At 67.2% G+C, this 57,671-nt stretch carries 45 protein-coding genes and 1 pseudogene (2 of these 46 only partly in view); 26 read left to right on the top strand and 20 right to left on the bottom strand.

Annotated elements, in window-relative coordinates:
* Positions 1–31, top strand: the 3' portion of a protein-coding gene (locus MKAN_RS06835) for a PPE family protein (RefSeq protein ID WP_023366548.1). It extends 1,145 nt beyond the left edge of the window; 31 of the gene's 1,176 nt are visible here — the last part of the coding sequence; its start codon lies beyond the left edge, outside the window; the stop codon is at positions 29–31.
* Positions 32–44: 13 nt separating this feature from the next.
* A pseudogene (locus tag MKAN_RS31720) lies at positions 45–137 on the top strand (WXG100 family type VII secretion target); the annotation flags it as partial.
* Between the two features lie 215 nt (positions 138–352).
* Here MKAN_RS31720 and MKAN_RS06830 read toward each other — a convergent pair.
* The 7 genes from MKAN_RS06830 to MKAN_RS06800 all read right to left on the bottom strand — a co-directional run bounded on the left by MKAN_RS06830 (position 353) and on the right by MKAN_RS06800 (position 17,941).
* On the bottom strand, positions 353–982 hold the full coding sequence (locus tag MKAN_RS06830; protein WP_023366546.1) for a GNAT family N-acetyltransferase: 630 nt from the start codon (positions 980–982) through the stop codon (positions 353–355).
* A gap of 91 nt (positions 983–1,073) precedes the next feature.
* Positions 1,074–1,298 carry an MbtH family protein gene (locus MKAN_RS06825; RefSeq protein WP_023366544.1) on the bottom strand — a complete coding sequence of 75 codons (225 nt, stop codon included), beginning with the start codon at positions 1,296–1,298 and terminating at the stop codon, positions 1,074–1,076.
* Positions 1,276–2,562, bottom strand: coding sequence for an NADPH-dependent L-lysine N(6)-monooxygenase MbtG (gene mbtG / locus MKAN_RS06820; protein WP_023366542.1), 1,287 nt, complete (start codon positions 2,560–2,562; stop codon positions 1,276–1,278). Before mbtG ends, MKAN_RS06825 begins: the two co-directional genes overlap by 23 nt.
* The gene (locus MKAN_RS06815) at positions 2,559–6,986 is read right to left on the bottom strand and encodes a non-ribosomal peptide synthetase (protein ID WP_023366537.1); all 4,428 of its coding nucleotides are present in this window, start codon (positions 6,984–6,986) and stop codon (positions 2,559–2,561) included. Before MKAN_RS06815 ends, mbtG begins: the two co-directional genes overlap by 4 nt.
* Complete coding sequence (locus MKAN_RS06810) at positions 6,983–13,504, bottom strand: non-ribosomal peptide synthetase (RefSeq protein WP_023366533.1); 6,522 nt, start codon at positions 13,502–13,504, stop codon at positions 6,983–6,985. The genes MKAN_RS06815 and MKAN_RS06810 overlap by 4 nt, the downstream gene beginning before the upstream one ends.
* Positions 13,497–16,613, bottom strand: a complete 3,117-nt coding sequence (gene mbtD / locus MKAN_RS06805) for a mycobactin polyketide synthase MbtD (protein WP_023366531.1) — start codon at positions 16,611–16,613, stop codon at positions 13,497–13,499. Before mbtD ends, MKAN_RS06810 begins: the two co-directional genes overlap by 8 nt.
* Positions 16,610–17,941 carry a beta-ketoacyl [acyl carrier protein] synthase domain-containing protein gene (locus MKAN_RS06800; RefSeq protein ID WP_036392787.1) on the bottom strand — a complete coding sequence of 444 codons (1,332 nt, stop codon included), beginning with the start codon at positions 17,939–17,941 and terminating at the stop codon, positions 16,610–16,612. The genes mbtD and MKAN_RS06800 overlap by 4 nt, the downstream gene beginning before the upstream one ends.
* Positions 17,942–18,626: 685 nt before the next feature.
* On the opposite strand from MKAN_RS06800, the gene MKAN_RS06795 reads away from it, so the two are divergent.
* The 5 genes from MKAN_RS06795 to MKAN_RS06775 all read left to right on the top strand — a co-directional run bounded on the left by MKAN_RS06795 (position 18,627) and on the right by MKAN_RS06775 (position 25,003).
* Positions 18,627–18,956: a hypothetical protein gene (locus MKAN_RS06795; protein WP_103850408.1), complete on the top strand. Its 330-nt coding sequence runs from the start codon at positions 18,627–18,629 to the stop codon at positions 18,954–18,956.
* 20 nt (positions 18,957–18,976) lie between these two features.
* Entirely contained in the window at positions 18,977–19,717 is a 741-nt protein-coding gene (locus tag MKAN_RS06790; protein ID WP_023366525.1) for a thioesterase II family protein, read from the top strand.
* Between the two features lie 290 nt (positions 19,718–20,007).
* Positions 20,008–21,339 (top strand): wax ester/triacylglycerol synthase domain-containing protein, encoded by a 1,332-nt coding sequence (locus MKAN_RS06785; protein ID WP_103798062.1) that lies wholly within the window; start codon positions 20,008–20,010, stop codon positions 21,337–21,339.
* 134 nt (positions 21,340–21,473) lie between these two features.
* On the top strand, positions 21,474–22,835 hold the full coding sequence (locus MKAN_RS06780) for a cytochrome P450 (RefSeq protein WP_023366521.1): 1,362 nt from the start codon (positions 21,474–21,476) through the stop codon (positions 22,833–22,835).
* An 884-nt stretch (positions 22,836–23,719) separates the two neighbouring features.
* On the top strand, positions 23,720–25,003 hold the full coding sequence (locus tag MKAN_RS06775; RefSeq protein ID WP_036392794.1) for an MFS transporter: 1,284 nt from the start codon (positions 23,720–23,722) through the stop codon (positions 25,001–25,003).
* 3 nt (positions 25,004–25,006) lie between these two features.
* Here the strand turns inward: MKAN_RS06775 and dapD are convergent, their stop codons facing one another.
* Positions 25,007–25,951: a 2,3,4,5-tetrahydropyridine-2,6-dicarboxylate N-succinyltransferase gene (gene dapD / locus MKAN_RS06770; protein ID WP_023366515.1), complete on the bottom strand. Its 945-nt coding sequence runs from the start codon at positions 25,949–25,951 to the stop codon at positions 25,007–25,009.
* 100 nt (positions 25,952–26,051) lie between these two features.
* Between dapD and dapE the strand changes: the two genes are divergently transcribed.
* The 6 genes from dapE to eccE all read left to right on the top strand — a co-directional run bounded on the left by dapE (position 26,052) and on the right by eccE (position 31,697).
* A complete protein-coding gene (gene dapE / locus MKAN_RS06765; protein ID WP_023366513.1) occupies positions 26,052–27,116 on the top strand; it encodes a succinyl-diaminopimelate desuccinylase in 1,065 nt (354 codons plus the stop codon).
* A 459-nt stretch (positions 27,117–27,575) separates the two neighbouring features.
* The gene (locus tag MKAN_RS29375) at positions 27,576–27,887 is read left to right on the top strand and encodes a PE family protein (protein WP_036392797.1); all 312 of its coding nucleotides are present in this window, start codon (positions 27,576–27,578) and stop codon (positions 27,885–27,887) included.
* On the top strand, positions 27,884–29,368 hold the full coding sequence (locus MKAN_RS31455) for a PPE family protein (RefSeq protein WP_023366509.1): 1,485 nt from the start codon (positions 27,884–27,886) through the stop codon (positions 29,366–29,368). Before MKAN_RS29375 ends, MKAN_RS31455 begins: the two co-directional genes overlap by 4 nt.
* 64 nt (positions 29,369–29,432) lie before the next feature.
* Positions 29,433–29,726 (top strand): type VII secretion system protein EsxG, encoded by a 294-nt coding sequence (gene esxG, locus MKAN_RS06755; protein ID WP_023366507.1) that lies wholly within the window; start codon positions 29,433–29,435, stop codon positions 29,724–29,726.
* A gap of 33 nt (positions 29,727–29,759) precedes the next feature.
* Complete coding sequence (locus MKAN_RS06750) at positions 29,760–30,050, top strand: WXG100 family type VII secretion target (protein WP_023366505.1); 291 nt, start codon at positions 29,760–29,762, stop codon at positions 30,048–30,050.
* Between the two features lie 549 nt (positions 30,051–30,599).
* A complete protein-coding gene (eccE, locus tag MKAN_RS06745; RefSeq protein ID WP_023366503.1) occupies positions 30,600–31,697 on the top strand; it encodes a type VII secretion protein EccE in 1,098 nt (365 codons plus the stop codon).
* Between the two features lie 420 nt (positions 31,698–32,117).
* Here the strand turns inward: eccE and MKAN_RS31285 are convergent, their stop codons facing one another.
* On the bottom strand, positions 32,118–34,370 hold the full coding sequence (locus MKAN_RS31285) for a MalT transcriptional regulator family protein (RefSeq protein ID WP_023366501.1): 2,253 nt from the start codon (positions 34,368–34,370) through the stop codon (positions 32,118–32,120).
* 101 nt (positions 34,371–34,471) lie between these two features.
* On the opposite strand from MKAN_RS31285, the gene MKAN_RS06735 reads away from it, so the two are divergent.
* From MKAN_RS06735 to MKAN_RS06705, 7 genes are all read left to right on the top strand, one after another.
* Positions 34,472–35,041, top strand: a complete 570-nt coding sequence (locus MKAN_RS06735) for a TIGR00730 family Rossman fold protein (RefSeq protein WP_023366499.1) — start codon at positions 34,472–34,474, stop codon at positions 35,039–35,041.
* A gap of 52 nt (positions 35,042–35,093) precedes the next feature.
* On the top strand, positions 35,094–36,875 hold the full coding sequence (fadD6, locus tag MKAN_RS06730) for a long-chain-acyl-CoA synthetase FadD6 (RefSeq protein WP_023366497.1): 1,782 nt from the start codon (positions 35,094–35,096) through the stop codon (positions 36,873–36,875).
* Positions 36,876–37,016: 141 nt separating this feature from the next.
* Positions 37,017–37,913, top strand: a complete 897-nt coding sequence (gene folP, locus MKAN_RS06725) for a dihydropteroate synthase (protein ID WP_023366495.1) — start codon at positions 37,017–37,019, stop codon at positions 37,911–37,913.
* Entirely contained in the window at positions 37,910–38,899 is a 990-nt protein-coding gene (locus MKAN_RS06720; RefSeq protein WP_023366493.1) for a glucosyl-3-phosphoglycerate synthase, read from the top strand. The genes folP and MKAN_RS06720 overlap by 4 nt, the downstream gene beginning before the upstream one ends.
* Before the next feature lie 38 nt (positions 38,900–38,937).
* Positions 38,938–39,303 (top strand): DivIVA domain-containing protein, encoded by a 366-nt coding sequence (locus MKAN_RS06715; RefSeq protein WP_023366491.1) that lies wholly within the window; start codon positions 38,938–38,940, stop codon positions 39,301–39,303.
* Positions 39,300–39,875, top strand: coding sequence for a DNA-3-methyladenine glycosylase I (locus MKAN_RS06710; protein WP_023366489.1), 576 nt, complete (start codon positions 39,300–39,302; stop codon positions 39,873–39,875). Before MKAN_RS06715 ends, MKAN_RS06710 begins: the two co-directional genes overlap by 4 nt.
* A gap of 296 nt (positions 39,876–40,171) precedes the next feature.
* Positions 40,172–40,339, top strand: coding sequence for a DUF3117 domain-containing protein (locus tag MKAN_RS06705; RefSeq protein ID WP_011211259.1), 168 nt, complete (start codon positions 40,172–40,174; stop codon positions 40,337–40,339).
* Between the two features lie 23 nt (positions 40,340–40,362).
* On the opposite strand, the gene glgA is transcribed toward MKAN_RS06705, so the two are convergent.
* Positions 40,363–41,526 carry a glycogen synthase gene (gene glgA, locus MKAN_RS06700; RefSeq protein WP_023366485.1) on the bottom strand — a complete coding sequence of 388 codons (1,164 nt, stop codon included), beginning with the start codon at positions 41,524–41,526 and terminating at the stop codon, positions 40,363–40,365.
* A 269-nt stretch (positions 41,527–41,795) separates the two neighbouring features.
* On the opposite strand from glgA, the gene glgC reads away from it, so the two are divergent.
* Positions 41,796–43,010: a glucose-1-phosphate adenylyltransferase gene (glgC, locus tag MKAN_RS06695; protein WP_023366483.1), complete on the top strand. Its 1,215-nt coding sequence runs from the start codon at positions 41,796–41,798 to the stop codon at positions 43,008–43,010.
* A 160-nt stretch (positions 43,011–43,170) separates the two neighbouring features.
* Here the strand turns inward: glgC and MKAN_RS06690 are convergent, their stop codons facing one another.
* The 5 genes from MKAN_RS06690 to MKAN_RS06670 form a co-directional block, all read right to left on the bottom strand.
* Positions 43,171–44,850: a CocE/NonD family hydrolase gene (locus MKAN_RS06690; RefSeq protein WP_023366481.1), complete on the bottom strand. Its 1,680-nt coding sequence runs from the start codon at positions 44,848–44,850 to the stop codon at positions 43,171–43,173.
* A 62-nt stretch (positions 44,851–44,912) separates the two neighbouring features.
* Positions 44,913–45,587: a methyltransferase family protein gene (locus MKAN_RS06685; RefSeq protein WP_023366479.1), complete on the bottom strand. Its 675-nt coding sequence runs from the start codon at positions 45,585–45,587 to the stop codon at positions 44,913–44,915.
* Positions 45,588–45,607: 20 nt separating this feature from the next.
* Complete coding sequence (locus tag MKAN_RS06680; protein ID WP_023366477.1) at positions 45,608–47,254, bottom strand: ABC transporter permease; 1,647 nt, start codon at positions 47,252–47,254, stop codon at positions 45,608–45,610.
* Entirely contained in the window at positions 47,251–48,189 is a 939-nt protein-coding gene (locus tag MKAN_RS06675) for an ABC transporter ATP-binding protein (RefSeq protein ID WP_023366475.1), read from the bottom strand. The genes MKAN_RS06680 and MKAN_RS06675 overlap by 4 nt, the downstream gene beginning before the upstream one ends.
* Positions 48,179–48,817: a TetR/AcrR family transcriptional regulator gene (locus MKAN_RS06670; RefSeq protein ID WP_023366473.1), complete on the bottom strand. Its 639-nt coding sequence runs from the start codon at positions 48,815–48,817 to the stop codon at positions 48,179–48,181. The genes MKAN_RS06675 and MKAN_RS06670 overlap by 11 nt, the downstream gene beginning before the upstream one ends.
* 488 nt (positions 48,818–49,305) lie before the next feature.
* On the opposite strand from MKAN_RS06670, the gene MKAN_RS06665 reads away from it, so the two are divergent.
* The gene (locus MKAN_RS06665; protein WP_023366471.1) at positions 49,306–49,620 is read left to right on the top strand and encodes a hypothetical protein; all 315 of its coding nucleotides are present in this window, start codon (positions 49,306–49,308) and stop codon (positions 49,618–49,620) included.
* Between the two features lie 285 nt (positions 49,621–49,905).
* On the opposite strand, the gene MKAN_RS06655 is transcribed toward MKAN_RS06665, so the two are convergent.
* Positions 49,906–50,580, bottom strand: coding sequence for an O-methyltransferase (locus MKAN_RS06655; protein ID WP_036392815.1), 675 nt, complete (start codon positions 50,578–50,580; stop codon positions 49,906–49,908).
* A 225-nt stretch (positions 50,581–50,805) separates the two neighbouring features.
* On the opposite strand from MKAN_RS06655, the gene sigE reads away from it, so the two are divergent.
* From sigE to tatB, 4 genes are all read left to right on the top strand, one after another.
* Positions 50,806–51,570 carry an RNA polymerase sigma factor SigE gene (sigE, locus tag MKAN_RS06650; RefSeq protein ID WP_036392483.1) on the top strand — a complete coding sequence of 255 codons (765 nt, stop codon included), beginning with the start codon at positions 50,806–50,808 and terminating at the stop codon, positions 51,568–51,570.
* Between the two features lie 185 nt (positions 51,571–51,755).
* Entirely contained in the window at positions 51,756–52,148 is a 393-nt protein-coding gene (gene rseA, locus MKAN_RS06645; RefSeq protein WP_023366463.1) for an anti-sigma E factor RseA, read from the top strand.
* 164 nt (positions 52,149–52,312) lie between these two features.
* The gene (gene htrA, locus MKAN_RS06640; protein ID WP_023366461.1) at positions 52,313–53,839 is read left to right on the top strand and encodes a serine protease HtrA; all 1,527 of its coding nucleotides are present in this window, start codon (positions 52,313–52,315) and stop codon (positions 53,837–53,839) included.
* A 52-nt stretch (positions 53,840–53,891) separates the two neighbouring features.
* Complete coding sequence (gene tatB, locus MKAN_RS06635) at positions 53,892–54,293, top strand: Sec-independent protein translocase protein TatB (protein WP_023366459.1); 402 nt, start codon at positions 53,892–53,894, stop codon at positions 54,291–54,293.
* An 8-nt stretch (positions 54,294–54,301) separates the two neighbouring features.
* On the opposite strand, the gene MKAN_RS06630 is transcribed toward tatB, so the two are convergent.
* The 4 genes from MKAN_RS06630 to MKAN_RS06615 form a co-directional block, all read right to left on the bottom strand.
* Positions 54,302–55,453, bottom strand: a complete 1,152-nt coding sequence (locus tag MKAN_RS06630; RefSeq protein ID WP_023366457.1) for an Mrp/NBP35 family ATP-binding protein — start codon at positions 55,451–55,453, stop codon at positions 54,302–54,304.
* A gap of 50 nt (positions 55,454–55,503) precedes the next feature.
* On the bottom strand, positions 55,504–56,901 hold the full coding sequence (locus MKAN_RS06625; protein ID WP_036445480.1) for a lytic transglycosylase domain-containing protein: 1,398 nt from the start codon (positions 56,899–56,901) through the stop codon (positions 55,504–55,506).
* A gap of 115 nt (positions 56,902–57,016) precedes the next feature.
* Positions 57,017–57,559, bottom strand: coding sequence for a DUF1003 domain-containing protein (locus MKAN_RS06620; RefSeq protein WP_023366453.1), 543 nt, complete (start codon positions 57,557–57,559; stop codon positions 57,017–57,019).
* Positions 57,556–57,671: the 3' portion of a magnesium transporter MgtE N-terminal domain-containing protein gene (locus MKAN_RS06615; protein ID WP_023366451.1), read on the bottom strand. Its footprint extends 1,192 nt past the window's final position; only the last 116 of its 1,308 coding nucleotides appear in the window; the start codon falls outside the window, past its right edge — the gene reads right to left on this strand; its stop codon occupies positions 57,556–57,558. Before MKAN_RS06615 ends, MKAN_RS06620 begins: the two co-directional genes overlap by 4 nt.

Raw genomic sequence — 57,671 nt, 5'->3', positions numbered from 1 at the left:
TGTCATGCCTCGGACGCCTGCCGCCGGGTAGCGGCTGAGTCGCGATGCGCGCGATGGCGGGCCGTTTCGAGACGCGTGCTCAGACGATTGAGGACGAGGCCCGGTCGATGTGGGTGTCCTCTCCAGTGTGGGCTGGAACGGTCCGTGCTCGGCGCGGTAATCACACCGTTCACACGAATCTCAGGCGATGGTACCCGGCTTGCCCGTATCTGAGCGACAAGCCAAGGTGCGCAACGGATTTGTCGCTGACAGCCGGGCATTTCTGATGAGTCAACGCGGACCCCGAAACCCTGGACGCTGGTGTAGCTGATGTGACCGTCGCAGTTGCGTGCTAGAACTCGCGCATCGGCGATCACGATTCTCTAGCCAGGGGTACGTCGTCGGGTGTGCGGGGCAATGCATAGAGCGCCATCCGGCGATTCGCCATGTCGTGTTCGCCGAGAAATGCACAGCCAGCGCTCTCACAGAACCTGCGCGCCATCTTGTTTCGGTAGTCCGGATCGAACATGACTCGCCGGCATCGCGGTTCGGCGTTGAGCACACTGGCCACCAAGTGCGGCAACACGAATTGGGCGATTCCCTTGTTCATGATCTCCGGGTCGGCCATACCGGCGTGTATGCCCAGGTCATAGGGAGCCCACTCGTACCGGGTGGCGATGGAATCCTTGGCAGCCCAATAGAGTTCGACGTAGGCGTGGTCTTGTCCGTCAATGCTGCCGATCATCGGTCGCGAGTAGCTGCCGTCGAGCTGGGCGCGCAGGTAGCGCTGCCACCGCGACACCGGCCACACGTACTCCCATGCTTCGGCCAGATGGGGCCGGCGCATCCATTCTGCGATCATGTCGGCGTCGGTATCGGGATCGGCCAGCCGGAATGCGTATGGTTGGGGCACTTCGGGTCGGGCGGGCGGCGGCGGGATGTTGCGGACCTCGTCGGGTAGGTCGGTCAGTTCCCGGGGCAGGATCACGTCGGGTTCACTCATGTCTCTCGGGTTTCGGTTGTTGTCCGCTGATGTCCTAGGTGTCGCGATTCGGGAATCAAAATCACGGGGTCACCGGTGCCGCCTGACCTGGCTAACCAGACCGCCCCGAATTCACGGCCTCACGCAGGCTTTTGGGCCGCATGTCGGTCCAGTGTTCCTCGACGTATTGCAGACAATCTGCCCGGCTGGCTTCGCCGTACACCTTGCGCCAGCCGACCGGGATCTCGGCGAACGTCGGCCACAGGCTGTGCTGCTCTTCGTCGTTGACCAGGACGCAAAAGGTGCCGGTCTCGTCATCGAAGGGATTGGTGCTCATCAGTTCTCCTATTAGAAGGGTCGGTTTGGGGTAGCTCGGCGCCCAGCACCCGGTCGGAAAGTAGGCCCAGGCAGCTGAGGTTGGGAAATCCGGGCCCCTGGTTCAGGCCGGCCAGTCCGGGCAGAAACAGCTTCGGCGTGACGCTGTTGACGGCGAGGTCGTAGCCGATCGACTCCTGCAAGCGTTCGCTCCTGAGCGGCCCGCCCAGCCCGAGCTCGAGCAGGTCGAGCGCATCCTGGTTCAGCAGCGTGGTAAACCACAGCGCGTCAACCCCCGAGCCGTCGATGACCAGGTCGAAACCGTGGACGGTTTCGAAGTTTTCGGTGCCCCGGTCGGTGCTCAGGGTGAGCCGGATCTGCTGGTCGCGATCGACCGCGTGCGCAACCCGGCCGCGCAGGTGGCGGATCCGGTCGTCGGCCATCAGTGCATCCTGCACGCTCGACGAGAACACTCCGCGGTCGGTGCGTGCGATCGCGTCGCGTCGTTCCGGCAAAGTCAGGGCGGCCCAGTCGGACGGGTCGGAGAACAGTGAGTTCTCGAAGAAGCCCTCGCCCCGGGTGAACAGCGTGACCTGCGGTGAGATGACGGTGATCGTCGAAATCGGGTGCCGGAACAGCTCATGGAGCATGGCCGCGGCCGTCTCACCGCCGCCGATCATCGCGACCCGCTCGGCGCTGATCCGGTCGTGCTGGGCGGCACGATGCCAGAACTGCGCGATGGAGAGCACCCGCGGATTGCCCGGCAGCAGGGTCCGTTCGGCTTGGCCGGGCCCGGTGATCATCAACCCGTCGGCGTGCACGGTGCGCTCGGGGGTGTGCAGCACCCAGTGTCGGCCGTCGAGGGCGATTCGGTCGACCTCGCCGTAGACCACTGTCATGTCGATTCGCTCGGCGACCCAGCGCAGATACTGGCCCCACCGGCCGTGGGTCGGCGCGGGGCGGCCACGGTCGATCCATTGGGCGAATTGACCGGTGGCGATCAGATACGCCTGCCAGCTGTAGCGCGTCATCCGCTCGTCGAGTTCGGCGTTGCGGCGTGGCACCAACGACGAGCGGTACGGGAAGCCGACGTCTTTTTCCGGGCTGGTGCCCAGGCTTTGGGCGCCGTCGGTCCAGCCGCCGCCGGCCTGCCAGTTGGCGGCCACGCCGGTGCGTTCGACGGCGACGACGTCGGGTGTGTCGACACCCATGGCGCGTAACACCGACGCCTTGGCCGCGACGGCCACCGCCTTGGCCCCGGCGCCGACGACCGCTAGCGTAGTCATGCCACGCACTCCCTGAGAGATTCATTCCAAAGATCCTGCAGCGCGGTCAGTTCCGGCTCGCTGAGGATATCTGGCAGGGCACGCCACTGAGTCAACAACACTTGCTGATCGCCAGAGCCCAGCAGGGTGGCCATGATGACCAGTTCGTGACGCACCGCCACGTTCGGTTCGGGCAGCGGCGGCAGTCCGCCCAGCAGCTCGCGGTCGAGGCGCACGCTGGTGCCGGCGTCACCGACGTCGGCGCGGCCCAGATAGTTCAGCAGCAGCTGCGGCCCTGGAACACTGTTGAGCGCAGCCGCGGTGTCGGCGCGCAGGTAGCGCAGCAGACCGTAATCGATTCCGGCGCCGGGGATAGCCGCCAATTGCGCGGTCACGCGATGCGGGTCGGTGGAATGCACTCGCAGCGGATAGATCGCGCTGAGCAGGCCCACGGTGTCGGTGGTGTCAACGGCGTCACTGGTGTCCTGGTCGGTGTCGTCTACCACAGCGTCGGCGCGGCCGTGGGTTTCCAGGGCCAGCAACGGCGCCGGTGTCGGCTGACCCCGGCGTTGCCGCCACCGGGTCACCGTCCGCGCCGCCGCCGCGACCAGCAGGTCAAACATCGGGACATTCGAATCCAGTAGTTGACCGGTGATAGCGGTGTCGGTCACTGCGGCGCGGATCAGCAGGCCAGCGGCCCGATCACGGTCGGCCTGTACCCGTCGGGCGCCCAGATCCGGGTCCTCACCCTGGAGCTGGGAAAGCCAAAACGGCATGGTGTCAAGGGTTTCGGCACGCCGCATGAGCGCTTGGGCCCACCGCCGGTAGCTGGTGTGCTCGGGAACAGGCGCCGGTGCGTGTCCGCCGGCCAGTACATGCAAGGCGGCGTCGAGTTCACCGAGCACCACCCGCCACGATGCCGGGTCCATCGCCAGCACATGTGCGGCCAGTAGCAGCACCCCCGGTCCGCTCGGCGGCCGCAACCACCTGGCGGACAGCAGCGAACCACGTTCGGGATCAAGGCTTTCCAGAGCCTTCTCGGCGTGTGCGGTGACCGCTGCCGGCAGATCGCCGGACACCGCTGCCTCGTCGAAGAAGTCACCGACCGGGGTGGGCACCAGGACCATGCTGGTGCGGTCCAGGCGGCTACGCAGCACTTCGTGGCCGTCGACGATGGCGGTCAGCGCCGCCCGCAGCTGCTCGGCGGTGATGCCCTCGGGCACCCGGATGGCCTCGACCTGTCCCATTCGCCGTGGCTCACCGTATTCGTAGACCCAAATCGCGTTGGGCAGCAACGGAATCGGTTCGGTACTGTGCTCAGCGTCGCGGGCTGCGCCGGTGGTTTCGGCGTCGATCGCGGCGGCGAGTTCGCGAATGTTGTTGCACTCCAGGATGAGCCGGGCGCGTAGCGGAATGCCGCGGCGGCGCGCCGCCTGGACCACCGAAAGCGCCACGATGCTGTCCAGTCCCAATTCCAGGAAATCTGCGGTCACGTCGACCTCGGGGATCTGCAACATCTCCGAAAGCAACTCGGCTAGCGTGGATTCCGTTGCGGTTTCGGGTGCGGACCCGACGGTGCCGGCATCGACGTCGGGCAGCGCGGCCTCGTCCAGCTTACCGTTGGCGGTCAGCGGGATCTCGTCGACGACGACGATGCGCTGCGGCACCATGTAGCGCGGCAGCCGCTCACCGAGCATGGTCCGCAACTCGGCTTCGGTGGGCGCGGAGCCGTTCGCGGTCGCGGCGCAAGCCGTCAACCGCGCGCCGCCCGGATGTTCGCGGACCACGACATGGGCATGACGAACCCCCGGGTGCGCCTGCAGCGCCGCGGCGATCTCGCCGGGTTCCACCCGATAGCCGCGGATCTTCACCTGCTCGTCGGCGCGGCCCAGATAGACCAGCGACTCGTCGGGCTGGCGGCGCACCACGTCGCCGGTGCGATACATCCGCTCCCCGGACCCGAAGGGGTCGGCGATGAATCGGTGTGACGTCTCACCGGGACGTCGGAGATAGCCGCGCGCCAATTGTGCTCCTGCCACATACAATTCGCCGGCCGCGCCGTGCGGTACCGGGCGCAGCGCGGAGTCCAGCACATAGGCGCGGCTCTGCCGGGTCGGGCGCCCGATCGACGGCGCGGCGTACTCGGTGATGTCGGCGATCACTGCCTCGACGGTGGTTTCGGTGGGACCGTAGCAGTTGTAGGCCGCCATCCCGCTGCGCGCGCACGCGTCGCGGATCATGTTCCAGGTCGGCGGGACGACGGCTTCGCCGCCCAGCGCGAGCACCGTCAACGGCACGCTCGCGAGCAAACCGAAGGCTCGCAGCTGGGCGAACATCGATGGGGTGGTGTCGATCATGTCGATGCGGTGCTCGGCGATCGCCTGCACCAGCGACTCGGCGTCGCGCTGGGTGCGTTCGTCGACGACGTGCACGGTGTGGCCGTCGAGCAGGGCCACCAACGGCTGCCAGGCGGCGTCGAACGCGAACGACCAGGCATGCGCGATCCGCAGCCGACGCCGCAGCCGGGCGGCGGCGGGCCGCAGGACGGTGTCGATGTGGTCGTCGGCATAGGCGCCCAGCGCGGCGTGGGTTCCGATGACGCCCTTGGGTTCTCCGGTGGTCCCGGAGGTGAACACCACATAGCCGGCTTGGCTGGGGTCGACGTCGACGGGACGGAAATCGACGGCCTGGTCGGATGCCTCGGAGTCCACCGACGCGACCATGTCCTCGTCAATGACGATGGTGGCACCGGTCTGGCGCAGGATCGACTCCACCCGCTCCGGCGGCGTTCCCGGTTCCAGCGGCACGCACACCGCGCCGGATTTGAGCACCGCGAGTAGCGCGACGACATACTGCGGGCCGCGGGAAAGCCGAACCGCCACCGGCTTTTCCGGTTGGGCCCCGCGACCGATCAGTACCGCGGCCAGCCGATTGGCCGCCGTGTCCAGCTCGCCGTAGGACATGGACCCGCAAGTCCAGCTCAGTGCCTCCTGGTCGGGACCGGCCTGCGCAGCCGCGGCGAAGCGGGTGTGAAAGCCTGCTGTCGGGCGGGCCGGCGCCGTGCCGGCGGCGCGCAGCGGCCGGGTCTCTGCATCGAACAACACGCTGACCTCGCGCAGCGGGCGCTCCCAACTTGACAGCAGCCGCTCGGCGGTGGCCAGCACGCGCCGGCCGAGCATCTCACCGGTGGTAGCGCCCAGTGCGCCGCCGAGCACCTCGACGAACATGACCAGCTGCCCGTCGTCCAGGTGGGCGGCCAGCGCGACCGGGAAATGCGTCACGCTCTCCAGCCCGGCCGGCCGGAATGTCACACCGCCCGCGGTCAACTCACCACCGTCAGCCAGTCCCGATGTGGGGAAGTTCTCATAGACCAGCAGCGTGTCGAACATCTCGCCGACGCCGCCGATCGTCCGTAGCTGCGCGTGGCTGAGATAGCTGTGGTCGCGCAGCATCGCAGCACTCCGTTGCAGCGCAACGCATTGCGCGCCGACTTCGGCGTTGGCGTCGAGCCGCACCCGCAGCGGCACGGTGTTGATGAACAACCCGATCATGGTTTCGACGCCGGACAGTTCGGCGGGCCGGCCCGAGACCGTGACGCCGAACACCACGTCGTCGCGGTCGGTCAGCCGTGACAACACCAGCGCCCAGGCCATCTGCATCAAGGTGTTCACGGTGATTCCGCGCGAGCGGGCACCGTCGTTCAACCACGCGGTGGTCTGCCGGTCGGTGCGCAGCTCGGTGCGCCGGGGCAATCCGGTCCGGGGCGCTTCGGTGGCCATCGACGCCGCCAATAGCGTCGGGCCGGGCAACCCGGCAAGGTGCTCACGCCATACCTGCTCGCTGGCCGAGCGGTCCCGCGCGGCCAGCCACCCGATGTAATCCCGGTACGGCCGCGGCTTGACCGGCAGCGCGTCCGGGTCACCCCCCGCCCCGTACAGCGCGATCATCTCCGCCGCGAACACCGGCAGCGACCACCCGTCGATCACGATGTGATGCGCGGTGATCACCAAATGCCAACGGTTATCCGGTAATTCGATCAGCAGGAAACGGATCGCCGGTGTCTTTTCGAAGTCGAACGGCCGAGACCGTTCCGCGGCCGCCAGTTTTTCGATATCCGCGGGCTTGGCTGTAACTTGGCGCCAGGGCAGCTCGACCCGCGACGGCACGACCTGCACGGGCCGGGGGATGTCGCGGCTGACGAAGCTGGCCCGCAGATTCGGGTGGCGCATCAGCATTTCCGCCGCGCAGTCCTTGAGCAGGTCGACGTCGAGCGGACCGGCGATATCGGCGGCGATCCCGACCAGGTACGGGTCGTCGACCGGAGACCCGGCACCGGCATCGGCCAGCCCGGATAGCACCGTCAGCGAATACAGCCCTTCCTGCAAAGGGCTCAGCGCCATCACATCCTCGATGCCTGAGGGGGCACCGGTTTCGGTGGCGGTCATTGGTTACTCCACGATTGCGTGACCGCCGCCAGCTGCTCGGCGGACAGCCCGGATGTGCTCATCGGCTCGTGGTGGGTATCGGCGTCGGCAGCGCCGTCGGCCCCTCCGGAGTCCAGGACGGCGCCAGTGGATTCCACACCCGATTCCACCGCGGCCGCCAGCTGCTGCACGGTCGGGTTCTCGAACACCAGCCGCGGACTGACCGGCAGACCGGCCGCCCGCGCCCGCGCCGCCAGCTGCACCGACAGGATGCTGTCACCGCCGAGGGTGAAAAAGTCGTCGAAGCGCCCGATTTCGTTGATCGGCAGCAGGTCGACGAAGATCTCGGCCAGCGCCCGCTCGATGTCGGTGCTCGGCGGCTCGCGGTGTCCGGTGGTGCTCACCGACGGCCGCGGCAGGCCGGGCCGGTTCAGCTTGCCCGACTCGGTCTTCGGCATCTCGTCGAGGACGGTGATCGACGACGGCATCATGTAGCCCGGCAGCACCGCGGCGACTTCGGCCCGAACCGCCGATGCGAACGCCGATTTCGCCTCCTCGCCGGGAGCAGGGTGGTGCGGCACCACATAGCCGGCCAAGGTGATGCTGCCGTCGACGTCCCAGGTGCGCGCCGCCGCCACGGCCACCCCGTCGGCGGCCTTCAAGGCGGCTTCCACCTCGCCCAGTTCGACGCGGAACCCGCGCACCTTGACCTGATGGTCGGTGCGGCCGACGAATTCGAGTCGGCCGTCTTGCGTCCAGCGGGCCCGGTCACCGCTGCGATAGAACCGCGCACCGGGCTCGGCGGCGTACGGGTTGGCCACGAACCGCGCTGCCGTCAGGCCGGGCCGTTTCCAGTAGCCGCGCACCAATTGCCCGCCGGCGTAATACAATTCGCCGACCACACCGGGCGGCACCGGGTTCAGGCCGTCGTCGAGCAGATACACCTGCGCGTCGGGCATCGGGGTGCCCAGCAGCGGCACCGGCGGGGTCATCGGTCCGCGGACCAGCGCGCCGGACGTTTCGGTGGCGCCGAAGTTATTGAGCAGCTGCGGGCCTGAACCTGAACCGTCGGAGCCGTAGTGGGCCAGCAACCGCTCCTGCAGTGACGCGGTCAGCGGCTCGGCGCCGCACACCAGCCGGTACAGCGACCGCAGCGCCTCGGGCCACGTGTCAACGATGGTCGAGACCAGGCTGGGCACCGCGGTGACCTGGGCCACCGAGTGACGCCGGATCAGCGAGGCCAGCGCCTCGGGATCGCGGTGCTCGGTGTCGTCGGCCAGGATCGTGGTGGACCCGGCGGCCAGGCCGCCCAAGGTTTCCATGCACCCCTCGAGGAAGTTCCACGACGCCTGCGCCAGGCGGATATCTTCGGTGTCGTTGCCGGCTACCGGGTAATTCCATAGCTGCCAGTTCAGCCGGGTGGTCATCGCCCGATGGGTGCCCAAGACACCCTTCGGTGTGCCCGTCGATCCGGAGGTGAACACCAGATACATCGGGTCGTCCGGATGAGCGGCGGGCAACGGATCTGCCGACGGCTCTCGGTCCAGAGCCTCCTGCACCGCCGGGTCGTCGAGCGAAATAAACGTCACCTCAGGCGATTCCGGCATAGTCTCCAGAGCCTCGGACGTCACGACCACCACCTGCGGCGCGACGTCGTCGAGCATCAGCTGTTTGCGCGCGGCGGGATAACCGGGGTCCAGTGGGAAGAAGCCGGCGCTGGCTTTCATGATGCCGACCAGCGCGACCACCATGTCGATGCCGCGCCGTGTCGACAGGCCCACCAGCGATCCGGGCCCCACGCCCCGCTCGACAAGCAGGTGCGCGAAGTTGTCCGAACGACGATGCAGCGCAGGGTAGTCGATCTGCTCGTCGGCGCAGCGCAGCGCGATGCGATTGGTGCCCCATCGGCGGCTGGGCTCGAGCAGCTCGGCGATCGTGCACGCGCGCTCGGCCGGCGGCTCGGGGCCGCGGCTCCACCGGGCGAGAATGTGCTGCCGCTGCTCGGCATCGAGCAATTGCACGTCGCGCAGCCGCTGATCGACGTCGCCGGCAAATGCGTCGATGACCTGCATCAGCCAGCCGACCAGCCGTTCGATCGTGCTGCGGTGATACAGCTCGGTGCGGTAGAGAATGTTGCCTTGATATGCGGCTTCTTCAGCATCGGAAGTGGCGAAGAAGTTGACGCTCAGATCGGCGTGGGCGATGTCGAACGTCGGCTCCAGCGCGGTGAATACGGTGTTGCCGGCCGCGCTGGTGTCGATCACCCGTTCGCCGGGCAGGTGATCGCGGACGTGCACGACGGTCTGGAACAGCGGGTTTCGCGACAGCGTCCGCACCGGGCTGACCGCGTCCACGACTCGGTCGAACGGCAGGTCCTGGTGGGCGTAGGCGGCCAGCGCCGTTTCGCGGGCCCGGGTCAGCACCTCGCGCAGCGACGGGTTGCCGTCCAAGTTGTTGCGCAGTACCAGGATGTTGATGAAAAAGCCGATCAGTTGGTCGAGTTCGGGCTCGGTACGCGCCGCGATCGGTGTGCCCAGCGGTATATCCACGCCGCCGCCGGCTTTGTGCAGCACCACGGCGACAGCCGATTGCAGCAGCATGAATTCGGTGACACCCAGCTCCCGGCACAGCTCGGTGAGCTTGCCGCGGGCCTGTGCGCCGATGCTGAACTCGACGGAGTCGCCGGCGCCGCTGGGCACCCCCGGACGCGGAAGGTCGGGCCGCAGCCCGGTGTCCTCGGGTATGCCCTCCAGCTGGCGCACCCAGTAGTCGCGTTGCGCTCGGGCGATGCTGGACTGGTCGTCTTGCTCCGACAACAACTCACCCTGCCAGGCCGCGTAATCGGCGTATTGGAGCGGCAACGGTGCCCAGGACGGCTGTTGCCGGGAGTGGCGAGCGCGGTAGGCGGTGAGCAGGTCGGCGAAGAGCACTCCGCCCGACCAGTGGTCGATCGCGATGTGGTGCACCACCAACGACACTACGTGCTCATCACCGGTATGCAGCACCGCGGCGCGGATCGGCCATTCGCGGTCCAGCTGGAAACTGTAGTGGCGCTCGCTGTCCAGCTGCTGCCGCAACCACCCTGCACCCTCCCCGGCCGCCTGCCGCACCGGCAGTTCAGCGGCGGGTTGGACCACTTGATAAGGCACACCGTCGATTTCGGTGTAGGTGGTGCGCAGGATCTCGTGGCGCCGAACCACGTCGCTGACGGCGGCGACCAGCGCGTCGACATCGCACGGCCCGCTCAATCGGGCGGCGAAGGGGATGTTGTTGACCTCGCTGGGTCCCTCGATCTGGTAAGCGAACCAGGTTCGCAGTTGGGCGGCCGACAGCGGCAGCGGACCCTCGTGTGGGGTTTTGACCAGCTTGGGCCGCTTGAAAGTGACCGCACCCGACTGCACCTGGTCGACACGTTCGGCCAGCCGCCCCACCGTCACCAGCTCGAAGACGTCGCGGATCCCGAGTTCGGCACCGCATTCGGAGCGGATCGCGGCGACCAGCTTGGTGGCCACCAGCGAGTGCCCGCCGAGGTCGAAGAACGAGTCGTCCACACCGACCCGGTCGTGGCCCAGCAACTGGGTGAACAAGCCGGCGACAATGCGCTCGGACGCCGTGGTGGGTTCGCGATATTCGGCGGCCGACGCGATCTCGGGCTGCGGCAGCGCGTCCCGGTCGATCTTGCCGTGCGTCGTGATCGGGATTTCGTCGAGGACGACGTAGGCGGCGGGGGTCATGTAGTCCGGCAGCGCGGCGGCCACCCGGGCCCGGATGCGGTCCACGTCGACGGTTTCGGTGCCGCCGTCGGACGGAGTCACGTAGCCGACCAGGCTCTTGCCGAGCCCCGGCAGATCGATGGCGATCACGACCGCCTGCCCGACGCTGGGATCGACCGAGATGGCCGCGGCGATTTCGCCGAGCTCGATGCGGAAGCCGCGGATCTTCACCTGCTCGTCGGCCCGGCCGACGAATTCGATGTCGCCGTCGGCGTTGCGGCGGGCCAAGTCCCCGGACCGGTACAGCCGCCCGCCGGGGGTGAACGGGTCGGCGACGAAGCGTTCGGCGGTCAGCGCCGGCCGGCGGTGGTAACCATGGGCCATATGCGTTCCGCCGATATAGATTTCGCCGATCACCCCGACCGGGACGGGCTGCAGCGCATCGTCGAGCAGATACACCTGGGTGTTGATCTTGGGCCGGCCGATCGGGACGATCCGGGTGCCCTGGGTGCCTTCGACCTGATAGCTGGTGGCGTTGATGACGGTCTCGGTCGGTCCGTAGAAGTTGTACAACAGCGCGTCGAAGGTGGCGTGGAACTTGTCGGCGACCTCACCCGGCAGCGGCTCCCCGCCGATCGGCACCCGGCGCAGGGTGCGCCACTGGTTGACACCGGGCAGCGACAGGAACAGGCCGAGCAGCGATGGCACGAAGTGCATCGAGGTGATGCCCTCGCGGTAGAGCAGATCGGTCAGATAACCGATGTCGCGCAACCCGTCCGGCCGCGGAATCACCAGCCGGCCCCCACAGATCAGCAGCCCGAAGATCTCGGCGATGGACACGTCGAACCCGGGCGAGGCCACCTGTAGCAGCCGGTCGGTCTCGTCGACCTGGTACTCGTCGCCGAACCAGACGAAGTATTCGGTGACCGGGGCATGCGGCACCGGCACCCCCTTGGGCAGGCCGGTGGATCCGGAGGTGTAGATCAGGTAGGCGGTGTTGGCGGGCCGCAGCGGCCGGACCAGCTCGTCGGGCGCCGGGTCGGCCGGCGAATACCCTGCCAGGTCGGTAACCGGTTCGCGCAGCACAAGTTTGGCCTCGGCGTCGTCGAGGATGTAGGACAGCCGGTCTTCTGGATAGGTCGGGTCGACCGGTAGGTAGACGGCACCGGCTTTGAGGACGCCCAGGGCGGTGATGACCAACTCCGGAGACTTGTCCAGGACCACCGCTACGCGGTCCTCGGTCCCAACGCCCTGGTCGATCAGCCAGTGCGCCAACCGGTTTGCTTCCTCGTTGAGTTCGCGGTAGGTGTATTGACGGTCCTCGTAGACGACGGCGACGGCGTCGGGCGAGGACGCCGCGCGTTCGGCCACCAACGCCGGCATGGTGGTGGGTGTCGTCGAGAACTGCTGGCCGGTGGCGACTTTGCGCAGCCACTCGGCTTCGGCGGCACCGAACAGCGAGAGCCGATTCAGCTCGGTGTCGGGGTCGGCCAGCGCGCTGTCGAGCAGGATGGCGTAATGCTCGAGCAGCTGAGTGGCCAGCGGCGGATCGAGCACCTCGACGAGGTACTCGGCCTCCACCAGCGCCCCGGTTCCGGACAACTCCACCGTGAAGCTCAAGGGCAACTGGCTGAATTGGCCTTGCAGATCGCCGCGGCGGCACTGCACGCCGGGCGGGCAGAAGCCGCCGCCGTCGGATTCGCGGAGGCCGAAGCTCACCCGGGTCATCCGGTCGGCGCCGTGGCGACGGTCGGGGTTGGACTCCCGCACCAGCCAGTCGAGGTTGACACGCTGGTGGGCGAAAGCCCCGGTGGTGACGTCGCGGGTGTGCGCCAGCAGGTCACGGAATGTCTGCCGCGGCTGCGGCTGGGCTCGTACCACGACGGTGTTGCCGTAGTAGCCGATCGCATTCTCGGCCCCGGCATTGCGGTCCGTAACCGGTGCCGCGATCAGGAAATCCGTGGCATGGGTGTAGCGGTGGATCAGCGCGGCGAATGCGGCCAGCATCACCACGTAGGGGGTGGCCTCGCACTTGCCGGCCAGCGCGGTGACCCGGCCGAGGGTGTCCGCGGACAGCTGAGCCGACACCCGTTGCGCTCGCCAGGTGCTGGGCACCGCAGAACCGTTGGCACCCGGAAGTTCCAGCGGCTCGGGCAGATCCGCCATCAACGATCGCCAATAGGCCAGATCCTCGTCGAGGGTGCCGGCGGTAGCAGCCGGCACCGGTGGCGTCGCGCCGTCGAGGCCGGCGGTGTCGGAGTAGGCACGGGTCAAGTCCGTGAAGAACGGGCCCCACGATGCGTCATCCCAAGCGATGTGATGGGCGGTGATCAACAGCATCAGCTCGTCGTTGCTCAGTCGCACCGCGGTGACCCGCAGCGGGGAGTCGGCGGCCAGATCGAAGGGACGGCGAAACTGCCGTTGCGCCAGTACTTCCAGCCGCAACTGCCGGGCCTGCTCGGACAGCCCGCAAAGGTCGTGTTGGGCCCAGCCGGGCCGCAGGTCATCGTGCACCACCGGGCGCGGATCTCCGTCGTCGTCGGCGTGATAAGTGGTGCGCAGCACCGGGTGCCGAACCGCAACGGCGTCCAGCGCCCGGTGTAACCGCCCGACGTCGACGGTTCCGGTCAACCGGTAGGACGCGCAGACGTTGAGCAGTGAGCTGCTCGGGTCGATCGACTGCACGAACCACAGCCGGCGCTGACCATCGGACAGCGGGGGGCCGGGGTCCTGCTGTGAGTCCTGGGGAGGCGACGCGGACCAGGCCAAGTCAGGCTCGGGCAGCCCACGGCGTAACGACGTCAGGTCTTGGTGGGTGTCAGTCACGCGAGGATCTCAACCTTTCTCGTCTTTCGGGATTCGCGGTAGACCCGGGCTCCGCCGTCGGCTCCGGGCTTGCGGCTGGGCGGTCCGCGCTGAGAGCCGACTGCAGAATCGCGATCAGCTCGGCGCCGGTGATACCGCCGAGCAGTCGGGCTGCGGGCACCGATTGGCCGGTCCATCGACGTAACCGGTCACGCAGGTCCAGCGCCAGCATCGAGTCCGCGCCGAGGTCGACCAGCGCCACGTTCAGGTCGACCGCCGCCGGACCATCGAGACTGAATGCCGCAGCGATCTCGGCGCGTACCAGCTCACTGATCGGTCGCTGGTCCGGACTCCGGCTGTCGGCCGCCGAATCGTCGTCGCTTTCGGCGGTTGTCGTCGAGGTGAACGGCATTGCGGCGCCCTGGCTTTCGAAGAACACCCGAAGGCGGTCGAAATCGGCGGCCAGAATCAGCGGGTCGCCTTGACGGCACCCGAGACCGGTCGTGATCGCCGCGTCGGGGTCCATGGCGATCAAGCCGGACCGCTCAATGCGGGCGACGTCGTCGGCGCCGGCGATCGTGGTGCCCTGCCACAAGCCCCACCGCACCGACATGCAGTTCAATCCGTTACCGCGCAACTGGGCGGCCACGGTGTCGAGCATCCGGTTGGATGCCGCATAGCCGGCGTGCCCGTAGCCGCCCCACACTCCGGATACCGAGGAACACAGCAGGATCCGCGCATCCGGCCGCAGCGGCCAGGCGTCGGTCATCCGGACCAGGCCGGTTACCTTGGCGGAGAACACATCTGCCCACTCCAGGCCGCCGAGTTGGTCATGGGGGGCGAAGCGGGCTGCGCCGGCGGCGTGGATCAGCAGCGACGCGCCGTCGCCCGCGTACTCGCCGGCCACCGCCGACAGCGCGTCGGCGTCGGTGATGTCGCAAGCCGGGGCGTGCACTTGCGCGGGGTATCCCGCCGTCAACCGGTCCAGCTCGTCCCGGTCGACGCTGTTGCGGCTCAACAGCGTGACCCGCCGAGCGCCGTGTTCGACGCAGTGCCGGGCGTACCGCAGGCCGATGGTGCCGTTGCCGCCGGTGATCACCACATGGTCCAAAGCCGCGGCGTCGACGCCTTCGGGCGCGGATTCGGCGGACTGGCGCAGTGTCCGGACGAAGCTATCGAGCCCGGTGCCCGAATCGTGTGCGCGCACCGCGACTTCGGTGTGATCGTCCAGCAACACATCGATGCACCGGCGGGCTGTCGCCTCGTCGATTTCCCGGCCCGGCACGTCGAGGTGGGCGAATGTCTGGTCGGGGAACTCGAAACCGACGCTGCGGTGCATCGCGGCCAGCGCGGCCTGCGCCGGCAAAGCTAGCGGTGCGCGAGCGTCCACCTGTTCACCGCACATGGTGACCAGCCAGACGCGTCGACAGCGCGGACCGACCGCCTGGTGATAGTCGAGTTGTTTCGCGCCGCTGCGGAGTTGGCCGGCTGCGGCGACCGCGTCCGGCTGCAGCAGAGCCGGTGCGATGATCACGGCGATCTCCGCCTCGGCTGGTCCCGTCAGGGCGCACGCGGGATGCGCCCTGACCGCCTCCGTCAGCCGGCGCGCCAACCGATCGCCGGCCGAGTCGGGCGTCACGATCGCGACGGCGGTGGCCGGCCGGTCGGCCGCGCCGTGTTGACCCTGGTCGTGCGCCGGCAGCTGCTCCCACCGCTCGTAGGCGACCACCAGAGCCGACCCGGGTGCCGGCGGCAACGGCTCGGGGGTGGCCCACAAATGTACGGCCCGCATCGGCGCGGTCGGGAAACCCCGCAGCAGCGGCTGGTCGCCGACGCCCGCGACGTCACTCCAGCGGTAACCGGGATTGGCCACCGCGGCAGCGGCGATGCTGGCGGACAGGTGCTCCACGACGGGTTCGTCACGGCGCCCCGAACCCAGGATCAGGGCGTCTTCGGCCAGTTCGGCGAGTGCGTAGCGCAGCGACGGATGCGCCGACATTTCCACGAACGTGCCCGCGCCGCGTTGCCGAGCCGTTACCGCGGCCTGATCGAATCTGACTGTGTTGCGCAGGTTCTGGTACCAGTAGTCGGTGAAGTCGGTGTCTGGCGTGACGACGTCGCCGCGAGCCGAGCTGACGAACTCCACCGGTGCGTCCAAGAACTTCGATGCGGGCAGCAGTTCGCGCAATGTGTCGCGCAGCGATTCCAGCTTGCTGGTGTGCCCGGGATAGTCGACGGTCAGCTCGCGGGCGAAGATACCGTCCTTTTCGGCTCGTCCCACGATGGCGGCCACCGCGTCGCGGTCCCCGGAAACGACACTTGACGACGGCGAGTTGACTGCCGAAACTTCCAGCCAGCCCGGCGTTTCGGCGATCAATCGCTCGGCCCGGTCGGCGCCCATGCTGAGGACCGCCATCCCGTAGCGGCCCGACAGCCGGCCGACCACCGTGGCCCGGGCGGCCACGACCGCGACCGCGTCCGCCAGCGTGATGGTGCCGGCCACATAGGCGGCCGCCGCCTCTCCCAGGCTGTGCCCAATGCTGAGGTCCGGCAGCACTCCGCAAGACCGCCACAGCTGCGCCAGACTGGCGGCGTGGGTGAATTGTGCTCCCTGGATGTCGATCTGCGACCAGCCGTGGTCCGTGTGGGCTGAGGAGCCGGCCGGCAGCTCGCCCAACAGATAGGGCAGCGGCGAAGGCAAACCCGCGGCGGCGAACGCTTGCGCGCATCGGTCCGCCTCGGCCCGGTACGCCGGAAGGCACTGGTAGGCCTGGGCTCCCATCGAGGGCCACTGATTGCCCTGACCCGGGAACGCGAACGCGGTTCGAGTATTGGCGTTCTCCGAAGAGCGGGCGACCAGCGGATGCCGTTCTCCGGCGGCCAGCGCGCGCAGCCCGGACTCGAGATCAGCGCGGTCGGCGGCCCGCACGACCGCGCGGTGTCGGCGCACCCGCCGGGTGCGCAACAGCGTGGCCGCCACCGCCGGGGTCACGTCGTCGGTTCCGGGTTGCGTCGCGAGGTGCTCGAGGTAGTCGAGGATGGCCGCGGCATCCTGACCGATCAGCTCTTCTTCATGTGCGCTGAGCAGCACCGGCACGCGGTTGTCGGGAAGTCGGTGCGTCGCCGTCATGCGGCACCTGCTATCGAGGCCATCGAGACGATCACGTGGGCATTGGTGCCGCTGATGCCGAAGGCGGAGACCGCGCCGATCCGTTGCCCGTCCACGGCCGGCCACGGGGTCAGTTCCTGCGCTAGGCGCAAACCCTGACTGTCCCAATCGATTTCCCGGCTCACCTCGGCGGCGTGCAGGGTGGGCGGAACGGCGCCATGTTCGGCGGCGACCAGAACCTTGGCCAGTCCTAGCCCGCCGCCGGCAGCTTGCGCGTGGCCGAAGTTGGACTTCACCGACCCCAGCAGTGCGCCGCAGCCCGGTTCGGTGTTCCCGTAGGTTTCGGCCAGCGCCTGCAGTTCGGTGCGGTCACCCAGCCGGGTGCCGGTGCCGTGTCCCTCGATCATGCCGATCTGCTCGGGCCCGAGGCCGGCCTGGGCCATGGCCCGCCGGAACAGTCGGCGCTGCGCCGCGCTGGAGGGGGCCGCGAGCCCGGCGCTGCGGCCGTCCTGGTTGAGGGCGCTGGCGCGGACCTCGGCCAGGACCCGCCGGCCGTTGCGCAGCGCAGCCGACTTCCGCTGCAGCACAAACATTGCCGCGCCCTCGGCCCAGACGGTTCCGCTAGCCTGCGCGCTGTAGGGCCGGCAGTGTCCATCGTCGGACAGGGCGTGCTGCTTGGAGAACTCGACGAAGAAGCCGGGAGAGCCCATCACGGTGACTCCGCCGGCCAGGGCCATGTCGCAGTCGCCGGCCCGCAATGCCTGCACCGCAACGTGAAGTGCTGCCAGCGCAGACGAGCAGGAGGAGTCGATCGTCAACGCGGGGCCGGCCAGCCCCAACAGGTAGGAGATCCGGCCGGAAATCACGCCGGACGCGGTCCCGGTGAGCAAGCGTCCGCTGTGGCCGGAGAACTCCGCCATGTCGGGTCCGTAACCAGAGAGGTAGGCGCCGACGTAGCAGCCGACGTCGTGTCCGGCCAGGTCGTCGGGGTTGATGCCGGTGCCTTCCAGGGCGCGCCAGGCGACTCGCAGGGCGACCCGTTGCTGCGGGTCCATCGAGATGGCCTCGCGCAGCGAAATGCCGAAGAACGCCGGGTCGAACGTAGCCGCCCCGGTCAAAAAACCGCCGCAATTGTGAATCCGCTTGAATCCCTCACGGCAGGATCCGGTCAGCAGGTCGCGAATCGGCCAGCCCCGGTCGGTGGGCAGCGGGCACAACCCTTCCTGTCGTTGTGACAGGAAGTCCCAGTAGTCCGCCGCGGTGTCGACACCGCCGGGTGCTTCGATCGCCATGCCGACGATGACGATCGGATCGGGGTCGACGACGGTGCTCGGCTGGCGGTCAGACATCTCAGACATCCTCGTGTGCCCCGCCTCCGCTCGCGGCGGCCGATCGACGCACGGAGGGCCGGGCGCCGCCGCACCCAACTGGGCCCCGTCCGGCCGAGCCATGGGTTCGTCCATACCCATGCTGGTCCCGGCCAAACGTCGGGGCACCAAGGCCCAACGCCGCCAATGCCGCCAATGCCGCCAACGCCGCCAACGCCGCCAATGCCGCCAATGCCGCCAATGGCGCCAATGGCGCCAGTGCCCCCAGTGCCCCCAGTGCCCCCAATGCCCCCAATGCCATAGCCACCTCCCCCCATGATCAGCTCCATATGTTCAGCTTTGGCCGGCCGGCAGATCGGCTGGCGACGCTACGGCGGCGAGCCATCAAAGCCGCCGACGAGGCGAAATCAGCGAAAACCGCTGCGCAGTCTGCACATACGCAGACCGTTGCGACCCGCATACCCGCCGCCGCTAGCCGGTAAACACGCAGCTGAGAGGGCACCGCGCGGTATCTGGACGACCCGATGAACGGACGTTCACCGCCGCACCGGCCACGACGCGCGCGACATGCTGAGGCGCATCCCCGGCGCGCATCCTGGTCATGACCATCGCCGGCGCTGAGACTGCCCTATCGCAGGCGATCGTGACGGCCCGCTATTTCGTTACCCCCGTCATAGTTTTGACTGAGTCTGCGCAGGGAATCGCAGTGAATGTGTTCGAGCGGCTCGGCGGGCAGCACCTGGCGCGGACTGGCTCCGGGGCGGTGGTGTTGGTCGCACCGGTCGCCTTCGAAGCCGATGACGCCGATGACGCCGATGACCATAGGGACTGCGCGGTGCTGCGGCGGACCCGCGACGAATCTCAGTCCGGGCCGCAGCGGCACCCGATCCCGAATCAGATGCCGTGTGACGGTGCCGTCGAGTCGAACGCGACGCCCGCGGCACACCAGAGCGCACCGACAACCAAGGAAGACCCGGTCAAGAAAAGCCGGGCCGCCACCAAGCGATGCCCCACACGGCACCCACTGACGCACTGACGATCGATGAAAGGGCAAACATGTCAACCACATTCGCGGCCTGGATCAAACACGTGCCGGGGCCGGACCGACAATCTCACCGCGGCGCTATCGTGGTGTTCCCGCACGCCGGAGCGGCGGCCGCCAGCTACCGGAAACTGGCAGCGGCCCTGGCCGCCGGCGGCGACACGTTCATCGTCCAGTACCCGCAGCGGGCCGAGCGGCTGAACCATCCGGCGCCCAGAGATATCCACGACCTGGCCCGCGGGCTGTTCCAGGCAGGACCCTGGCACCGCGCGGCGCCGCTGCGGCTGTTCGGGCACAGCATGGGCGCGGTGGTCGCTTTCGAGTTCGCCCGCATCGCCGAACAACGCGGCATCGCGGTGCGCAAGCTGTGGGTGTCGGCCGGGCCGGTGCCGTCCGCGGTCGCCGATCTGCCCGAACTGCCGACCAGTGACACCGAACTGCTGGCCGACCTTGCCAACATGGGCGGGACCGACCCGCGGCTGTTGGCCGACGAGGAGTTCGCCGCGCTGCTGACCAATGCGGCGCGATGCGACTACGAGGCGCTCAACCGGTACGACTGCAGCAACGGCGTACGCATTCGCGCCGATATTCATGTCATCGGCGGCCGCCACGACAACCGCGTCGATGCCGGGTCGCTGCACCGGTGGGCCAACCACACCGACGGCAGATTCACGTTGTCGTTTTTCGACGGCGGGCACTTCTACATCAACGAGCACACCAACACCGTCGCCAACCGCGTCGTGACCAATGTCTGATGCCGCGTTCGTCGCGCACCGGGAAAGGACCGGAAACGGGGTCGGCGGCCGTCGCCGCCAAAGTGGTCATCCCGGCGCAGGGCCGGCATTGACCCGTTGACGGGTCATCCCGGCCGCGCAGCGCCGGCATTGACTCGTTGACGCGGTGCATGTTTGCCCGGCGACACAACCCGCAATCGATCGGAGGCTGACAAGTGCCAGTGCGGATATGGCCGGCGCGAGCGCTGCAGACGCTTCGGAAAAGCACTGCACCCATCGGCGAAGTACCGCCGGACAATCAGCTGTCGTCCATGGACCAAGCCATGTTTACGCTGCTGCGCGCCATGGACCGGGCCGCTGTCGTCCAATGTGTCTGGGTATACGAACATCCCGTCAACTTCGAGGCACTGAAACGCTTCCACCACACCCTCGGCTACGGATTGCTGGGGCGGCGCATCGAGCGTTCGCCACTGCCGTTCGCCCGCCACCGCTGGGTCTGCGACCGGGGGCCGGCGGAGATGGACGTAGCCGAGCATCCGCGTCGCCGTGGTGAACTCAGCGACTGGATCGACGAGCGCGCCCAGAAACCGATCGATCCGGAGCGGGGGCCGGCCTGGCACCTTGGCGTCCTTCCGCTGACGGACGGCTCGACCGCGGTCAGCCTGGTGGCGTCGCACTGCCTGATCGACGGGCTGGGGATAGGCCTCGCGGTCGCCGAGGCGGCCATCGGCAAGAGGCGCAACCTCGGCTATCCGCCGCCGCATTCCCGCACCCGGCTGCGGGCGCTGGCCCAGGACGTCCGCCAAACCGTGCGGGGCGCGCCCGAGGTTGGCCGGGCCCTTGCCGGGGCGGCGAGAGCGGCCCGGCGTCGTCGCCACGAGGAGGCGACCGCCACCGCCTCGACACCGTCGCGTTCCGTCGCCGCCGGGAGCGGCTACGGCGACGAACGTGTCGTTGTACCGGCTATCGCCATCCACGTCGATCTGGATCGGTGGGATGAGCGCGCCAACGCCCTCGGCGGAACCAGTCACCACCTGGCTGCCGGGTTGGCGGCCAAACTCGGCGAGCGGATGGGGCGGATGCGCGCCGGCAACAGCACGGTCACCTTGCAGGTGCCGCTCAGCGATCGCACCGAAGACGACGCCCGGGCCAACACGCTGTCGTTCGTGACTGTGAGTGTCGACCCGAGCCGGGTGACAACCGACCTGTCGCAAACCCGCGCGGCCATCAAGCAGGTGTTCAACACCTTGCGCGAAACCCCGGAAGTGGCTTCGCCGATGCTTCCGCTTGCCCCGCTGGTGTCGTTCGTCCCGAAGCCGGCGCTCAAACGGCTGGCCGAAGCCGCATTCGGCTATGGCGATCTGCCCGTGGCGTGTTCGAGTCTCGGCGATCTGGCCGCCGTGGCGGCCTGCCCGGACGGGACCGAAGCCGAATACGCGTTCGGCGGTGGTGTGATCCAGCGGGTTATGCGGGAGCATCTCGAGCGCCACGGCGAACTGTCGCTGGTGTTCGTGCGGATCAGCGGCAAAATGTGCGTCACCGTCGTGGCCTACCAGGCCGGTGAGGTCTGCTCCAAGCCCCAATTGCGTGAGCTGGCGGCACGCACCCTCGCCGAGTTCGAGCTCAGCGGGGTGATCGAGTAACCGGGACTCGCTGTCGCGCATAGCAAACTCATAAAACTGTCAACCGTTTTGGACGTATTTCGCCGGGTATCCCTCGTTCATGACCCTCGCCCTAGCGGCCGGCCGCGCGATCACCGTCTCGCGTGGTTGCCGACATGAGTGAATCGGGCGGGCCCGCCGGCCCGGCCGGCCTCGCCATCACGACGGCCAAGTTGCCGCCGGCGCCACCGCGGGTAATCCCCAAGGGCCTGCAGGGCATTGCCTTCTTCGCTGCGCGGCGGCGGGCTACCGAGCAACTCGCACGTCGCTATGGCGGTGCGTTTCGGCTCGATGTCCCGGTGTTCGGACGCCTAGTCATCGTGGCCGACCCGAGGCTGGCCAAAAAGGTATTCACCAGCACGACAGACGAACTCGGCGCCATTCAGCCGAACCTGAGCCGGCTGTTGGGCTCGGGTTCGGTATTCGGGCTCGACGGCGAAGAGCACCGCCGGCGCCGAAAGCTGCTGGCGCATCCCTTCCGCGCCGGCAACATGAGGAATTACGAGCGGATCGTCGAGCAGGAGACTCTGCGCGAAATCGCCGACTGGCCCGACGGTACCGCATTCCCGACGTTGCCGGCGATGAAGCGCATCACCCTCAACGTGATCTTGCGCGCCGTATTCGGCGCCGAGGGGGACGACTTCGACGAGCTGCGCCAGGTCATCGTGCCGTGGGCGAAGTGGGGTTCCCGTTTGTCGACGCTGCCCCTGCCCAACCGAACCTATGGCCGCTACACCCCGTGGGGCCGGCTAGCGGAATGGCGGGGCAAGTACGACACGATCATCGACAGAATCATCGACAAATCGCAATCGGGCGCCCAATCGGGCTCGGAGTTGGAGGACCGCGGCGACATTCTCTCGCTGATGCTGCGCAGCGCATACGACGACGGTTCACCCATGTCGCGAGAGGACGTCCGGGACGATCTGCTCACTCTTCTGGTCGCCGGACACGAGACCACCGCAACCACCTTGGCCTGGGTGTTCGAACGGCTGACCCGCCAGCCCGAGGTGTTGTCGGCGCTCGTCGAGGAGGCCGACACCGACGACAACGAGCTGCGCCATGCGGCGATCTACGAGGTGCAGCGCACCCGGTCGGTGATCGACTTCTCCGGTCGCCGGGTGCGGGCACCGTCATTCGAGTTGGGGGAGTACGTCATTCCCGAGGGCTATTCCATCGTCGTCAGCATTTCGCGGTGTCACGCCGATGCCACCACGTTCCCCGATCCCGATCGCTTTGATCCGCAGCGCTACATCGAGGGGAAACCGTCGCCGTTTGCCTGGGTTCCGTTCGGGGGCGGAACCCGCCGCTGTGCGGGGGCCGCGTTCGCCAAGATGGAAATGAACGTGGTGCTACGAACCATCTTGCGCCACTTGACCATCGAAACCACCACGGCACCGCCGGAGAAGATTCGGGCGGGCGGGCTCGGCTTCCTGCCGAAAGACGGGGGGCGCGTCGTCGTGCACCACATCGGGCGGTGAACGGTCACCCGTGCGAACCGCCGGGGCCGGTGTAGGCGACCGGTCGATCAACTGGGTTTGCCCCCGGCACACGGGGGGAGGGGGAATGTGCCGGGGGCAAAGCAGGGGGTCGATCAGGGGACAAGTGCCCAGAACGGATGGGTGACCGACCAAACCGGGTGGGTCAGGTCATCGGTGTAGTGGTAGATCGGATGGGTTGGCGGCGGCACCGGGTGCATTGGAGCCACGCCCGGGCGCATCGGACCTGAAGCGTGGTTCATCGGCCCCCGGCCCGGGTGAAGCGGGCCTGCTACGGAGTTCATCGGAGCCCCGCCCGGATGCATCGGACCGGCGAAAGACTGCCCCGGTGCGGCCGATGCTATAGCGGGTCCGGCAAACGTCCCCGCGAGCGAAAGGCCAAGGGCGCAGAGGACACCCGTCGACAAGGTGCGAATGGTTGACATGTCGAACTCCCTTCGGTTCGGTATGAGGCTGTTCGGCTCGAAAGCCCCCGTTGTCGACGCTGAATGAACCGGGCCTGCCGGCAAGCCGTTACCGTGTCGTCGAGCCCTCTCGGCTCCTGGCTGTCATCCATAGTTGACAATTTGACGGTAGGGCCACGCGCCCACATTGTCAACGACGGTTGCGTAATGTGACGATCGTCGCACACCCGACGAGGCTCAGCCTGGGGCGCAACGGGTTTCGTCAGGCCGGGTAGCGGTCCCGAGCTCTGACTATCCGCATGCTCGGTATTGCTCAGCATCTTGGCAGTAAATTCACGGCGCTGGAACGGAATCCGGTCGGCTTCGTGGCTTATCGTCATCGCCGTGTACGGAACCGCGGACACGGCCAGCGGCGCAGTGGCCGGCAGCGGGACGGGTGAGCCCAGCCCGCTGGTAACGCCGATGAGAAGGGTGGCGCTTGCCTGCGTCGTCGGCTCGGCGGTCGAGTACTACGACTTCTACATCTACGGCACCGCGGCCGCGCTGGTGTTTCCCTCGGTGTTCTACCCCGGTCTCGGCCCTACGATGGCCACCGTCGCCTCGATGGGGACATTCGCCACGGCGTTTCTGTCGCGGCCACTCGGTGCGGCGGTGTTCGGACATTTCGGGGACCGACTGGGCCGTCAGAAGACCCTGGTCGCGACGTTGCTGATCATGGCCGTGGCGACGGTCACCGTCGGCATTGTTCCGGCGACGGCCACCATCGGGGTGCTGGCCCCACTGATCCTGATACTGCTGCGCCTGCTGCAGGGTTTCGCCGCCGGCGGTGAATGGGCCGGATCGGCGCTGTTGAGTGCCGAGTCAGCGCCTGCGCACAGACGCGGCTATTACGGGATGTTCACCGCGATCGGCGGCGGCATCGCACTGGTGCTCAGCGGCCTCACCTTCTTGGTGGTGAACTACACCGTCGGAGCCGACAGCTCCGCTTTCATGCATTGGGGATGGCGTATCCCGTTCCTGCTGAGTGCGGTGCTCGTCGTCATCGCCTTGTTTGTGCGCCTGAAGATCAGCGAGACCCCGGTCTTCGCCACCGAGATGGCCAGGACTGATGCTGGGAAAGCAACCGGTAGCCCCGCTCCGTTGGCGGAAGTGCTGCGCCGGCAGCGCCGCGAACTGGTCCTGGCTGCGGGTTGTGTGCTCGCGGTCTTCGGCGACCTGTATCTGGCCAGCACCTACCTTCCCTCGTACGCGCAAACCCGCCTGGGCTATTCCCGCGACTTCATCCTGCTGGTCGGGGTGCTGGGCGGGCTGACCTGCATCGTGTTCGTGTCGACGACGGCGGCGCTGTGCGACCGGTTCGGGCGCAGGCGCCTCATGCTGGTCGGGTGGGCAGCGGGTCTCCCGTGGTCGCTGTCGGTGATGTCGCTGATCGATTCCGGCGATCGCACCTGGTTCGCAGTCGCCATCCTGGGCGTTTACGCCATCGCGGCGGCTGGTTTCGGACCCGTCGTCGCACTGATCCCCGAACTGTTCGCCACCCGCTACCGCTACACCGGCACGGCCCTGTCGATCAACCTCGCCGGCATTTTCGGGGGGGCGGTGCCGCCGTTGGTCGCCGGCACCCTGGTGGCCGTCTACGGCAGCTGGGCGGTCGGCGTGATGATGGCCGCTCTGGTGGCGGTCAGCCTGGTGTGCACCTATCTGCTTCCCGAAACCACCGGCACCGCGTTCGGCTCGCTTATTTGAGGGCTAGTTGGCGTGCAGATCCTCGTTGAGGGTGATGCCTTCCCGGTCACGGGCTACCACCTCGACGGCCCCGGTCACCGAATTGCGGCGGAACAGCAGGTTGCTGTGGCCGGAAAGTTCGCGCGCCTTGACCGCGGTTCCGTTCGCCATGGTGACCTTGGTGCCGGCGGTGAGGTAGAGACCGGCCTCCACCACGCAGTCGTCGCCCAGGGAGATGCCCAGCCCGGCGTTGGCGCCGAGCAGGCAGCGTCTGCCGATCGAAATGACCTGGGTGCCACCGCCGGACAGGGTCCCCATGATCGACGCGCCGCCGCCGATGTCGGAGCCGTCGCCTACGACCACGCCCGCCGAGATCCGGCCCTCGACCATTGAGGCGCCCAGAGTTCCGGCGTTGTAGTTGACGAAGCCCTCGTGCATCACGGTGGTGCCCGGCGCCAGGTGGGCACCCAGCCGCACCCGGTCAGCGTCGGCGATGCGCACCCCGGTGGGCAGGACGTAGTCGACCATCCGCGGGAACTTGTCGATGCCGTAGACCGTGACCGGACCATGGCGGCGCAGCCGGGCCCGCACCGCTTCGAAACCCTCGATGGCGCACGGTCCGCGATTGGTCCACACCACATTCGTCAACACCCCGAACAAGCCGCCGGCGTTCAGCCCGTGCGGCGCCACCAATCGGTGCGACAGCAGATGCAGCCGAAGGTAGGCGTCGTACGCGTCGGCGGCGACATCGTCCAGCGAGCCGATGACGGTGCGGACCGCGACGACTTCGGTGCCGCGATCGTCGTCGCGGCCGACCAGCGCGACCAGCTCGGGGGGAATGTCGGACAGCGCCAACCGGGAGGTTCCGCTGCTATCCGATTCCGTCAGCTCCGGTGCGGGGAACCAGGTGTCGAGGACCGATCCGTCGGCGGCGAGGGTCGCCAGGCCGATGCCTGCTGCTCCAGTCACGCCTGGACACGCTACTTGCCTGCGCGAGCAGACACAGAATCGCACCCCAAGCCTGTGGGGAGTGCGATTCTGTGTCTGCTCGGCGCTCTAGGCTGGGGGCGTGCTGGACTTGCGCGGGGATCCGATCGCATTGACCGCGGCCCTGGTCGACATCCCCAGCGAGTCGCGCAACGAGGCTCGCATCGCCGACGAGGTGGAGGCCGCGCTGCGAGCCCAGACAACCGGCTTCGAGATCATCCGCAACGGCAACGCCGTGCTGGCGCGCACCAGCCGCAACCGGCCGTCGCGGGTGCTGCTGGCCGGACACCTCGACACCGTCCCGCCAGCCGGCAATCTGCCCAGCCGGCTCGAGAACGGCGAGCTGTACGGCTGCGGCACCGCCGACATGAAGTCGGGCGACGCGGTCTTCCTGCATCTGGCCGCCACCGTCGCCGAGCCGGTGCACGACCTGACGCTGGTGTTCTACGACTGCGAGGAAATCGAGGCTGCGGCAAACGGTTTAGGCCGCATCGAAAATGAGCTGCGGGACTGGTTGTCGGCCGACGTGGCCATCCTGGGCGAGCCGACCGCCGGCTATATCGAGGCCGGCTGCCAGGGCACGCTGCGCGTCGTGATCAGCGCCACCGGAACCCGCGCCCATTCGGCGCGTTCCTGGTTGGGCGACAACGCTATTCACAAACTGGGCGCGGTCCTGGACCGGTTGGCGCGATACCAGGCCCGCAGCGTCGACATCGACGGTTGCACCTACCGCGAGGGTTTGTCGGCGGTACGCGTCGACGGCGGTGTGGCCGGCAACGTGATTCCCGATCGCGCGTCGGTCACCGTCAACTACCGCTTTGCCCCCGACCGGTCGGTGGCCGCGGCCCTGCAGCACGTCCACGAGGTGTTCGACGGGCTGGACGTGCAGATCGAGCAGACGGACGCCGCCGCGGGTGCCCTGCCCGGGCTGTCGGAGCCGGCCGCCAAAGCACTGGTCGAGGCCGCCGGTGGGCAGGTCCGGGCGAAGTACGGGTGGACCGACGTGTCGCGCTTCGCGGCGCTGGGCATCCCCGCGGTCAACTACGGACCCGGTGATCCCAATCTGGCGCACCGGCGCGACGAGCGGGTTCCGGCCGCCCAGATCACGGTGGCCGTCGACATGTTGCGGCAATACTTGAGCGGGTAGCGCATTCCCATATTGCTTGATTCATAATGTGGTAGCGCGTAGCAGGATGGTGCCACGGCGCTAAGTGGTGGACAAGCTGCGGTCTGGACCCGGCCCGATTCACGGGCCCGCGCTTAGGTCCCTGGTTCCGTACGACGCGGGCGCGACCTCGCATAGCGAACCACGTTGTAGCTGCCCGCTGTGGACAGTCCGAATAGTGCACTGTGCCCATTGCACAAGTAGTTCGCGTGGTCGTTTCGCACAACTCGGCATCGCCGTCGACCGCCAACCGGAGCGCTCTGCCACGTGCTGCGGGGTGGATTGGGATGATTTGGCCCTGTAACTCTCGTCTGCAGCTGGTCAAGAATTCATCAGGCGCGTTGCTCGTGCGCTTGGGGCTTCAAAGGCTTTTTGCCCCAACGGTTGTGAGCATGCGGACTTCCAGCGCGGCAGATTCGTCGATCACTTGAGGAGTTGCGGTTGATGTTACGAGTGGTTCCTGAGGGCTTAGCGGCGGCAAGTGCAGCGGTGGACGCACTGACGGCTCGCCTGGCTGCTGCACATGCTGCCGCAATACCGGCGATTACGGCGGTGGTACCACCGGCGGCGGATCCAGTGTCGCTGGAGACCGCGGCCGCGTTCAGCGCGGTGGGCTGCGAGCACGTTGCGGTCGCCGCCGAGGGAGTCGAAGAGCTTGGCCGTTCGGGGGCCAGTGTTGCTGAGTCTGGTGTCAGTTACGCGATTGGTGATGCTGCAGCGGCGGCGTCGTACGTCGTTTCGAGTGGTCTGTGATTAAGCCTTCGATCTGGATAGGTACGCCGCCGGAGGTGCATTCGGCACTGCTTTCCAGCGGGCCGGGGCCGGGTCCATTGTTGACGACCGCGGCGGCGTGGAACTCGCTGGGTGCCGAATATAGTTCGGTGGCAGCCGAGTTGGCTGCCGAGTTGGCCGCCGTGCAGGCTGGGGTGTGGCAGGGACCCAGCGCTGAGAGTTACGTGGCCGCGCATCTGCCGTATCTGGCGTGGCTGAATCAGGCCAGTGCCGTCAGCGAGACAACGGCGGCCCAACACGAACTCGCGGCGGCCGCGTATGTCAGTGCGTTGGTCGCGATGCCGACATTGGCCGAGTTGCAGGCCAACCACATCCTTCACGGAGTGTTGGTCGCAACCAATTTCTTCGGAATCAACACCATCCCGATCGCCCTTAATGAAGCCGACTATGTGCGCATGTGGATCCAGGCTGCCGCGACAATGGGAACCTATGCGACAGTTTCGGGCGCGGCCCTGGCCGCAGTGCCCCACACCGCACCGGCGCCAGTGGTGGTCAAGCACCCCGGAATCGGACACCTCGGCGATATACTTCCGATTCCTCCGCCGGAACCGCCGTGGTGGCTGGAAATCCTAGCCTGGCTGCAAAAGTTCGCCACGCTCTTAGAAGAAGTGCTGACTACGTTCGTCAACGAACTGTGGATGTGGATACAAGAGGCGCTGCTGGTGGCAGCGGAAATACTCGAAACTTTCCTCAGTGAACTCTGGATGTGGGTGCAAGAGGCCCTGCTCGTGTTCCAGGAGATAATGACGGCGTTTTTCCAGGGGCTGGCAAGCATTCTGGAAGTGGTCGGTGAGGTGCTCTATGTTGGAGCCTTACTGCTGGGAGAATTCCTCGCTACGGTCCTGGAGGTATTGGCCGAGGCCCTTGTGGTGGCGGCACAAGCTATAGCGGAAGCCATCATCACACTATTGGCCCTCTATCCGGAGATCATCGTGGTCGCCCTGATAGCGGCGGGAATTCTTGTTCCGCTCGGTCTCGGCGGTGCAGTGCTGGCAGGAGTTGGCACCGCTATCGCGGTACCGCTCGCGACCGGCTTGGGAATCGGGATCCCGGCGTATGTCAATTCCATCGATCAGCTGAGCGATGACACTTCCGAGAGCATCGTTGGCCCGGCTGCGCCGGATTACGGCGAAATCGTGACATCTGACAAAACTGAGGCGTTTACACCCAACAAGGGTGAGGTTTTCACGCCCAACAAGGGTGAGGCGGTGACACCGGGTAAGTTCGACATGGCTGCGGCCCCTGGTCGCGAAGTGCCGGCGGGCATGGTCGGGGTGTCGGATACCGGGGCTGGACCGATTGGGTTTGCCGGTACCGCTCCCTCATCTGCCGTTCCCAGTGCTTCAGGGATGGCCACGTTGGCTGGTGAATTCGGTGATAGCGCCGTTATGCCGATGGTGCCAGCGACATGGGACGTGAGTTTAGTCGGGGCGCCGGCGTGAGGATGCGTCTAAGCCCGGTGATCTAACGGCAAAGTATGCAGGAATCGAATCGAAGGGAAAATGTATGAGTTTGTTGGATGCCCATATTCCGCAGTTGGTATCGTCGCAGTCGGCGTTTGCGGCGAAGGCGGGTTTGATGCGGCACACTATTAGCCAAGCTGAGCAATCGGCGATGTCGGCTCAAGCGTTTCACCAGGGTGAATCGGCGCTGGCATTTCAAGGTGCCCATGCCCGCTACATGGAGGCGGCCAGTAAGGTCAATGCTTTGCTCGATATTGCGCAAGCTAATTTGGGCGACGCTGCGGGTACCTATGTCGCCGCCGATGCGGCCGCCGCATCGACTTATACCGGCGCCTGAGTCGACCACTATTAGCTTGAGAAAGGACTTGTGATGTCACAGATTATGTACAATTACCCGGCGATGGTGGCCCATGCCGGTGATATGTCGGGATACGCGGGAACGCTACAGAGCATGGGTGCTGATATCGCCGGCGAGCAGGCCGCGCTGTCGAATGCCTGGCAGGGTGATACCGGTGTGACCTACCAGGCGTGGCAGGCGCGGTGGAACCAGGCTCTGGACGATCTGGTGCGCTCGTATCAGTCCATGGCAAGCACCCACGAATCCAACACGATGGCAATGATGGCTCGGGACCAGGCTGAAGCCGCAAAATGGGGCGGCTAGCTCGGCGCCCCGTCCGTGGGTGGCGTTCGCCCGCCGCGGGTTGGTCGGTCGGCTGAAGTGGTGCCGAAGTCGGCGCCTAACGCCTGGTTTCACGAAATTACGGACTGTTCCCCGGTTCTCACCACGCGAGCCGTTTGTTGCCCACTGGCGCACCGCGTCAGTGGGCAACAAACGGGCTGGTCTCGGGCCGGCAGGTTAGCTGCACGCGGTGCTGATACCAGAGTTGACTCGGCAGCGCTCATCAGGAATGACGGAACGGCGTCTCGTGCTTCAAAGCTGCGCTCCCGCAACAGATCTGAAAGTAGGTGTGAGAAAATCCCCGGCTTTGCCGCCTCTGGTGCCGGGTGGCGGTTCTTGCCGCCCCGGCGTTCGTACTTGACCGCAATGGCTTCGGAGCATGCCGCGCCCTGTCGCGTCGCGGTGGTCGGTGCGCCATCGAAGGATGCCGACGCCTTCGTACCTGACAGCTGCCCTTGACATGGAGTTTCGTTTCCATCAGCCGCAAGCCGAGCCGTTCGGGAGACGGCGGAGAGAGCCAACATTGTGAGAATGTCCCCGTCCGGAAGGCGACCCATCATCGTCTGGCCGGACACCTGGCGCGTCACGCTGGCGGTGTCGGTCGGGATTGCGGCGGCGCTGGCCTATCCGTGGCGTTCAACACACGACCGGTGGGTGTTAGCCGTCGCTGTCCTCAGCGTGGTCGTGTTGTTGAGTTATTGGCGCGGAGTACACCTGACGACGAACGCCCGACGCCGAATGGCGATAACCCGTGGCCGTCGACCCGGAATCCATCGACGTCGCGGGTCGTTGTTCAGCGCGAGCATTGACGAAACGGCAACCGCCTTGATACGCGTCGAGCCGAGGGCCGGCAGGCGGGACGCACTTCCGCTGCCGCTGATAGCCAGTTACCTGGATCGCTATGGTATTCGCACCGACAACATCCGAATCATCAATAACGAGAAGATAACCGGCATCGGCCAGACTTGGATTGCCCTGACTGTGTCAGCGATCGCAAACCTGGCGGCGCTGCAGGCCCGCGCTGCGCACATACCCTTGGACCAGACAACGCATGTCGTGGCGCGTCGGCTTGCAGATCACCTCCACGAGCTCGGCTGGACAACCAGGGTCGCGCGGCCCGGCGACCTTCCGCAGTTTGGCGCTGGAACAGGACGCGAGACTTGGCGTGCGGTTGTGCGCAACGATGGCGTGGATTACCTTGCGGCGTACCGGATCGACATAACTGATGAGTTGCCCGACGTCTTTACGCAGATTCGGTCGCACCCGGTGGCCGAATCCTGGGTCGTATTGGAGATTGCCAGGGCCGCGACAGGTTTCAGTCTAGGAGCCGCATGTGTCTTTCGCACCGCCGCGATGCCGCGGCGACGAGCTCCCTTGGCCGGCATGACGCCCCAGCACGGTAACCATCGGCAGGCGCTGATGGCACTGGATCCGTTTGCGGCGCAACGACTGGAGGGGCACACCGCGGTGCCCGACGAACTGCTTGGCCGGTTGCTTTGGCCCGTCCTTGCGCGCGGCGCACGCGCCGTGCGCCTCTCCGAGGCGGGAAGAGTCATCGGCGGCATCGGGACAGCTGCTAGTGAGGCGAGTGGTCTTCCAGAGCGGCCGCGCGCGGTGCGAAATGCGTGATAGCGCAGGCTGAAACCTGTCAGGAAGCCCATCAACGGCGCTAATCCAACGCAGATTCCTATGCGGGAGAACAACATTCCCACGCGAAAAAGAGCCGAGAAAACTCTACCAGACCGTGGGAGCACCGGCCGCATTGCCGGGCTGCACTGCCCAGCTGGTGATTGAGAGCAGCCGCCCCGCGGCTCACGTAGCGCCCAGATCCGTCCCGGCGAGCAACTGTTCGGGTGTCACCGGCGCGCCTCGGCGCCACGACGATTGGATCGCTCACAACCCATATGCGCACACACAAATAGCTCTGTGGTCGAGCGCAATCGAGCGATCAGTCGCCAGTGCTTCGCGGTGCTGCGCGACATTGCCGCCGCGGCCCGCACCGAACCGCGATGTCGGGAGAGCCGTCGCGACGCCAACTGGGTCCGAGAGTCACGCCGAGCCCGACTGGTTCGCCACCGCGGCTGCTGCTGCGTCAGAAGCCGCGGCGGTCATCCCGATCGCGGCCGGCTCTTCGGCCACCGCGGTCAGCGCGGCAGCGTCGCCATCGGCGAGCGCGCGGGCTTGTTTGGCGACGAGATCGCCTACCGGGCAGTCGATTTCGGTGGCCAGCCGGGTCACCGGGACCACCGCCCGGATGTCGCCGAGGCGAACGGCATCATGCCAGGCCCGCAGTGCAGCTGTCGACTGCCCGCCCCGCTCGGCGGTCCGCGCCGCCTCGCGGGCATCGGCGATGGCGCCGGCCTTGTCCCGGGCTGCCGCTTTGGTCCACGCGCGGGCCAGCATGAGTTCGGGTGCGAACAACGCTGATTTGGTGCCGTGTCGGGTTTCGGCGCGCCGCAACGCTTTCGCTGACTCGGCGATGCGGCCCTGCTGTGCGATGGCGGTGGCCAGCAGCATCAACGACAGCGGACCCCAGGAATAGCCGGTGCGTTCCAGTTCGGCGGCCGCCGGCTCCAATAGCGTGGCCGCAGCATCGAATTCGCCCTTGGTGAGCATCACGTGTCCCAGCAGCACCTCACCGATGGCCCGACCGGGCTGCTGCAGCTCGGCAAAGTCGGTGAACTGCTGGGCCAGCACCTGAGCCTGGCCGATCTCACCCGCCATCAGTAGCGAGGTGATCTGAGCCAGGCCCACGGTGAATCGCAGCAGCCCGGGATGCTCGGCGGCCGACGCCCGTTGGGCCAGTGGCTCGACGTCGCGGAAGCGACCCATCCGAGCCGAGGACAGCGCGGCCGCGCTGGCCGCCCAGGCCACGGCCGTGTCGCCGGGGGACGGCTGGGACAGCACCTGGTCGGCCAGCGTGATGGCCCGCGGCAGGTTGCCGGCGTTCATGGCGAACGTCGCCGTCAGCGCGTCCAGCTCGGCCTGTGCGGTGGGCTCGGTCATCCGGTTTCGGGTCGCCTGCAGGAACGCCGTGGCCCGCTCCGGCTCGCCGAGCATCCAGAACTGGTTGGCCGCCCGCGGTACCGCCCACGCTCTCAGCTCGGTCTCGGACAGGCCGTCAGGGTCCACCGCCGCCAGCACCGCGGCGGCTTCCCGGCCGCGTCCCTGCCAGCTCAGCGCCTGGGCCAGCACCAGTCGCGCATCCAGTCCGGCCGTGCGATCCAATGCCGCTCGCGCCAACCGCTCGGCCAGCCGCACGTCGCCCAGGCGCAGCGCCTGCTGCGCGGCGGCGACCACCTCTGTCACCGGCTGCTCGGCTTTGCTGTCCAGGCTGCCCAGGGCCAACGCCGCCAGCCGCAGCCGGTCGCTGAGGTGTTCGGTCGGATGCCGCGACAACAGCATGACTATGTCGGTTCGCCGTCGTCGCGCGCCGTCGTCGCCCAGCGCCGCACGCGTGCGTTCGGCGAACAACGGGTGAGCCGTATAGACCACCGGATCGTCGGCGCGTCCGCCGCGTACCCGGGTTTCCGCGGCGCCCAACTCCTCGGCCTGCTGCACGGCGCCGTCACCGGCGAGCACCGTGAGATCGGCGAGCGACAAGGGCTCTGCGATGGCGAGGTAATCCAGCACCGAGCGCGCCGGGCCGGGCAGCTCGGCGATGAATTCGTCGACCTCGGCCGGGGCGGTTGGTCCGCCCGGCGGCTCGATATCGATCCGATCCAGCAAACGGTCGGTCCACAGCGCTGTGATGGCCTCGGGCGCGGCTACGGCACCCGAGGCACCCGAGGCACCCGAGGCACCCGAGGCACCCGAGGCACCCGAGGCATCCGGGGTAGCCGGGGTAGCCGGGGCATCCGGGGTAGCCGGGCCGCGCGCGGTGACGATCATCCGGGCCGCGCCGGTCAGCGCCAACTGGTACACCAGGGTGGCCGACAGGATGTCCAGATCGTGGGCGTCATCGACGATGAGCAGCAGCTTGCCTTGCGTAGCGTCAGCACACAGCGATGCCCGGGCGGCCCGCAGTAGGGCGGCCGGCTTGCCAATTTCGGCGATGCTCACCAGATGGCCGAAGGCGCCGAACGGAACCACGCGCTCGGTCGGGGTGCCGATGACCCAGCGGATCAGCGTGGTCGGGTACCGGCGGCAGAATTGTTCGGCGGCCAACCGGGCCAGCGTGGATTTGCCGACTCCGTCGGGTCCGAGGACGACTGCCCCACCGCCAGCGGATGCGTCACCCAGGGCGGCTTCCAACCGCTCCAGCGCGGCCGCCTGTTGCGGGACGTTCCATCGAATGGGCACCGCTGAAATCTTATGGCGCTCGATCCGACGGGGCACAATGGTGGCTCAGTTCTGCTTGCGTTCCGCCGCCCCCGGGCCGGTGTTGGTCTACGTTTCGGTATATGTGCCCAAGACTCGACTCAACCGAACACGAGTGGGCCGTATGTGTCTACTGCGCGGCCGGACCGACGCACCCGGAATTGCTCGAGCTCGCTGCGGAGCTTGGAGAGGCAATCGCCGACTCCGGCTGGACCCTGGTCTGGGGCGGCGGCAACCTTTCGGCAATGGGCGCTGTCGCCGGGGCGGCGCACGCGCGCGGCGGCCGGACCGTCGGCGTGATTCCCAAGCTGTTGATCCGCCGCGAACTGTCCGACGCTGATGCGGCCAACGAGCTGATCGTCACCGACACCATGCGTGAACGTAAGCACATCATGGAGGAACGCGCCGAAGGATTCATCGTGCTGCCGGGTGGTTTAGGGACGTTGGATGAGCTTCTCGATGCCTGGACTACCGGCTATCTGGGTATGCACCGCAAACCGATCGTGATCCTCGACCCGTGGGGACACTACGACGGTCTGTTGGCGTGGCTGAACGGATTGGTCAACACCGGTTACGTCGCGCAGGTAGCAATGGAGCGGCTGACGGTGGTCGACAAGGTGAGCGCGGCGCTGGAGTTGTGCGCACCCCTCTGACCGGCCATGGGCGCCGCGCCCGTCAATTCTCAGAAGCGAATGGAGGGAGAACGTGTCCGATCACCAGGGTGGCGGGCGCGCCCGGGTCAAGCTCACCGACGTCGCAGCTCGGGTGCCCGGAGTGCTGGCCGACACACCGTCGATCGTGCGGGGGGCTGTGACCGGTTTGCTGGCCCGGCCGACGTCCAAGGCATCGATCGGGAGCGTTTTCCAGGACCGGGCCGGCCGCTTCGGTGACCGGGTGTTCGTGAAGTTCGGCGAACAGCAGTTGACCTATCGCGAGGCCAATGCGATCGCCAACCGGTACGCAGCGGTGCTCGCCGCCCGAGGTGTCGGCCCCGGCGACGTGGTCGGCATCATGCTGCGCAATTCGCCCAACACGGTGCTCGCGATGCTGGCCGTCGTCAAGTGCGGCGCCGTTGCCGGGATGCTCAACTACCACCAGTGGGGTGAGGTGCTCGCCCACAGTCTGGGCCTGCTCGACGCCAAGCTGCTGCTCACCGAATCGGACCTGGTCAGCGCCATCAGTGAAAGCGGTGGCCCGGCCGGCGAGGTGCTGACCGTCGACGACCTGGAGCGCTTTGCCGCGACCGCGCCCGCGCATAACCCGGCTTCGGCCGCGGCGGTGCGAGCCAAGGACACCGCCTTCTACATTTTCACCTCGGGCACCACCGGGTTCCCCAAAGCCAGCGTGATGACTCACCACCGGTGGTTGCGGGCGCTGGCGGTGTTCGGCGGCATGGGACTGCGGCTGAAGAGCTCGGACACGCTGTACAGCTGCCTGCCGCTGTACCACAACAACGCGCTGACGGTGGCGGTGTCGTCGGTGATCAATTCCGGGGCGACGCTGGCGCTGGGCACGTCGTTCTCGGCGTCGCGGTTCTGGGACGAGGTGATCGCCACCGAGGCCACGGCGTTCATCTATATCGGGGAGATCTGCCGTTATCTGCTCAACCAGCCGGCCAAATCGACCGACCGGGCGCACCGGGTACGGGTGATCACCGGCAACGGTCTGCGGCCGGAGATCTGGGACGAGTTCACCGAACGGTTCGGCATAGCGCGCGTCTGCGAGTTCTATGCGGCCAGCGAGGGGAATTCCGCGTTCATCAACATCTTCAACGTGCCCAGAAGCACCGGCGTTTCGCCGCTGCCGCTGGCCTATGTGGAATACGACCCGGATACCGGCGCCCCCCTGCGTGACGACAGCGGCCGGGTACGCCGGGTGCCCCCCGGTGAGCCGGGGCTGTTGCTCAGCCGGGTCAACCGGCTGCAGCCGTTCGACGGCTACACCGACCCGGCGGCCAGTGAAAAGAAGTTGGTGCGCAATGCATTTCGGGACGGCGACTGCTGGTTCAACACCGGTGACGTGATGAGTCCGCAGGGCATGGGGCACGCCGCGTTCGTCGACAGGCTGGGCGACACCTTCCGGTGGAAGGGCGAGAACGTCGCCACCACGCAGGTCGAAGCGGCGCTATCGGCCGACCCCTCAGTCGAGGAGTGCACGGTCTACGGCGTGGAGGTGCCCGACACCGGCGGCCGCGCCGGCATGGCCGCGATCAAGCTGCGCGACCGCGCCGAGTTCGACGGGCAGTCCCTGGCCCGGGCCGTCTACGGTCAACTACCCGCCTACGCGCTGCCGCTGTTTGTGCGGGTAGTCGAGTCGATGGCGCACACCACGACGTTCAAGAGCCGCAAAGTGGAGCTGCGCCAGCAGGCTTACGGCGCCGAGGTCGAGGATCCGCTGTACGTACTGGCCGGGCGCGACGAAGGATATGTGCCGTACTACGCCGAATACCCCGACGAAGTAGCGGCCGGTAAACGCCCCCGGGCCTGACGGCGCCGAGGTGGCGCACCCGTCAATTGAGCTGGTTCGCAGCCTCTGGGGCCGGCGTTGTCGTCGAGCCTGCGCTGACCGCGTCGAAACTGCGTCCACAGCCCGTGAGCCGTCGTCCGAGTAGCGCTGAACGCAGACTCGATGGTCCGGCACTATGTAGACGTGCACGCAATGCTGTGCGGCCGCCCAGTCGCCGCGGATCGCCCGCTGATCATGGCGATCGTCAACCGCACCCCGGATTCGTTCTACGACAAGGGTGCGACCTTCAGTGAAGGGGCCGCCCGAGAAGCCGTCCACCGGGCCATCGATGAGGGCGCCGACGTCATCGATGTCGGCGGCGTCAAAGCCGGACCCGGGCAGGACGTCGACGCCGGCACCGAGATCGCCCGGCTGCTGCCCTTCGTCGAGTGGCTGCGTGATGCCTACCCCCACCAGCTGATCAGCGTCGACACCTGGCGCTCGGAGGTGGCCCGGCTGGCGTGTGCGGCCGGCGCCGATCTGATCAACGACACCTGGGGTGGTGTCGACCCCGCGATACCGGATGTGGCGGCCGAATTCGGCGCGGGTGTGGTGTGCGCCCACACCGGGGGAGCACAGCCGCGTACCCGTCCGTTCCGGATGAGTTACGGTACGAGCGCCCGCGCGGTCGTGGACGACGTCATTCGTGAGGTCACCGCCGCGGCCGAGCGAGCAGTCGCAGCGGGAGTAGCCCGCGACCGGGTGTTGATCGACCCCGCCCACGATTTCGGGAAGAACACCTTCCACGGGCTGATGCTGTTGCGCCACGTGGACGATCTTGTTAAGACCGGTTGGCCGGTGCTCATGGCTTTGAGCAACAAGGACTTCATCGGGGAGACTCTGGGGGTGGACGTGACCCAACGCCTCGAGGGAACACTGGCGGCCACCGCGCTGGCAGCGGCTGCCGGAGCACGCATGTTTCGGGTGCACCAGGTCGCGGCCACCAGGCGGGTGCTGGAGATGGTGGCCTCCATTCAGGGGACGCGACCGCCGGCGCGCACGGTGAGAGGGCTCGCATGACGGCATCGGAGTTGGTCGCCGGCGACCTCACCCAGGACGCGGTTCGGGCCGCAAAACCCGGCGACATCTGGTTGTCGGACCGCAGCTGGAACCGTCCGCGCTGGACGATCGGCGAACTGGTGGCCGCCAAGGCCGGACGGACGATCTCGGTGGTGCTGCCGGCCCTCAACGAGGAGGAAACCATCGAGTCGGTGATCGAGAGCATCTCACCGCTGGTCCACGGCTCGTCAGGCCTGGTCGACGAGCTGATCGTGCTGGATTCCGGCTCCACCGACGACACCGAGATCCGTGCCATCGCCGCCGGTGCCCGCGTCGTCAGCCGCGAACAGGCGCTGCCCGAGGTGCCGACTCGCCCGGGCAAGGGTGAGGCGCTGTGGCGCTCGCTGGCCGCCACCAGTGGCGACATCGTGGTCTTCGTCGACTCCGACCTGGTCAACCCGCACCCGATGTTCGTCCCGTGGCTGGTCGGCCCGCTGCTCACCCGCGAGGGCATCCACCTGGTGAAGAGCTTTTACCGGCGTCCGCTGACCGTCAGCGATGCCGGCGGAGCCGCGGGTTCCACCGGTGGCGGCCGGGTTACCGAGCTGGTGGCGCGACCGCTGCTGGCGGCGCTGCGCCCCGAGCTGGGCTGTGTGCTGCAGCCGCTGGGCGGTGAGTACGCGGCCAGCCGTGAACTGTTGACTTCGCTGCCGTTCGCGCCCGGCTACGGCGTGGAGATCGGACTGCTGGTCGACACCTTCGACCGGCTGGGTCTGGACGCGATCGCGCAGGTCAACCTCGGGGTACGGGCACACCGCAACCGGCCACTGGCCGAGCTGGGCGTGATGAGCCGCCAGGTCATCGCTACCTTGCTGTCCCGGTGCGGAATCCCCGACTCCGGGGTCGGCCTGACCCAGTTCTTCGCCGTCGGCGACGGCTACACCGAGCACACGTGGCCGGTCTCGCTGGCCGACCGGCCACCGATGAATGTGGTGCGGCCCCGCTGATCGCCGGGATGTCGGTCCCTTAGGGCAAGATCGTCGGCGTGGCATTGGTATTGCTGTACCTGGTGGTGCTGGTCCTGGTGGCCGTCGTGTTGTTCGGTGCGGCAAGCCTGCTGTTCGGGCGCGGCGAGCAGTTGCCGCCGCTGCCGCGGGCGACGACGGCGACGGTGCTGCCCGCGTCCGGCATCACCGGGGCCGACGTCGATGCGGTCAAGTTCACTCAGGTGCTGCGCGGCTACAAGACCAGCGAGGTCGACTGGGTGCTGGATCGGCTCGGCCGTGAGCTGGATGCGCTGCGAAGCCAGCTGGCGGCCGTCCACGGATCGCCCGCCGGTGCAGCCGATGCCGAGGGCCCGCACGCAGGCAACGTCGACGCCGTCGCTCACGACCGCCCCAGCCCGACGTGAGCGACGACGGCCTGGTGCGCTGTGGCTGGGCGGTGGTTCGCGCCGGGCCTGATGCCGAGCTCTACCGCAACTACCACGACCAGGAGTGGGGGCGTCCACTGCGCGGCGGGGTGGCGTTGTTCGAGCGAATGAGCCTGGAGGCTTTTCAGAGCGGCCTGTCGTGGTTGACCATCTTGCGCAAACGGGAGAACTTTCGCTGCGCGTTTTCCGGCTTCGACATCGAGACGGTCGCCCACTACACCGACGCCGATGTGCAGCGATTGCTGGCCGACGCGGGGATTGTGCGCAACCGGGCCAAGATCGAGGCGACGATCGCGAACGCGCGGGCTGCTGCCGAGCTCGGGTCAGCGCAGGACCTGTCGGACCTGCTGTGGTCGTTCGCGCCGCCGCCCCGGCGGCGGCCGGCAACCTTATCCGAAATCCCTTCAGCCACTGCGGAATCCACGGCGATGGCGCGCGAATTGAAACGGCGTGGGTTTCGCTTCGTCGGGCCCACCACCGCCTACGCGCTGATGCAGGCCACCGGGATGGTGGACGACCACATCCGCACGTGCTGGGTACCTCCGCGGTAAGTGGGCGGCCCTGGGCCGGGGCGATCGGGACAGCAAAACTTCTCGATCAGACGGGTTGCATCCATCTCGTGAAGCCGAGCGCCGAAAATGCCGTCCGGGGGGCCAGCATGCGCTTAGGACAGCCCTGAGCGGCCACAGAAGCGGGTCTTGTGCACCGGGTGAACCGGAATAGGGAACAATAGAGGGGTGATTTGGCAGTTCAATGTCGGGTACGGCTGGGAATCCGCTTACGGGGCATGCTCGGCGCCGACCAGGTCCGCGAGCGCGGGCCAGCTCGAATCTGGAGGGAGCACTCGATGGCGGCGATGAAGCCCCGGACCGGCGACGGTCCTCTGGAAGCAACCAAAGAGGGGCGCGGCATCGTGATGCGGGTACCACTCGAGGGCGGCGGCCGTCTCGTCGTGGAGCTGACGCCCGACGAGGCCGCGGCCCTCGGTGACGAACTGAAGAGCGTTACCAGCTGAATCAGCACCGGGCGAGTGGTGTGTCACCGGCACACCTTCCGATAGACGTCGAGCGTCTGCCCGGCGACCTGTGCCCAGGAGAATTCCTCGATGCAGCGCTGACGTCCCGCCTGGCCGTAGCGCTCGGCGGTGGCAGGATCGGCGACGAGCGCATTGACCGCCTCGGCTAACCTGGCCTCGTAACCGGCCGGGTCGGCTGGATCGTAATGCACCAGGGATCCGGTGACCCCGTCGGCGACCACCTCGGGTACCCCGCCAACGTCGGAGGCCACCACCGCGGTCGCGCAGGCCATTGCCTCCAGGTTGACGATCCCTAATGGCTCGTATACCGATGCGCATATGAAAACCATTGCAGCAGAAAGTATTTCACGTAGCTTCCCGGTCGGAAGGATGTCGCGGACCCAGAACACGCCGGTGCGGGTGCGGGCCAGTTGGGACACCGCGGACCTCACCTCGTCGGCTATCTCGGGAGTATCTGGAGCGCCAGCGCACAGCACCACCTGAATATCCGGGCTGAACTGGTGTGCGGCCGCCAGCAAATGGGGAACTCCTTTTTGCCGGGTGATTCGGCCGACGAACACCACGATCGGCCGGCTTGGATCGACTCCGAGCTCGGTCAGGACCGACCCGGTTCGCACGGGGCCGGCCGGATACCACACGTCGGTGTCGATCCCGTTGCGGATCACATGCACCACATCCGGGTCCAGCGTCGGATAGATGCGCAGCAGGTCGTCGCGCATGCCCGCGCTGACGGCGATGACGGCGTCGGCGGCCAGCACGGCGGTGTTCTCCACCCAGGACGAGACCTGGTAGCCGCCGCCCAGCTGCTCGGCTTTCCACGGCCGCATCGGCTCGAGCGAGTGCGCGGTCAACACATGCGGGATGTCGTAGAGCAGCGCGGCCAGATGGCCCGCCAGGCCCGTGTACCAGGTGTGTGAATGCACCACGGTGACCCCGCTCGCGGCGTTGGCCATCACCAGGTCCGCGGACAGGGTGGACAGGGACGGGTTGGCGTTGCGCAGCCGCGGGTCGGGCTGATGAGTGATGGCTCCCGGCCGAGGCGCGCCCATGCAATGCACGTCAACCGCACACAAACGCCGCAGATGGGATACCAGTTCGGTGACATGTACCCCGGCTCCGCCGTAGACCTCCGGTGGGTATTCCCGAGTCATCATCGCTACCCGCATACGCAGCACCGTAGTTCGGCGACGAGACGGCCCGCATTGCGGGCAGTTGAGGAGCCGGACGTGTGGGTGGTGTCGGCGACGAGACGGCCCGCATTGCGGGCAGTTGAGGAGCCGGACGTGTGGGTGGTGTCGGCGACGAGACGGCCCGCATTGCGGGCAGTTGAGGAGCCGGACGGACCGGCCAATTACCTTGGCCACCAGCCCGTCACAACGGCGCCTAGTCGGGATGCCCCTGGCAGCGGGTCGCGGGTGCCGATAGGTTTGAGGCCATGAGGGAAGCGCCACACGTGCTGGGCGTCGTTTTGGCCGGCGGTGAGGGCAAACGGCTTTACCCGTTGACGGCGGACCGGGCCAAACCCGCGGTTCCCTTCGGGGGCGCCTACCGGTTGATCGATTTCGTGCTTTCCAATCTCGTCAATGCCCGATACCTCAGGATCTGCGTTCTCACCCAATACAAGTCACATTCGCTGGACCGTCACATTTCGCAGAATTGGCGGTTGTCGGGTTTGGCCGGTGAGTACATCACTCCGGTGCCGGCGCAGCAGCGTCTGGGTCCGCGCTGGTACACCGGCTCGGCCGACGCGATCTATCAGTCACTCAATCTCATCTACGACGAAGATCCCGACTACCTGGTGGTTTTCGGGGCCGATCACGTATACCGGATGGACCCGGAACAGATGGTCCGGTTCCACATCGACAGCGGTGCCGGCGCTACGGTGGCCGGTATCCGGGTCCCGCGTGCCGGTGCCAGCGCGTTCGGATGCATTGACGCCGACGACTCCGGATGCATCCGCAGCTTCCTCGAGAAGCCGCTGGACCCCCCCGCCACCCCCGATGACCCCACCAGCACGTTCGTCTCGATGGGCAACTACGTGTTCACCACCAAGGTGCTGATCGACGCAATTCGCGCCGACGCCGATGACGATCACTCGGATCACGACATGGGCGGGGACATCATCCCGCGGCTGGTGGAGGACGGGATGGCGGCGGTATACGACTTTTCCGACAACGACGTACCGGGTGCCACCGACCGCGACCGGGCTTACTGGCGTGACGTCGGGACGCTGGATGCGTTCTACGACGCCCATATGGATCTGGTGTCGGTGCACCCGGTGTTCAACCTGTACAACCGGCGCTGGCCCATCCGGGGTGAGTCGGAGAACCTGGCGCCGGCGAAATTTGTCAATGGAGGTTCGGCGCAGGAGTCGGTGGTCGGTGCCGGCAGCATCATTTCGGCGGCGTCGGTGCGCAACTCGGTGTTGTCGTCGAATGTCGTTGTCGACGACGGCGCCATTGTGGAGGGCAGTGTGATCATGCCCGGCACCCGGGTCGGCCGGGGCGCGGTGGTACGCCACGCGATCCTGGACAAGAACGTCGTTGTGGGGCCTGGCGAGATGGTGGGAGTGGACCTGGACCGAGACCGGGAAAGGTTCGCGGTCAGCGCCGGCGGCGTGGTCGCGGTGGGCAAGGGCGTCTGGATCTGAAGCGTATCGAACGACACCGGTGAGTGGTCAGATGCTGCCGATCAGCGTCCGATCACGCTCGGCTAGCCGCATTCATTACACCCGGCACGGTTTACACCGGGTTTGGTAGCGGCGCGGGCCAGCAACGTGTCGCGATCTGGACTGTCCGGCCGTGAGCGGGTCAGGGGATTTCTGGGACCAGCAGGTGGGCGTCGTAGCGGGGGCCCCAGCGCAGCGTGATTCGACTGCGCGGCGGGTCAGGATAGGCGGCCGGGAATTGACCCGTGAGCGGGTTGCGCGGGGATAGCCATCGGCCGGCGATTACCAGGCGCAGTTGCTCTCCGGCGCGAAACAACGTCGCCGACGGACCGAGGGCGATGTCAACGGCGACCACATCGCCCGGGGTAGCCGGCTGCGCCCGGACGCACGCCGGGACCGGCTGCCAGGGCCGGGAGGCTTCAGGGTCCAGATCGCGCAGCGCGACCCGTTGCCAGCCGGTGGTGACCCGGTCGCGGCCCCAGCCGTAGGACCCTTCGAATCCGACGAACCGCCCGTCGCGCCACTTCTCCACGCCGACGAACAGGTTCACGTCTTGGCCGCCGTCCAGCTGCACCCAGAGCCGGGCCGCCATGGGTCCGGTCAGTTCGATGTCGTATGGCACTGTCCAGTTGAAAGATGCTGCGCGAGAATGTGTTTCGAATGTGACGCTGCCGGCTCTCGGCGGTCTCTCGGCCGTCAGCATTCCGGCAGCGGCGAGATACATTGGCCGCCAGCGGGTGCGGGCGAGGGGCCATTCGGCCTCCTCGCGCACCGCGGCGATTGTGTCGCGATCCTCGCGAACCTCGAGGCGAACGCTGCGCGACGTGGGTGCGCCGTCGAGCACGTCGCGGAAGAACTCGAGCTGCTCGGCCAACGCGGACTCGGAGTAGAACGTCTCCCACTTGCCACCGCGATGCGTATAGAGCCGGGCGTGCCGGGAGCCGCCATCGGTGAACGCCCGGATCGAGCCGCGACTGTGCAGGTTGTTGTCGGAGAAGCTGCCGCAGACCAACATCGGCACCGTGATCGCAGATAGATCGGGAACGATTGCGCGCCATTGCTCGTCGCGCAACGGATGGTCGGCCTGCATCTGCTCCAGGTCGTAGGCCTGCCGGGTACGACGCACGTTGCGTGACCAAAACCGGGTGAAGCCGATCTCGCGAATTCCGCCGGGAAACGCCAGGTCACGGTAGGCATCGGTGAAGCCCTCCCACGGGCAGATGGCCCGCAGTGCCGGTGGCTGCAGGGCGGCGACGGCGTACTGGCTGATGGCCAGGTAGGACACTCCGAGCATGACCACCCGGCCGTCACTCCAGGGCTGGTGGGCCGCCCACTGCACCAGGTCGTAGGTGTCTTCGGCTTCTTGGGCCGAGAGCAGCCTCCCCGTGCCGTTAGAGCGACCGCAGCCGCGCGAGTCGGCATTGACCACGGTGAACCCGTGTGCGGTCCACCAGACGGGGTCCGGCGCCTCCCAACCGGTCAGGGCGGAGAATTTCACCGGCTTGGGTTGGCGCAGCGCCCGGTATAGCCGGGGGACGGTCCAGCGCTTGCGCCGCCTGGTCGGCAGATCGTCCTTGCCGTACGGATGGATGCTGATGATGACCGGTTGGGCGGCCCCGCCGGATCGCCGGAAAACGTTGACCCGCAATACGGTCCCGTCGCGGGTAATGACGTCGACGTCACGCTCGACGAGGACGTCGGCCGGGGGATCGGTAACCGTGACCGGGGGTTTGACGATTCCGCAAATCCGGCTGAGTGCGTACCGAAGAGCGCCCGGCCGTCGCCACGGCCGGTCCAGGGCGGGTGCCGGATCTCTGGCCACGCCGTTACCTTAGAACGTGCCGGCTTGGCGGCAACCGAATTTCGCCACTCCGATCCGACTTGCTACCAGACGTGGGGCAGTAACCGGTAGCGCACTCGCTTCATGTAATCGCGATATCCATCCAGTTCCACGGCGAGTGCCTTCTCCTCGTCCAGGATGCGGAAAACGAGGACGAGCGTCCCCGGGATGACACCCAGCAGGCCCCAATAGGAGCCGAGTGCAAGCGGCATGCCCATCATCAAGATCACGTTGCCGACGTACATCGGGTGCCGAACGAACCGGTAGAAACCGCTGGACACTACCCTCTGGCCCGCCTCCACCGTCACCGTCGCGGCGGCATAACTGTTCTGGACGATCACCAGCATGGCGATTCCGAGCCCGGTCGCGACGAGTAGGTCGCCGACCACGCATACCACCACCGGCACTGCCGACCAACCGAATCGATGGTCGAGCACGCTGAGCACCATGATGGCGAAGACGGCGACGAACGCGCCCATGATGATGAATTTTTGGGCCGTTCTGGTTTCCGCGCGCGGTCCGGCGTGCATGCGCCGCTGCAGTGCGGCCGGGTTTGTCCGGGCCAGGTAGATGCTGGGCACGATCGTTGCAACCATGAATACAGCGATGAAAACCCATGCCTGCCAATAGTTGAACGTGCCCGCAGGGTAAAACAGCACGAATCCAAATACGACCAGACCGGCCAGACCCGAGATAACGGCCCGCAGACCAGTTTTCATTTCCCTCCCGATGCTCCCGGCTAATTCCGCATGTCACGCCGTTGAAAGGCCATGGCGCCCAAAGTAATCAATCCCGCATCTATAGCCAGCAGCCACAGCAGCGGCTCGGCGGTGAAGTCACTGCCGCCAACTCGTGGAGTGTGTGCGAAAGGTTCCAAGTTCAGTAGCCACTGCGGAAACCCCGACAACGAACCAAGCAGGTACAACGCGACGAAGCCGACCAGCACGCCCCACGCTACCGGAGTGAACCGCGGTGTCACACCGAACAATGCGATGGTCACCGCGGACAGCAGCCAGACACCCGGCAGCTGGACCGCTGCGGTGGCGACAGCCGTGGTCAGCTTGCCGCCGAGGTCCCCGGCTGCGGCGCCGTAGGTAAGGCCGGCCGCCACGCCGCAGAGCAGTATCGCCGCCGCGGGCGCGGCCAGCGCGATCACCAAATGGCTTGACAGTAAACGAATTCGCGACACCGATCCGGCGAGCACGGTCTCGGCGCGCTGTGCGAGTTCCTCCTGGTGCAGGCGTAGCGACACCGACACGGCGAACGCGGCGGAGATCATGCCCAGCATGGTGAAGCCCACCGCGACAAAGGCTTGCTCCAGTACGCTGGTGCCGCCCAACCGCGCGACGATGTCGCGTACCGCGGTGCCACTGCCCAACTCCTGCCCGATGCCGTGCACCACGCTGCCGATCAACAGGCCGTAAAGCACCAGCCCCACGGTCCAGACCAGCACCGCGCCGCGGTCAAGCCGCCACGCCAGCCCGAAGACGTTGCTCAGCCAGGGTGCGGCGGTGGCGGGGCCGCCGCGTTCGGCGATGAGCCCGGCGCCGACGTCGCGGGCGGCAAGCAGCCGATAGGCCACCACGGTCAGCGCGGCGGCCGTCGCCAGATGCAGTAGCAACACCCACCAGCGATCCCCCGCATAGGGCCTGACCTGAAGTGACCACCCCAGCGGCGAAAGCCAGGACAGCGCGCCCGATCCGGCGTCACCGACGGCCCGAAGCGCGAACACCGTGCCGAGCACGGCGAACGCGACACCCCGGGTCACTCGGGCGCTGGGCGATAGCTGCGCGGCGGCGGCGGCCACGGCGGTGAACACCAGTCCCGACCCGGCCAGGGCCGCGCCGAAGGCCAGCGACCCGGCCGGCGCCACCTTGGTGGTCAGCAGCCCCGCCGCACCGATAGCACCGGTAGCGATCGATGCCGAGAACGACAACAGCAGTGCCGCACTGAGGCTCGCGTAGCGGCCGACGGAGGTGGACTCGATCAGCTCGGCACGGCCGGTCTCCTCGTCGGCCCGGGTGTGGCGGATCACGGTGAGGATGACCGCCACCGCGATGAGGGTGTGAAACATTCCGGCTTTCCAGAGGCCGACGGCGCCGAGACTGTCGTTGTAGACCTGACCATAGAGCGCTCGCTGGGCCGGGCTGGCGGCGATCGAGGCCGCGAACCCGGCACGATCTTGCTGGGCGGGGTAGACCTTCTCGATGCTGCTGACGTACACCGTGGCCAGCGGCACCGAGAGCAGCAACACCCATAGCGGCAACACCACGCGATCGCGACGCAGGTAAAGCCGCAGCAGTCCGAGGGTGCCGGTGAAAGCCGAGCCGCGTGGCGGTGCAGATTGTGGTTCGGGGCGCGGGCGATTCAGCGTTGCGGTGCTCATGTCGCCGGTACCTCCCGGGTGTGTTCGGCGACTCGCGAGCCGACGCTGTAGTGGCGCAGGAAAAGTTCCTCGAGCGAAGGTGGCTGGCTGACCAGACTGCGCACCCCGGCGTCACCGAGCACCCGGACCAGTTCACCCAGGCTTTCGCTGTCGACCTGGGCCCGCACAGTGGTGCCCTCGACCGTGACGTCCTCGACGCCCTTGATCCTGGTGAGATCGCCCGGGTCGCCGATCATTTCGGCTTTGATCGAGGTTCGGCTGAGGTGGCGCATGGATTCCAATGAGCCGCTCTCTACGGTCTTGCCGGCCTGAATGATGGTGACCCGCTCGCACAGGGCTTCCGTTTCGGCCAGAATATGGCTGGAGAGCAGGATGGTGACCCCACGGCTGCGTGCTTCCTTGACGCATTGCTGAAAGACGTTCTCCATCAACGGGTCCAACCCGCTGGAGGGCTCGTCCAGCAGCAGCAGCCTGGCCCGTGACGAAAATGCCGAAATCAGGGACACCTTCTGGCGGTTGCCTTTCGAGTAGGTGCGCACCTTCTTGCGCGGGTCGAACTCGAAGCGCTCGATCAAGTCCGCACGAAGCTTCTCGTCGACCCCGCCTCGCATCCGAGCCAGCAGATCGATCGTCTCGCCACCGGTCAACGTCGGCCACAACGTGACATCGCCTGGGACGTATGCAATTTGGCGGTGCAGCTGAACCGCTTCCGCCCACGGGTCGCGACCCAGCAGCCGCGCACTGCCGCCGTCAGCCTTGGCCAGGCCCAGCAATATCCGGATGGTCGTCGACTTCCCGGCGCCGTTGGGTCCGAGAAAGCCGTGCACCTCGCCTTCGTGCACCGTGAGATCAAGGCCGTCGAGCGCACGCACCACCCCGAAGTTCTTGATCAGCCCTCGAATATCGATGAGGGCCGAGGCGTTGTCACTGGACATCGGATTCTCCTTGCTTCTCTTCGGCGAGGAAGGCCTCGTACATGGAGCGATCGGTCAGCAGGCCGTCGGTGTAGACCTCCAGCGCCGGAAGCACCATGTCGCGCGTGTAATCGCGGAGTACCGCACGCAGATCGGTTGGGGTTGCATGCATTTGCAGGTACAACAGAAAGCCGCCACCCCCGGTGATGGCCAGGTATTTGGCCCTGGCTTGCGGGTCGCGGCTGGGTTTGACGGTGCCGGCGCGCACTCCTTCCTCGAGGTAGTCTTCGGCATTGTCGATCATCTTCTGCCACAACGTCATTGCCAATTCACCGCCGGATTGCATGCTGCGCACCAGGTAGGCCATCAGCGGTGCGTAGGACTCGACTTGGGCGAGCTGGCCCAGCCAGGTGGCCGGGTCTCTGGACTGCATCGCCGTCGACTTTTCGCTGCGGATCTCTTCGGCCACGTAGTCGTCGCAGGCCTTGCGCAGACCGTCCTTGGAGCCGAAGTGGTGGATGACCAGGGCGGCGCTCACCTCCGCGGCTTCGGCGATGGTTCGCAGCCCAACGCCGAAGCCGTGCTGACCAAACTGCTCGATCGCCGCATCCCTGATGCGGGCTGCCGCAGTCAAGTCGACTGAACGCATGTTCAGTACGTTAAACGACTGTTCAGTGAAAAGTCAAGAGAGGCGGCCTGTGTGTCTGCGGACCTTCGTTCAGTTCTGCGACACGACCGCGGCGCACGCGGCTGCCCATGCGTCATCGGCCTGGCGTTTGGTCAGCCGACCTCGCAGTGCCTTGTCTGCCGCCGCTCGCGCCGAGAGCCGGTCCGGACGTTTGGCGACAGCGTTAGTGCTAATCATCGGCTGGTTGTCGGGGCGCGGGGCGGGGTGAGCTGACGAGATGCCCCGACCTTCCCCATGTCCCGACCTTCCCTATGTGATGTCGGCCGCAACGCGTCCGTGCGATTACGCAATTTGAGATCGGTAGCGGCGCCACCACTGTGTACTTGGGCGCAGCAAAAGGGAGGACACGCTCCGTTACGGATGGGCGCGGACAGGGACGCGGACATGGACGCGGACAGGGACGCGGACAGGGACGCGGACAGGGACGCGGACAGGGAAAGGAAAACGATATGGTCAGCACGGTCAAGCGGACGCTCGTCGGTGCTCTGATTTCGGGCTTCGGCGCGGTCGCCACCTTGTGGCTCGCCGCCTTGGGGCCGGGTGCCGCGACCGCGCGTGCCGATGTTCGGTGCGACCCGGTCTGCCACGGCACCTGGTGTCCGGGAGACCCAGTTGATTTTCGGGTCCGAGACCTGGCGACCGGCTGGGACATGAACACCTGCCACGAATACCACCAGGTATCAGGCCAGCCGGGGCTCTACGCCGAAGGCCCACTTGACCCGGGCACGTTTGTCTGCCCGCCGATTTCGTTCATGTGCCCCTGACCGTTAGCCGGTGTGCCTCGCTGGGTTATCGGCCTGAGCAGTGAAGCCCAGGCGGGGGCGGTCGGGGAACTGGTGGACGCGGAGGGTCTGGTTGACCATCTGGTGTCTGACGGCAGCATGTTCGTTCCTGGCCGCCCCCGCCGGAATCTGTCCGGCGATGAGGAGTTCGAAAACCTGTGTTCCCTTCAGGTCGGGCCGATCCATGTGGCCGGCACGGGTGGATTCACCGTGGACGACCACCCGAGCGACGCAGAACCCGGGCGATCACCGACCCGAGCTGGCGTCCTAATCCCGGACGGCGGCCAGCAGCCCATCACCCAGCGGCACCAGGGCCGGGGTGAGCCGTTCGTCCTCGGCGATCAGTCGGGCCGCCTCGCGGACCGCGGTCACCTCGGCGTCGCGTGCCGCCGGATCACCGGCCCGTCCGCCCAGCGCTGCCCGGTGCACCACGATGACCCCGCCGGGTCGCAGCAACCGCACACCCTCGACCACGTAGTCCGGTTGGTCGACCGGGTCGGCGTCGACGAACACCAGGTCATAGGCCTCGTCGGCGAGTCGGGTCAGCACCTCTTGGGCACGCCCGCCGATCAGTCTGGTGCGTGACGGACCGATTCCCGCCTCGTGGAAGGCCTGCTTGGCGAGCCGCAAGTGCTCGGGCTCGATATCGATCGTGGTCAGCACGCCGTCATTGCTCATGCCGGACAGCAACCACAGTCCGCTGACACCCGCTCCGGTACCCACCTCGGCGACCGCCTTGCCGCCGCTGAGCTTGGCCAGCAGGCTCAGCAGGGCGCCGACCGCGGGCGACACCGCCCCGGCGCCGATGTCCATGGCCCGTTCACGGGCGCTGGTCAGGATCGCGTCTTCAGATATCGACCCCTCGGCGTGCGCAGACATCAGTTCGGCTCGACTGGGGGCCTGCGGGCCGTGGGCGACCGAGCTGTCACCGGTGCCGTCCATGTCGGCAGCGTATGCCGGATCGGCGACGCCGTCGGGCAGGCGCGCCCGATGGCCGGACCTGGGCCGGCACCGCGCAGCCGCTGCGGACACGCCCGGGATGCGTCGCGCGATGAAGGTCACCCCGCCACCGAAAAGCCCAGGAAAATCCAGGTAACGGAATGGTTTCTCAGCTAAAGCTCAGTTTGCTCATATACCGCCCACACGCCGGTACGCGACGGTATCGGTATGGAACGAGGCGGACGCTGGGCGGGGAATACTGAATGGCAACTTCGCGTTGCCGGAGACGAGCTGCCAACGCTTGATGGCAGGGGAATTCCGGAGGGACACGACATCGCCACTTTGAGCACGACAACCATGTCTCACCCCCGACAGATCCGCGACGATGAGTGGGTCGAACCATCCGACGGGTTACTTGGTACTGCGGTATTCGACGCGACCGGGGACAAGGCCACAATGCCGTCGTGGGACGAGCTGGTGCGCCAGCACGCCGACCGGGTGTACCGGCTGGCCTACCGGCTCTCCGGCAATCAGCACGATGCCGAGGACCTGACGCAAGAAACGTTCATCAGGGTTTTCCGGTCGGTCCAGAACTACCAACCGGGGACCTTCGAGGGCTGGTTGCACCGCATCACCACCAACCTGTTTCTCGACATGGTCCGCCGCCGGACCCGCATCCGGATGGAGGCGTTGCCCGAGGATTACGACCGGGTGCCTGCCGACGACCCCAACCCCGAGCAGATCTATCACGACGCACGTCTGGGGCCCGATTTGCAGGCTGCCCTCGATTCGCTGCCGCCGGAGTTTCGTGCCGCAGTCGTGTTGTGCGATATCGAAGGTTTGTCCTACGAGGAGATTGGCGCCACCCTCGGTGTCAAGCTCGGCACCGTGCGAAGCCGGATCCACCGCGGACGCCAGGCGTTGCGCGACTACCTCGCCGCGCACCCCGAACACGGTCAGGCCTACGCACGCTCGGGTAAGACTGGCGGTTAAGACACGCGCCTGTCGGTTTGGCTACTGCATGGTTGCCAACCGGTCCCAAATCCTCGGGTTTTACCCGCCGATGATGGTTATCCGGCCCCGCACCGCGCTACATTCGAACTACCAAGCCGACAAAAGGCTAGTTAAGGCTAGTCAAGGCCTAGAAACGGCTCGAAAGCGCAGGGAAGGAGCTGGTGATGGCCGACCGGGGACATGTGTTTCGGCGCGCATTCTCCTGGCTTCCCACCCAATTCGCTTCCCAAAGCGATGCGCCGGTCGGTGCGCCGCGTCGGTTCCGGTCCACCGAGCACCTGTCCATAGAGGCCATTGCCGCGTTTGTCGATGGTGAGCTGACAATGAACGCCCACTTGCGCGCGGCGCATCACCTGTCGCTGTGCCCGCAGTGCGCTGCCGAAGTAGACGACCACAGCCGTGCTCGTGCCGCGCTACGCGACTCGCGCCCGATCCGCATCCCCAGCACGCTGCTCGGGTTGCTGTCCGAAATCCCGCATCAGCCGTCCGACGACGCGACGCCGCTGCCGGATCCCTTCGCTCAGCGCGATGTCCGTGGCCAGCGGAAGCGTCGCTAGCTTGGTTGGCTGGCTGCACCCCGAATGAAGGCCGGCCGGCTGCTGGCTTCAGCCATCAGAAATGTCACGGATACTAGGGTGGACACCGATAACGCCGCGTCCGGTAGGACGGGCCGTCGTGGTCCGTGTCGCCAACGCCCAGCAGAGAACCAGAAGAGGATCACGTGACCTCCGACCAAGGCAAAAACAGTGGCAGTACCGGTGTCGGGGACGGCGGCCCCCGCCTGGCGCCGCGTCCCGTCTTTCGGCCACCGGTCGATTCCGCATCGCGTCAAGCGTTCGGGCGACCATCGGGGGTGCAGGGTTCGTTTGTAGCGGAGCGGGTGCGTCCGCCGAAGTACCAGGACCAGGCCGAGTTCCGGTCACCCGAGCAACCGCCCGATCCGGTGCTGGAGGAAGCCTTCAGCCGGCCACCCGGTGGCGTCGACTCGCTGCAACGCCACCCCATCGACGCCGGGGCGCTGGCCGCCGAAAAGGACGGCCAACAGGACGAGCCTGATGATCCGTGGCGCGATCCCGCCGCGGCGGCCGCTCTGGGAACCCCGGCGCTGATCCCACCGCCACCACACAGCGCCCTCGGCCAGCGGGGCAAGCTCGGCGTCCGCGATGTGCTGTTCGGCGGCAAGGTGTCCTATCTGGCGTTGGCTGTGCTGGCCATCTTGGCGCTGGTGATCGGGGTGATCGGCGGTGTGATCGGTCGCAAGACCGCCGAAGTCGTCGAGGCGTTCACGACGTCGAAGGTGACGTTGTCGACCAGCGGCAACGCCGAGGAGCCGGCCGGCCGGTTCACCAAGGTGGCCGCGGCGGTCGCCGACTCCGTCGTGACTATCGAGTCCAAGAGCGACCAGGAGGGCATGCAGGGTTCCGGTGTCATCATCGACGGTCGCGGCTACATCGTCACCAACAACCACGTGATCTCCGAGGCCGCCAACAGCCCCAGCCAGTTCAAGACGACCGTGGTGTTCAACGACGGCAAGGAGGTACCCGCCAGCCTGGTGGGCCGCGACCCCAAGACCGACCTGGCCGTCCTGAAGGTCGACAACGTCGACAACCTGACCGTGGCCCGGCTCGGTGACTCCAGCAAGGTCCGGGTCGGCGACGAGGTGCTGGCTGCCGGAGCCCCGCTGGGGCTGCGCAGCACCGTGACGCATGGCATCATCAGCGCGCTGCACCGCCCCGTCCCGCTGTCGGGCGAGGGTTCGGACACCGATACGGTGATCGACGCGCTGCAGACCGACGCCTCGATCAACCACGGCAACTCCGGCGGTCCGCTGATCGACATGGATTCGCAGGTGATCGGCATCAACACCGCCGGTAAGTCGCTCTCGGACAGCGCCAGCGGGCTGGGCTTCGCCATTCCGGTCAACGAGATGAAGGTGGTCGCCCAAACGCTGATCAAGGACGGAAAGATCGTCCACCCGACGCTGGGTATCAGCACCCGTTCGGTGAGCAACGCGATCGCTTCGGGTGCGCAGGTGGCCAACGTAAAGGCCGGAAGCCCCGCTCAGAAGGGCGGAATTCTGGAAAACGATGTGATCGTCAAGATCGGCGACCGTAAGGTGGCCGACTCCGATGAGTTCGTCGTCGCCGTGCGGCAGCTGACCATCGGGCAGGACGCGCCGGTGGAGGTGGTCCGCGAGGGTCGCCACGTCACGCTGACGGTCAAGCCCGAACCCGATACCAGCTCGTGATGATCGCAAGCGCGGCGCAGCCGGGCGCAGCGGGTCATCACCATCCGACCTGATGTTCGCCAACGTCGGCTGGGGGGAGATGCTCGTACTCGTCGTGGTCGGGCTGGTGGTGCTTGGGCCGGAACGGCTCCCCGGTGCGATCCGCTGGACTGCGGGCGCGCTGCGTCAGGCTCGGGAGTACCTCAGCGGTGTGACCAATCAGCTGCGCGAGGATATGGGGCCGGAATTCGACGATCTTCGCGGGCACATCAGCGAGCTGCAGAAGCTGCGGGGCATGACGCCACGCGCGGCGCTGACCAAACATCTGCTCGACGGCGACGATTCCTTCTTCACTGGCAACTTCGACCAGCCGGCCGCCGCGACTCCGGCGCAGCCGCCACATCCGCCGCCGGGGACGGAACGGCCCGTTCCCGACGAGCCCGCACGTCCTCCGTTCGATTCGGACGCGACCTGAACAGCCGCTCAGCGCCGGGTCGGGTCGAGCCCCAGCGACATGCCGGCCAGTCCGCGGCGCCGTGCCGCCAAACCCTCGGCAATGTTGAGTAGCTCCTTACCCACCGCCGAATCCGGCGCACTCAAGACCAGCGGCACGCCCGAGTCACCGGCGGCCACCAGCGCGGGGTCCAGCGGGATCCGACCCAGCAGCGGCACCTCGGCGCCGACCGCACGGGTCAGCCGCTCAGCCACCTGCTGACCGCCGCCCTCGCCGAACACCTGCAGCGTGCTGCCGTCCGGCAGCGTGAGCCCGGACATGTTTTCCACGACGCCGACGATCCGCTGGCGGGTCTGCAGGGCAATGCTGCCGGCCCGTTCGGCCACTTCGGCGGCGGCCAGCTGCGGCGTGGTCACCACCAGGATCTCGGCGTTGGGAATCAGCTGAGCCACCGATATGGCGACGTCGCCCGTCCCGGGCGGCAGGTCGAGCAGCAGCACGTCCAGATCACCCCAGTACACGTCGGCCAGGAACTGCTGCAGCGCCCGGTGCAGCATCGGCCCGCGCCACACCACCGGCGTGTTGCCCTCGGTGAATTGCGCGATCGAGATGACCCGCACCTCATGGGCGATGGGCGGCAGGATCATCGACTCCACTTGCGTCGGCCGGTCGGTGGTACCCATCATCCGGGGAATGGAATGGCCGTGAATGTCGGCGTCCAGCACGCCGACCGACAGGCCACGGGCGGCCATCGCCGCAGCCAGGTTGACCGTGACGGTGGACTTGCCGACGCCGCCCTTGCCGGAAGCGACGGCATAGACCCGGGTCAGGGAGCTGGGCTGGGCGAACGGGATGACCGGTTCCCGCGCGTCACCGCGCAGCTGTTTGCGCAACTCGGTGCGCTGCTCGTCGCTCATGACGTCCAGGCTGACCCGGACGGCTCCGGTGCCGGGAACGTCGGACACCGCCCGGGCGACGCGCTCGGTGATTTCCGACTTCTTCGGGCAGGCCGCGGTGGTCAGGTAGATACCGACATGGACCTCGCCCTGCGGGCTGATGTCGATACCCTTGACCATTCCGAGTTCGGTGATGGGTCGCCGTAGTTCGGGGTCGATCACTTTCGCCAGCGCAGCGCGAACTGCGGCGGTCAGGTCGGCGGCGTCGTCTCGAGTTTGGGACATCACGCCGAGTTTATGCGGCGGCGGCTCCGGCCGACCGGGCGGTCGACGGGTCAGCTCACCGGAGTGAGCACCGGCCCGCCGGGCACGGGCGTAGTCGGCGCAGGTGCGGGCGACGGCCCGGCCGGTTTCGGCGACGCCGAGCCGGACGGTGCCGGGGCAGCCGGTGGTGGCGGGGCTGGGGCTGCCGGTGGCGGCTGGCCAGGGTCGCCGGGGGGCGGCAGCTCGGGTGGTGGGGGAGCGGCGGGCGCAGCCGGCGGTGCAATCACGATGCCCCCGAACGGCACCGGAGGACCTCCGGGCGGAACTGCCTCAGGCGGGTTCTGTGGGGTGATGCAGATCAGCGTGCACCCGGGTTGCGGCGCCTGGGGCTGTGGGGCGGGTTGTTGCAGCCACGGCCACAGCGGCGGCGGCGTGTTGGGCAGCTGCGGCGGGCCGAAGTCGATCAACGGAATGTGGCCCATCGGGTCGAAGGCGCCCAGGCCGTTGACGTTCATCGGCAGGTTGGGCCCCAGCCCCTCCGGATGCTCCAGGTGCGCGTCGCCGATCGGCGGGGGCGGCCCGGTGATCGGCGGCAGGTCGACCGGTACCACGCCGGTGGCGTACGCCGCCGCCCAGCCCAGCACGTTCTGGGCATAGGGCATCGAGTTGTTGTAGCGCAGGATGGCGGCCATGACCTGCGCGGGGTCCCGCAGGTTCAGTCCGCCGCTGCACAGGTAGCGAGCGGCCGCCAGGGTGGAGTCGAACAGGTTCTGCGGATCGGGTACGCCGTCATTGTCGCCGTCGACGGCGTAGCGCGCCCAGGTGCCGGGCAAGAACTGCATCGGGCCCATGGCACGGGCGTAGGTGACGCGGTTGCCGATCATGCTTTGGATGATGACTTCGTTGCCCGGCAACGTGCCGTCCAGGGCGGGGCCGTAGATCGGGCTGACCGCGGTACCGCGTGAGTCGACGGCGCCGCCGTTGGCGTGCATCGACTCGATCCGCCCGATCCCGGCCAGTAGGTTCCAGCTGATGCCGCACGCCGGCGCGGCAACGGCCATCTTCTGTTCGGCGTTGCGGTAGGCCGTCAGTGCCATAATTGGAATGCCAAGCGCACCAGGCGAATTCACGACCATGGGTGGCGGTGGGGCGGAGGTGGTGGCCGCGGCGACGTGGAAGCCGGTCGGCGGACGCGGGACGGCGATGACCGTCGGTCCGGACAGGTCGACGAGCGGCGACGGGGCGACCGCGGCCACCGGCGTGATGGCGGTGCGCGCCGACGGCGTCCGTCCGTGGGACGCAGGTGCCGCGCCGCTGACCGCTCCGGCGAACACCAGGGGGGTGATCATGGCTATGCCGAATACCGGTGACTTCGTGAGGCGCATGGCCCGCCGGCGCACCGAATCCCACAACTGGGTGGCGCCTTCAGTAACGGCCGGGTGAGCACCCCAGCGGCCCCCTATGCGCACCTCGACCGTCCTCTAAATTATGCGACCCGTCGAATAACTATGCTTTTTAGCCTCGTGAACTAGATCACCATACATAACTCTTGTGACGGGAGTGGCGCAATGGGGGAGCTGGTTCTCACAGGGTTTTCCTCGCTCGGCGTTCCGTCCCGTCAGTCGCCTGCGCCGGGTCGGCGTCCGGACGGGCAGACTGCAAATCGGCCATCAGAGTACGCAGGCTCTCCAGTTCGTGTCGCAGGTAGTCCCGCGTCGGGACCTCGCCGATGGCCAACCGCAGGGCGGCCAGCTCCCGCGCCAGGTATTCGGTGTCGGCCTTGGTTTGTGCGGCCCGGCGCCGGTCCTCTTCCAGGGCGACACGGTCACGATTTTCCTGACGATTCTGGGCCAGCAGGATCAGCGGCGCCGCGTAGGCGGCCTGGGTGGAAAAGGCCAGATTGAGCAGGATGAACGGGTAGGGATCCCAGCGCCAGTGGGCCGCGAACAGGTTCACCGCGATCCAGATCAGCACCAATAGCGTCTGCAGCAGCAGGTAACGGCCGGTGCCGAAGAACCTCGCGATGCGTTCGGTGGTCTGCCCGACGGTCTCGGGGTCCAGCCGCGGCGTGAACCTGCGCGAGGTCCGCGGTGTGTACAGCCGCCGCGGAGCTGGGGGCTTGCTCACCGGGTTCCTCCGGATTTGGCGGGTCGGCCGGCGGGGTCGAGCTGCTGCACGTCCACGCGCCAGTCATGCGGCAACAGATGGTCGAGCAGGTCGTCGACCGTCACCGCGCCCA

This window comes from Mycobacterium kansasii ATCC 12478, assembly GCF_000157895.3.
In the GTDB taxonomy this organism is placed as follows: Bacteria; Actinomycetota; Actinomycetes; order Mycobacteriales; family Mycobacteriaceae; genus Mycobacterium; species Mycobacterium kansasii.
Note: the sequence above shows the minus strand (reverse complement) of the source record. Positions and strands in the feature narration are given on the sequence as shown.

What these genes read in the sequence shown, in the direction of transcription:
- MKAN_RS06830 (WP_023366546.1), bottom strand. Translation starts at nt 982, where the DNA reads ATGAGTGAACCCGACGTGATCCTGCCCCGGGAACTGACCGACCTACCC.
- MKAN_RS06825 (WP_023366544.1), bottom strand. Translation starts at nt 1,298, where the DNA reads ATGAGCACCAATCCCTTCGATGACGAGACCGGCACCTTTTGCGTCCTG.
- mbtG (WP_023366542.1), bottom strand. Translation starts at nt 2,562, where the DNA reads ATGACTACGCTAGCGGTCGTCGGCGCCGGGGCCAAGGCGGTGGCCGTC.
- MKAN_RS06815 (WP_023366537.1), bottom strand. Translation starts at nt 6,986, where the DNA reads ATGACCGCCACCGAAACCGGTGCCCCCTCAGGCATCGAGGATGTGATG.
- mbtD (WP_023366531.1), bottom strand. Translation starts at nt 16,613, where the DNA reads ATGACGGCGACGCACCGACTTCCCGACAACCGCGTGCCGGTGCTGCTC.
- MKAN_RS06800 (WP_036392787.1), bottom strand. Translation starts at nt 17,941, where the DNA reads ATGTCTGACCGCCAGCCGAGCACCGTCGTCGACCCCGATCCGATCGTC.
- MKAN_RS06790 (WP_023366525.1), top strand. Translation starts at nt 18,977, where the DNA reads ATGTCAACCACATTCGCGGCCTGGATCAAACACGTGCCGGGGCCGGAC.
- MKAN_RS06785 (WP_103798062.1), top strand. Translation starts at nt 20,008, where the DNA reads ATGGACCAAGCCATGTTTACGCTGCTGCGCGCCATGGACCGGGCCGCT.
- MKAN_RS06780 (WP_023366521.1), top strand. Translation starts at nt 21,474, where the DNA reads ATGAGTGAATCGGGCGGGCCCGCCGGCCCGGCCGGCCTCGCCATCACG.
- MKAN_RS06775 (WP_036392794.1), top strand. Translation starts at nt 23,720, where the DNA reads ATGAGAAGGGTGGCGCTTGCCTGCGTCGTCGGCTCGGCGGTCGAGTAC.
- esxG (WP_023366507.1), top strand. Translation starts at nt 29,433, where the DNA reads ATGAGTTTGTTGGATGCCCATATTCCGCAGTTGGTATCGTCGCAGTCG.
- MKAN_RS06750 (WP_023366505.1), top strand. Translation starts at nt 29,760, where the DNA reads ATGTCACAGATTATGTACAATTACCCGGCGATGGTGGCCCATGCCGGT.
- eccE (WP_023366503.1), top strand. Translation starts at nt 30,600, where the DNA reads ATGTCCCCGTCCGGAAGGCGACCCATCATCGTCTGGCCGGACACCTGG.
- MKAN_RS06735 (WP_023366499.1), top strand. Translation starts at nt 34,472, where the DNA reads ATGTGCCCAAGACTCGACTCAACCGAACACGAGTGGGCCGTATGTGTC.
- folP (WP_023366495.1), top strand. Translation starts at nt 37,017, where the DNA reads ATGGTCCGGCACTATGTAGACGTGCACGCAATGCTGTGCGGCCGCCCA.
- MKAN_RS06720 (WP_023366493.1), top strand. Translation starts at nt 37,910, where the DNA reads ATGACGGCATCGGAGTTGGTCGCCGGCGACCTCACCCAGGACGCGGTT.
- MKAN_RS06705 (WP_011211259.1), top strand. Translation starts at nt 40,172, where the DNA reads ATGGCGGCGATGAAGCCCCGGACCGGCGACGGTCCTCTGGAAGCAACC.
- glgA (WP_023366485.1), bottom strand. Translation starts at nt 41,526, where the DNA reads ATGCGGGTAGCGATGATGACTCGGGAATACCCACCGGAGGTCTACGGC.
- glgC (WP_023366483.1), top strand. Translation starts at nt 41,796, where the DNA reads ATGAGGGAAGCGCCACACGTGCTGGGCGTCGTTTTGGCCGGCGGTGAG.
- MKAN_RS06685 (WP_023366479.1), bottom strand. Translation starts at nt 45,587, where the DNA reads ATGAAAACTGGTCTGCGGGCCGTTATCTCGGGTCTGGCCGGTCTGGTC.
- MKAN_RS06680 (WP_023366477.1), bottom strand. Translation starts at nt 47,254, where the DNA reads ATGAGCACCGCAACGCTGAATCGCCCGCGCCCCGAACCACAATCTGCA.
- MKAN_RS06675 (WP_023366475.1), bottom strand. Translation starts at nt 48,189, where the DNA reads ATGTCCAGTGACAACGCCTCGGCCCTCATCGATATTCGAGGGCTGATC.
- MKAN_RS06670 (WP_023366473.1), bottom strand. Translation starts at nt 48,817, where the DNA reads ATGCGTTCAGTCGACTTGACTGCGGCAGCCCGCATCAGGGATGCGGCG.
- MKAN_RS06665 (WP_023366471.1), top strand. Translation starts at nt 49,306, where the DNA reads ATGGTCAGCACGGTCAAGCGGACGCTCGTCGGTGCTCTGATTTCGGGC.
- MKAN_RS06655 (WP_036392815.1), bottom strand. Translation starts at nt 50,580, where the DNA reads ATGGACGGCACCGGTGACAGCTCGGTCGCCCACGGCCCGCAGGCCCCC.
- sigE (WP_036392483.1), top strand. Translation starts at nt 50,806, where the DNA reads ATGGAACGAGGCGGACGCTGGGCGGGGAATACTGAATGGCAACTTCGC.
- rseA (WP_023366463.1), top strand. Translation starts at nt 51,756, where the DNA reads ATGGCCGACCGGGGACATGTGTTTCGGCGCGCATTCTCCTGGCTTCCC.
- tatB (WP_023366459.1), top strand. Translation starts at nt 53,892, where the DNA reads ATGTTCGCCAACGTCGGCTGGGGGGAGATGCTCGTACTCGTCGTGGTC.
- MKAN_RS06630 (WP_023366457.1), bottom strand. Translation starts at nt 55,453, where the DNA reads ATGTCCCAAACTCGAGACGACGCCGCCGACCTGACCGCCGCAGTTCGC.